53 protein-coding genes and 1 pseudogene (1 of these 54 running past the window's edge) are annotated in these 57,671 nt (G+C 45.9%); 34 read left to right on the forward strand and 20 right to left on the reverse strand.

The genetic code is table 11. From position 1 onward, the window contains the following. The coding region (locus L5M11_RS01565) for a transposase (RefSeq protein WP_263191153.1) at positions 1 to 215 on the forward strand (215 nt) is incomplete at its 5' end. Positions 216 to 526: 311 nt separating this feature from the next. On the opposite strand, the gene L5M11_RS01570 is transcribed toward L5M11_RS01565, so the two are convergent. The 5 genes from L5M11_RS01570 to pyrC form a co-directional block, all read right to left on the reverse strand. Beyond that, positions 527 to 2,581 (reverse strand): toxin-antitoxin system YwqK family antitoxin, encoded by a 2,055-nt coding sequence (locus tag L5M11_RS01570; RefSeq protein WP_263191155.1) that lies wholly within the window; start codon positions 2,579 to 2,581, stop codon positions 527 to 529. A gap of 241 nt (positions 2,582 to 2,822) precedes the next feature. Beyond that, complete coding sequence (gene murI / locus L5M11_RS01575; protein WP_263186667.1) at positions 2,823 to 3,650, reverse strand: glutamate racemase; 828 nt, start codon at positions 3,648 to 3,650, stop codon at positions 2,823 to 2,825. Positions 3,651 to 4,555: 905 nt separating this feature from the next. Continuing rightward, positions 4,556 to 5,377, reverse strand: coding sequence for a toxin-antitoxin system YwqK family antitoxin (locus L5M11_RS01580; protein ID WP_263148797.1), 822 nt, complete (start codon positions 5,375 to 5,377; stop codon positions 4,556 to 4,558). Between the two features lie 286 nt (positions 5,378 to 5,663). Continuing rightward, complete coding sequence (locus L5M11_RS01585; RefSeq protein ID WP_263191157.1) at positions 5,664 to 6,710, reverse strand: hypothetical protein; 1,047 nt, start codon at positions 6,708 to 6,710, stop codon at positions 5,664 to 5,666. A 131-nt stretch (positions 6,711 to 6,841) separates the two neighbouring features. Beyond that, the gene (pyrC, locus tag L5M11_RS01590; RefSeq protein ID WP_219251151.1) at positions 6,842 to 7,873 is read right to left on the reverse strand and encodes a dihydroorotase; all 1,032 of its coding nucleotides are present in this window, start codon (positions 7,871 to 7,873) and stop codon (positions 6,842 to 6,844) included. A 376-nt stretch (positions 7,874 to 8,249) separates the two neighbouring features. On the opposite strand from pyrC, the gene L5M11_RS01595 reads away from it, so the two are divergent. From L5M11_RS01595 to L5M11_RS01640, 10 genes are all read left to right on the forward strand, one after another. Beyond that, positions 8,250 to 9,512 (forward strand): efflux RND transporter periplasmic adaptor subunit, encoded by a 1,263-nt coding sequence (locus tag L5M11_RS01595; RefSeq protein ID WP_263191158.1) that lies wholly within the window; start codon positions 8,250 to 8,252, stop codon positions 9,510 to 9,512. 109 nt (positions 9,513 to 9,621) lie between these two features. Beyond that, entirely contained in the window at positions 9,622 to 9,885 is a 264-nt protein-coding gene (locus L5M11_RS01600) for a hypothetical protein (protein ID WP_028761690.1), read from the forward strand. A 98-nt stretch (positions 9,886 to 9,983) separates the two neighbouring features. Then, the gene (locus L5M11_RS01605; RefSeq protein WP_028761691.1) at positions 9,984 to 10,733 is read left to right on the forward strand and encodes an ABC transporter ATP-binding protein; all 750 of its coding nucleotides are present in this window, start codon (positions 9,984 to 9,986) and stop codon (positions 10,731 to 10,733) included. An 11-nt stretch (positions 10,734 to 10,744) separates the two neighbouring features. Then, positions 10,745 to 12,055: an ABC transporter permease gene (locus L5M11_RS01610; RefSeq protein ID WP_263191160.1), complete on the forward strand. Its 1,311-nt coding sequence runs from the start codon at positions 10,745 to 10,747 to the stop codon at positions 12,053 to 12,055. A gap of 10 nt (positions 12,056 to 12,065) precedes the next feature. Then, on the forward strand, positions 12,066 to 13,265 hold the full coding sequence (locus L5M11_RS01615) for an FtsX-like permease family protein (protein ID WP_028761693.1): 1,200 nt from the start codon (positions 12,066 to 12,068) through the stop codon (positions 13,263 to 13,265). A 123-nt stretch (positions 13,266 to 13,388) separates the two neighbouring features. Continuing rightward, positions 13,389 to 14,867, forward strand: a complete 1,479-nt coding sequence (locus L5M11_RS01620; RefSeq protein ID WP_263191161.1) for a sigma-54-dependent transcriptional regulator — start codon at positions 13,389 to 13,391, stop codon at positions 14,865 to 14,867. Positions 14,868 to 14,913: 46 nt separating this feature from the next. Beyond that, positions 14,914 to 16,602 (forward strand): sensor histidine kinase, encoded by a 1,689-nt coding sequence (locus L5M11_RS01625; protein WP_263191163.1) that lies wholly within the window; start codon positions 14,914 to 14,916, stop codon positions 16,600 to 16,602. Between the two features lie 298 nt (positions 16,603 to 16,900). Further along, positions 16,901 to 17,311, forward strand: a complete 411-nt coding sequence (locus L5M11_RS01630; protein WP_105251642.1) for a curli production assembly/transport protein CsgE — start codon at positions 16,901 to 16,903, stop codon at positions 17,309 to 17,311. Positions 17,312 to 17,321: 10 nt separating this feature from the next. After that, complete coding sequence (locus L5M11_RS01635) at positions 17,322 to 17,717, forward strand: curli assembly protein CsgF (protein WP_105251643.1); 396 nt, start codon at positions 17,322 to 17,324, stop codon at positions 17,715 to 17,717. Then, positions 17,717 to 18,523 carry a CsgG/HfaB family protein gene (locus L5M11_RS01640; RefSeq protein ID WP_105251644.1) on the forward strand — a complete coding sequence of 269 codons (807 nt, stop codon included), beginning with the start codon at positions 17,717 to 17,719 and terminating at the stop codon, positions 18,521 to 18,523. The genes L5M11_RS01635 and L5M11_RS01640 overlap by 1 nt, the downstream gene beginning before the upstream one ends. 147 nt (positions 18,524 to 18,670) lie before the next feature. Here L5M11_RS01640 and L5M11_RS01645 read toward each other — a convergent pair whose 3' ends face one another. After that, positions 18,671 to 19,276, reverse strand: coding sequence for a TetR/AcrR family transcriptional regulator (locus L5M11_RS01645; protein WP_263191166.1), 606 nt, complete (start codon positions 19,274 to 19,276; stop codon positions 18,671 to 18,673). Positions 19,277 to 19,293: 17 nt separating this feature from the next. Beyond that, the gene (locus L5M11_RS01650; RefSeq protein ID WP_263191168.1) at positions 19,294 to 20,718 is read right to left on the reverse strand and encodes a coniferyl aldehyde dehydrogenase; all 1,425 of its coding nucleotides are present in this window, start codon (positions 20,716 to 20,718) and stop codon (positions 19,294 to 19,296) included. A gap of 226 nt (positions 20,719 to 20,944) precedes the next feature. On the opposite strand from L5M11_RS01650, the gene L5M11_RS01655 reads away from it, so the two are divergent. The 3 genes from L5M11_RS01655 to L5M11_RS01665 all read left to right on the forward strand — a co-directional run bounded on the left by L5M11_RS01655 (position 20,945) and on the right by L5M11_RS01665 (position 22,477). Beyond that, positions 20,945 to 21,328: an STAS/SEC14 domain-containing protein gene (locus tag L5M11_RS01655; protein ID WP_263191169.1), complete on the forward strand. Its 384-nt coding sequence runs from the start codon at positions 20,945 to 20,947 to the stop codon at positions 21,326 to 21,328. A 108-nt stretch (positions 21,329 to 21,436) separates the two neighbouring features. Further along, on the forward strand, positions 21,437 to 21,868 hold the full coding sequence (locus L5M11_RS01660) for a universal stress protein (protein WP_028761700.1): 432 nt from the start codon (positions 21,437 to 21,439) through the stop codon (positions 21,866 to 21,868). Between the two features lie 171 nt (positions 21,869 to 22,039). Then, complete coding sequence (locus L5M11_RS01665; RefSeq protein WP_219251157.1) at positions 22,040 to 22,477, forward strand: universal stress protein; 438 nt, start codon at positions 22,040 to 22,042, stop codon at positions 22,475 to 22,477. Positions 22,478 to 22,492: 15 nt separating this feature from the next. On the opposite strand, the gene L5M11_RS01670 is transcribed toward L5M11_RS01665, so the two are convergent. Together L5M11_RS01670 and L5M11_RS01675 are read right to left on the reverse strand one after the other, a co-directional pair. Beyond that, a complete protein-coding gene (locus tag L5M11_RS01670; RefSeq protein ID WP_263191171.1) occupies positions 22,493 to 23,350 on the reverse strand; it encodes a substrate-binding periplasmic protein in 858 nt (285 codons plus the stop codon). Between the two features lie 151 nt (positions 23,351 to 23,501). Continuing rightward, positions 23,502 to 24,053 (reverse strand): DUF924 family protein, encoded by a 552-nt coding sequence (locus L5M11_RS01675; protein WP_263191173.1) that lies wholly within the window; start codon positions 24,051 to 24,053, stop codon positions 23,502 to 23,504. A gap of 207 nt (positions 24,054 to 24,260) precedes the next feature. On the opposite strand from L5M11_RS01675, the gene L5M11_RS01680 reads away from it, so the two are divergent. The 5 genes from L5M11_RS01680 to L5M11_RS01700 all read left to right on the forward strand — a co-directional run bounded on the left by L5M11_RS01680 (position 24,261) and on the right by L5M11_RS01700 (position 29,093). Next, entirely contained in the window at positions 24,261 to 24,587 is a 327-nt protein-coding gene (locus L5M11_RS01680; protein WP_263191175.1) for a winged helix-turn-helix domain-containing protein, read from the forward strand. 25 nt (positions 24,588 to 24,612) lie between these two features. Next, positions 24,613 to 24,951, forward strand: coding sequence for a carbon starvation protein CstA (locus L5M11_RS01685; RefSeq protein WP_263191177.1), 339 nt, complete (start codon positions 24,613 to 24,615; stop codon positions 24,949 to 24,951). A 240-nt stretch (positions 24,952 to 25,191) separates the two neighbouring features. Beyond that, complete coding sequence (locus tag L5M11_RS01690) at positions 25,192 to 26,481, forward strand: NCS2 family permease (protein WP_263191179.1); 1,290 nt, start codon at positions 25,192 to 25,194, stop codon at positions 26,479 to 26,481. A 203-nt stretch (positions 26,482 to 26,684) separates the two neighbouring features. Beyond that, positions 26,685 to 27,803 carry a glutamate 5-kinase gene (gene proB, locus L5M11_RS01695; RefSeq protein WP_105251651.1) on the forward strand — a complete coding sequence of 373 codons (1,119 nt, stop codon included), beginning with the start codon at positions 26,685 to 26,687 and terminating at the stop codon, positions 27,801 to 27,803. Positions 27,804 to 27,815: 12 nt separating this feature from the next. Further along, positions 27,816 to 29,093: a glutamate-5-semialdehyde dehydrogenase gene (locus L5M11_RS01700; protein ID WP_263191180.1), complete on the forward strand. Its 1,278-nt coding sequence runs from the start codon at positions 27,816 to 27,818 to the stop codon at positions 29,091 to 29,093. A 104-nt stretch (positions 29,094 to 29,197) separates the two neighbouring features. Here the strand turns inward: L5M11_RS01700 and L5M11_RS01705 are convergent, their stop codons facing one another. The 3 genes from L5M11_RS01705 to L5M11_RS01715 form a co-directional block, all read right to left on the reverse strand. Continuing rightward, the gene (locus L5M11_RS01705; RefSeq protein ID WP_105251653.1) at positions 29,198 to 29,506 is read right to left on the reverse strand and encodes a hypothetical protein; all 309 of its coding nucleotides are present in this window, start codon (positions 29,504 to 29,506) and stop codon (positions 29,198 to 29,200) included. A gap of 215 nt (positions 29,507 to 29,721) precedes the next feature. Beyond that, positions 29,722 to 30,198: a Cys-tRNA(Pro) deacylase gene (ybaK, locus tag L5M11_RS01710; RefSeq protein WP_263191182.1), complete on the reverse strand. Its 477-nt coding sequence runs from the start codon at positions 30,196 to 30,198 to the stop codon at positions 29,722 to 29,724. Positions 30,199 to 30,317: 119 nt separating this feature from the next. After that, a complete protein-coding gene (locus L5M11_RS01715) occupies positions 30,318 to 31,238 on the reverse strand; it encodes a DMT family transporter (RefSeq protein ID WP_263186657.1) in 921 nt (306 codons plus the stop codon). Positions 31,239 to 31,526: 288 nt separating this feature from the next. Between L5M11_RS01715 and dnaK the strand changes: the two genes are divergently transcribed. The 3 genes from dnaK (at position 31,527) to L5M11_RS01730 (ending at position 35,751) form a co-directional block, all read left to right on the forward strand. Continuing rightward, a complete protein-coding gene (dnaK, locus tag L5M11_RS01720; RefSeq protein ID WP_105251655.1) occupies positions 31,527 to 33,446 on the forward strand; it encodes a molecular chaperone DnaK in 1,920 nt (639 codons plus the stop codon). Positions 33,447 to 33,556: 110 nt separating this feature from the next. Then, a complete protein-coding gene (gene dnaJ / locus L5M11_RS01725; protein WP_113941183.1) occupies positions 33,557 to 34,693 on the forward strand; it encodes a molecular chaperone DnaJ in 1,137 nt (378 codons plus the stop codon). Between the two features lie 695 nt (positions 34,694 to 35,388). After that, positions 35,389 to 35,751, forward strand: coding sequence for a DUF2513 domain-containing protein (locus tag L5M11_RS01730; RefSeq protein WP_263186656.1), 363 nt, complete (start codon positions 35,389 to 35,391; stop codon positions 35,749 to 35,751). Positions 35,752 to 36,376: 625 nt separating this feature from the next. Here L5M11_RS01730 and L5M11_RS01735 read toward each other — a convergent pair. Continuing rightward, the gene (locus L5M11_RS01735; RefSeq protein WP_263191184.1) at positions 36,377 to 36,655 is read right to left on the reverse strand and encodes a DNA polymerase III subunit epsilon; all 279 of its coding nucleotides are present in this window, start codon (positions 36,653 to 36,655) and stop codon (positions 36,377 to 36,379) included. A 543-nt stretch (positions 36,656 to 37,198) separates the two neighbouring features. Between L5M11_RS01735 and L5M11_RS01740 the strand changes: the two genes are divergently transcribed. The 8 genes from L5M11_RS01740 to L5M11_RS01775 all read left to right on the forward strand — a co-directional run bounded on the left by L5M11_RS01740 (position 37,199) and on the right by L5M11_RS01775 (position 47,365). Next, positions 37,199 to 38,530: a DEAD/DEAH box helicase gene (locus L5M11_RS01740; protein ID WP_263186849.1), complete on the forward strand. Its 1,332-nt coding sequence runs from the start codon at positions 37,199 to 37,201 to the stop codon at positions 38,528 to 38,530. Between the two features lie 137 nt (positions 38,531 to 38,667). After that, entirely contained in the window at positions 38,668 to 39,252 is a 585-nt protein-coding gene (locus tag L5M11_RS01745) for a GNAT family N-acetyltransferase (RefSeq protein WP_263186848.1), read from the forward strand. Between the two features lie 149 nt (positions 39,253 to 39,401). Beyond that, positions 39,402 to 40,211 carry a M48 family metallopeptidase gene (locus L5M11_RS01750; RefSeq protein WP_263186847.1) on the forward strand — a complete coding sequence of 270 codons (810 nt, stop codon included), beginning with the start codon at positions 39,402 to 39,404 and terminating at the stop codon, positions 40,209 to 40,211. A gap of 219 nt (positions 40,212 to 40,430) precedes the next feature. After that, a complete protein-coding gene (locus L5M11_RS01755) occupies positions 40,431 to 41,048 on the forward strand; it encodes an FKBP-type peptidyl-prolyl cis-trans isomerase (RefSeq protein ID WP_263186846.1) in 618 nt (205 codons plus the stop codon). Positions 41,049 to 41,119: 71 nt separating this feature from the next. Next, entirely contained in the window at positions 41,120 to 41,932 is an 813-nt protein-coding gene (dapB, locus tag L5M11_RS01760) for a 4-hydroxy-tetrahydrodipicolinate reductase (RefSeq protein ID WP_006082785.1), read from the forward strand. A 168-nt stretch (positions 41,933 to 42,100) separates the two neighbouring features. Next, positions 42,101 to 43,261: a glutamine-hydrolyzing carbamoyl-phosphate synthase small subunit gene (gene carA, locus L5M11_RS01765; protein WP_263186845.1), complete on the forward strand. Its 1,161-nt coding sequence runs from the start codon at positions 42,101 to 42,103 to the stop codon at positions 43,259 to 43,261. A gap of 27 nt (positions 43,262 to 43,288) precedes the next feature. Beyond that, complete coding sequence (gene carB, locus L5M11_RS01770; protein ID WP_105251663.1) at positions 43,289 to 46,513, forward strand: carbamoyl-phosphate synthase large subunit; 3,225 nt, start codon at positions 43,289 to 43,291, stop codon at positions 46,511 to 46,513. Positions 46,514 to 46,633: 120 nt separating this feature from the next. After that, positions 46,634 to 47,365: an RluA family pseudouridine synthase gene (locus L5M11_RS01775; RefSeq protein ID WP_263191185.1), complete on the forward strand. Its 732-nt coding sequence runs from the start codon at positions 46,634 to 46,636 to the stop codon at positions 47,363 to 47,365. A gap of 73 nt (positions 47,366 to 47,438) precedes the next feature. On the opposite strand, the gene L5M11_RS01780 is transcribed toward L5M11_RS01775, so the two are convergent. From L5M11_RS01780 to L5M11_RS01805, 6 genes and pseudogenes are all read right to left on the reverse strand, one after another. After that, on the reverse strand, positions 47,439 to 48,212 hold the full coding sequence (locus L5M11_RS01780; RefSeq protein ID WP_263191186.1) for a substrate-binding periplasmic protein: 774 nt from the start codon (positions 48,210 to 48,212) through the stop codon (positions 47,439 to 47,441). A gap of 216 nt (positions 48,213 to 48,428) precedes the next feature. Further along, the gene (locus L5M11_RS23930; protein ID WP_263186850.1) at positions 48,429 to 48,806 is read right to left on the reverse strand and encodes a CZB domain-containing protein; all 378 of its coding nucleotides are present in this window, start codon (positions 48,804 to 48,806) and stop codon (positions 48,429 to 48,431) included. Positions 48,807 to 48,830: 24 nt separating this feature from the next. Beyond that, positions 48,831 to 49,289, reverse strand: a pseudogene (locus tag L5M11_RS23935) (methyl-accepting chemotaxis protein); the annotation flags it as partial. Continuing rightward, positions 49,195 to 49,518, reverse strand: coding sequence for a hypothetical protein (locus L5M11_RS23940; protein ID WP_263191187.1), 324 nt, complete (start codon positions 49,516 to 49,518; stop codon positions 49,195 to 49,197). The gene L5M11_RS23940 and the pseudogene L5M11_RS23935, both read right to left, overlap by 95 nt. A gap of 258 nt (positions 49,519 to 49,776) precedes the next feature. Next, positions 49,777 to 51,150, reverse strand: coding sequence for a magnesium transporter (gene mgtE, locus L5M11_RS01800; protein WP_263191188.1), 1,374 nt, complete (start codon positions 51,148 to 51,150; stop codon positions 49,777 to 49,779). A gap of 19 nt (positions 51,151 to 51,169) precedes the next feature. Beyond that, positions 51,170 to 51,877, reverse strand: a complete 708-nt coding sequence (locus L5M11_RS01805; RefSeq protein WP_263191190.1) for a hypothetical protein — start codon at positions 51,875 to 51,877, stop codon at positions 51,170 to 51,172. 764 nt (positions 51,878 to 52,641) lie between these two features. On the opposite strand from L5M11_RS01805, the gene L5M11_RS01810 reads away from it, so the two are divergent. Together L5M11_RS01810 and L5M11_RS01815 are read left to right on the forward strand one after the other, a co-directional pair. Beyond that, a complete protein-coding gene (locus L5M11_RS01810) occupies positions 52,642 to 53,832 on the forward strand; it encodes an endonuclease/exonuclease/phosphatase family protein (protein WP_263191191.1) in 1,191 nt (396 codons plus the stop codon). A gap of 302 nt (positions 53,833 to 54,134) precedes the next feature. Further along, positions 54,135 to 55,325 (forward strand): class I SAM-dependent rRNA methyltransferase, encoded by a 1,191-nt coding sequence (locus tag L5M11_RS01815; protein ID WP_011788387.1) that lies wholly within the window; start codon positions 54,135 to 54,137, stop codon positions 55,323 to 55,325. A 180-nt stretch (positions 55,326 to 55,505) separates the two neighbouring features. Here L5M11_RS01815 and rpiA read toward each other — a convergent pair whose 3' ends face one another. Further along, positions 55,506 to 56,168 (reverse strand): ribose-5-phosphate isomerase RpiA, encoded by a 663-nt coding sequence (gene rpiA / locus L5M11_RS01820; RefSeq protein ID WP_028761507.1) that lies wholly within the window; start codon positions 56,166 to 56,168, stop codon positions 55,506 to 55,508. A gap of 251 nt (positions 56,169 to 56,419) precedes the next feature. Here rpiA and L5M11_RS01825 point away from each other — a divergent pair, with 251 nt between their 5' ends. Then, the gene (locus tag L5M11_RS01825) at positions 56,420 to 57,352 is read left to right on the forward strand and encodes a DUF808 domain-containing protein (protein WP_219255308.1); all 933 of its coding nucleotides are present in this window, start codon (positions 56,420 to 56,422) and stop codon (positions 57,350 to 57,352) included. Between the two features lie 35 nt (positions 57,353 to 57,387). Continuing rightward, positions 57,388 to 57,671, forward strand: partial view of a 3'-5' exonuclease gene (locus L5M11_RS01830; RefSeq protein ID WP_263191192.1) — the beginning only. It continues 649 nt past the right edge of the window; the window shows 284 of its 933 coding nt (coding positions 1–284); the start codon lies at positions 57,388 to 57,390; its stop codon lies beyond the right edge, outside the window.

Raw genomic sequence — 57,671 nt, forward strand, 5'->3', positions numbered from 1 at the left:
GCGGGAAATCTGTTATTCCAAGGCGCCGCTATAAGAATACACCTCAAGAAAGAGTCGATTGGTGCTTATATCGGTATCGACATTTAGTGGAGAATGCTTTTGGAAGAATTAAGCACTATCGAGCAATATCAACAAGATATGACAAGCTAGCAAGAAATTACGCCAGTATGGTGTCACTGGCGTTTATGTTAATGTGGCTGCCGATATATTGCTGAACAACATTTGTACAGCAAAGATCAACAGACCCTAATAAGCTATATCTGGTGGATGATATTTATTTAAGTGATGACGCGCCATTACATTTATTAACAAGAACAAACTAAGTGATTGGTAAAATAACCATTTTTACTTAGCCTGAATAAAGCGCACTTAAATTAGGCTTATATCGGTCAATTTAATCAAGGGCATCTGCATTACCCTATATCCCAATTTTAAACTTTACCTTTTTGCTGGTAATTGTCTTCAAGGTCTTGAGTTAACTATTAGGATAAAAGGATAAGCAGTGCCTGATGTTCGATATTAATGTTTACCTTTCTGTAATCGCATAACTTCCATCTGTGTTATAGCGGATGGTAAACCCCTTTTTCTCACCATCGTGGTAATACTTCAGGGACAGTAATCGCTCCTTGTTATCGATTTCATATGTCCAGCCACGTTGCTCATTGTCGCTGTAGTTGGACAGTGAATAACCGCCATCCTTCTTATAGCGGATGCTGATTTGACTGTCTTGCCCCTGTTCATTATTTTGCAACTTTTGGACATGCCCCTCTTCATCGAATTCATATTCTTTGATGAGGTTGCCATGATGGTAGTCAGAAAATTTGTATAATTTTCCTTTACTATCATAATAATATTGTTCCCCATGCTTAATCGATGGCGTATTTCTAAAGGGGGGATTTAGTATGTCCTTACAGTCATTGCTATAGGGATTTTCTCGCATTATGCACTCGTCCTGAGAGGGCTTGACGGGCAAGGTTTCGTCATATTCATAATGACTTAACTCCATAAGCCGGTGATTATGGTTAGGATCCAATATCGCCTGCATGCCATGGTATTCACCTTTGCGATAGTGTCTAATGCCGCTAACTACATCTTGTGCTGAGTACCAAATACTCTGACCATCGAGCAGGCCCTGCTTATAATGCTTATTGGCAAAGAGTACATTTTCATCGCTGATTAGTTTTTCTTCACCTTCGCGTAATCCATTGAGATAAGTCACTTCGATCCGTGATTTCTTGTCAGTTTTAAATACCCAAGGGCCAGTGCGCTTGCCATCAAGGTAAGCCCCGTTACCCACATAGTTGCGGTATTCGCCAAGCGAGACTTTATCTACCCAATGGCCTTGTTTAATGCCGTTTTGATAGTGACCTTTATTGCCATTGCTCTCAAGCCATTCACCGTCTTTGACGCCGTTGCGATAAATGCCTTTTTCAGACAATCGCTTATCCCCTGTGTCTGCGCCATATTCGGGCTCATAGATTTCATAGGGGCCATCGAGTACTCCTTGGTTGTAATGGGCAAAACCGTAGTTATCTACCTCATCGAACATGGACTGTGCAATCCATTTACCTTGCTTTTTACTGTCAAGATATTCACCTTCCCAATAGCTTGTTTGGCCGTCAGCCTCCATCCATTTACCGACTTTTTTGCCTTGTTTGTACTGACCATTCAACATGATATTGGCATTACGGTTATCGTAGGCGATATAGGGGCCATCGAGCACACCTTGGGCATAATGACTTTCAAGCGCAAGTCCAGCCCAAGATCCACCGAGATTCATATAATCATAAGCTGGGCCCGTTTTTGGGATCTCACCCTCACCGCTGTTTAGCCAGTCCACATCATCGGCTTCAAAGACAACGCTCACCAACACAAAACTGCCCTGTTGTTCGCGATAATCATTGCGATAAAAGTGGGTCACTAAACTGTATTGATGCTCGCGGCCTTGGGCATCTTTATCTTTGCGGGTGAGGGGATAACGTAATTTATATTCGTCCGCGGTTTTCACATCGGCGGGTAAACCTTTAGCATTGCGATAGCCGATTAAGGTTGGTTTGAGCTTGGTTGAACCATCGATAATCGCTTTAATGGCGGGATCTTCAATCGCCTCAACATCATAGGTCATGCGATATTGCTGTGGCGGAATTTGGTTTAACACTTTGCGGGTGTCGCTGACGGTAAATGACGATAACGTCGGGGCGACTTCATCCAGCATAACTTGAAGGTGTGGTAGCTTAGTGAGCTTTGAATCCTCAAAACCATAACCCCGTAAATGCTGACCATCAGTATCTTTAAGCATGACCACGACTTCTTTGTCGCCACCCTTATCAAAGTCATAGTAAAAAACGGCCACAATTTCAGCCGCACCATAATCATCAAGATGTACCCCGGGCGCATCGCCGTCGGACATTTCGCTCCACACTTGATTGTCTTTTTGGTGAAAATTAAGCCATTGGCCATTCGGTAAATCGACAGTGGGATGGACGGCTTTGCCCGCAGCGCTTGCCGCAGGAATAACCGTTAAAGAGGATAACAACATCATGCCCGCTGCAGTGAATAAACTGCGAATCGAAAGTTCCATTTAACTACACCTTTTACACCGATAACTTGCGCCTCATGCGCACCAGTAAACGGGCCGAATTTTATGCGAAGACAAGCACTTCAGGAAGTAGCTGATACAAAAAAGGCCGCAATAGCGGCCTGTTAAGATCTAATGTTTAACAATCAGCGATGCGATATAGCATTTATTTCACGGGTGTCTTTTAGGGTAATCATTTAGATTTCTTTGAAAACGGGTTTTAAAAGAAAATGAGCTAAAAATATTACAATAACAGCTGCTTAAATTTAATAGAGCACTGAAGCAGTGCTTCAATTTTGCTTTGTTTCGCTTGTTCTGAATCTACATTCCCAGTGGTGTAAAACGTTATTTCTGGATCGAGTATCGGGCTACACGTTTGGTGTTCGATTTTTAATAATGAGTGCGTTCGATTAGCAATGGCTAATCCAGAATCAATGACGGTAAAGTGGTGGGGAAGGGCATTTTTGATTTCTGCATTGATAAGTGGAAAGTGAGTACAAGCCAGCACTAATACATCGGTATTAAACGCATCGGGTTTGCTAAAAATACGCTGAATTTCCTGGGTTACAATGTCGGGATCAAACCCATTGCCGAGAAGTTTTTGCTCTGAGGCGAGAACCAGCACTTCAGAGTCTTCTACTAAAACCTTACATTCTGTGGCGAAATTAGTGATCAGCATCTTCACATAAGCTGAGTTCACTGTGGTGTGAGTGCCAAGTACCACCACTACCTTTGATTTTGATAACGAAGCGGCAGGTTTTATCGCAGGGACAACGCCGACAATAGGTATATTGAGTTCAGCACGAAGTAAGTCTAGCGCAATGGTACTCGCTGTATTGCAGGCGATAACGATGATATCGGGTTGAGTCAGTGAGCTTGCTTTGGATATAACATCTAAAATTCGCTTTTTAAGTATATCGTGCGGCTTTTTTCCGTACGGGAAAAAGCCAGCGTCAGAGACGTAACTCAGCCGTATGTTGGGGATTCTCTTTTTTATTTCGGCCGCGACAGTCAGTCCACCTGAACCTGAATCAAAAACTAATATTGAGCTATCCATTGCACCTACCTTCACATAATCAACACATTTAATTTTGCCATAGACACAGGAGCGTTAGTCGAATTGGCATACAGCTTCAAGAGGCGCATTTTGCTCTTTCAGCCTATTTTGATCAATGAGGATATGTTTGGTTAAGACTTTTTCGTAAACAAAAAATCTTTTGGTGAGTTAATGCTATCTACCGCAGCGTGAGATCATGAATACTCAGTTTTGTCCGCAGTTTAGTTTGGATGCCAACTTAATCCTTTGTGTGTTTGTAAATATTGCTGGAGCTTTAATTCCCATATCCATTAAGCACTATCATTCCAGTGACACGCAGCAAGCCCGTCCCTGGATGCTCGAACGTGGCATCTGCTATATAGGACATACTAATCTCGCGATCACATGTATGTGAATAAGCGACCATGCCACGGACTGTCACTTCCATGATGGTGCTTAATTTGGGTTAATCCCTTTGTATGTCAGATGGTTGATTCTTAAAAAATTCATGGCTGTCCGCTTTTTTTACTGCCATGCGTGGTAATACGCAGTTCAAGGCCGATCTGAGTTGGGCAATAGAATTTATTACCACCAAATGTTATCGCAGCAAGCAGTCAAAAACAAAGCACGACAATAGCTTAGAGGTGATATGGGCACATTTAGATGCTTAAGGTACAGGCTATGAACAATGGATGTCTTGATAATATTGATAATAAAGCAGAAAAGAGTTATGGGAGTCCTGACTTTCGCTTATATGCTCAATGCATAGCCGAGCAAGTCGAGTCTAGTGACCAAAAGAAATCGAGCTTGGATGAAAACCGCATTTCTTGAAAAGATATTAATGGCTGGGCTTGCCAAGGCGGACAAAATATGAACATTTACGCGATTACCCTGGGAACCAGACGAGATAAGTCTGGTTCAGTGAATTGCAGATTTAAATTTTATTTATTTTTTACCATGATTAATTGACCATCTTTATAAATCTCTTCAGATGCTAATTGCCCATCGTCACAATAGCTTTTAAGGACTCCTTCTAATAAGTCATTTTTATAAGTCCCTTCCTCCATCAATTGACCACTTTCATAATATCGCTTATATGGACCTTCTTTTAGATTATTTTCAATAATTGCATCACAATTGACCTTTCCATTTTCATAATAATGTATAGAGTGGCCATTTTCCAAACCACTTTTATACGTCATCTCCCACCACAACTGACCACTTTCATAATAATATCTAGAAAGGCCTTCCTGCTTACCATCCTTACAGAAAACCACTCCCCACAATTGACCATTTTCATAATATGATTCACAAATTCCTTCTGGAAGTCCATTTTTCTTAGTTCCTTTTCTCAATATCCTCCCACTTTCATAATATCTATTATAAGGACCATCTTCTAATCCATTATTATAATTCCCTACAAGCCTTACAGCGCCATTTTTATAAAATATCTTGTAAGGGCCTTCTTCTAATCCATTTCTATAACTTCCTTCCTTCTCCACTCCGCCATTTTCATAATATTTTTTGTAAGGGCCTTCTTCCAACCCATTTTTATAAGATCCTTCGAACAATAGCAAACCATCTTCATCATATGTTTTAAAAGAACCGTCTTCTAGACCATTTCTATAAGTTATTTCCCTATATCCGTCACAATCATCACTTTTATAATACCTTTTACTTTTCCCAGTAAAAGGTATTTGTGTATCTATTTCATAATAGATCCCATTTATATTTTGCAATTGATTAAAATCTATTTCCTTCATCGATAACTCCTTTTTTATCTATAATTCTCAATGCTCTCACACCTACCATCGGTGTTTTTCAAGGTAGTAGGCACTCCTTGCTCAAATATTATGCTTCAAGCTGAGCTTGCACTAAGGCTTCGGGTGTCGCTATTTTTGCGGTTAAATTGCTCAAAGATGATTCCTTACTGAAATGAATTATCTCGAAATGCATTGCTGTGTAGGGAGGGAAAGAGCGCTTGTCGTCGCGCTACTATCATCGCCATGACTGCTTTCTTTCCCTCTAATATTTTCTCAGTTAAGTACACTATTCCAATAGCTTAAGCTGTATTTTCCCCCATTGGGTGGCATAGGGCATGGCTTCTTGCGGGCTGAGGATAAACTCATTTTCACAGCCATCGCCGCGGGGCGTTTCCCAGAATTTGATCCCCTTTGGCTCAAGGGTGAGCTGGTAATATCCCGAGCCGTCTGATGTGGGGCATTCTGCGTCCGGTGCTTTGCCAGTAAACAATTTGTCTCTTAATGCTGGGGGTAAAGGATGACTCATACCCACGAGCATACTTCGTGGTTGCGTATCGGCGAGAAACCACTGCCACGGGTGGAAAGGTTTGCCGTCGGTAAGGGAGAAACTCACAAATTCTTGGCTGATACCATTGGCGCCATAACCTGCAGCCCAGCGATATAGGCGCACACTGAGCCAATGCTGATTAATAAAAATCGGTTCGGCAAAGGTTTCGTCAGTTACAAAACTGCCCATTTGTGCCAGCATTCTGCGGCGAGTGTCAAAGGTTTGTGCTAGTTGGACTTCATCGGTGAGCTTATGTTCAAGCCATTGATTAATTGCCAATATACCCGTTTGTGGGCCTTTAAATTCGATACCTACATCTGTGCCAAAAGTCAGCGGGCGATACTCAATATTTTCGTAGCTTTGCCATTTACCTCGGCTGAGTTTTGGCGTGGTTTCTAGCGGTAGATTGTAAGCATCGGCACCACAATCCTCGACCTTATCTGGGCTGATTTCTCGCTCAAGTTGCACTGGTAACGATTTACTCGCGGTATCTTTAAACCAATGGCCGCTCAGTTTTTGTGGCGTGACACTATCAAACTGCCAATTTCCTGTATTGCCTTCTTCTTTCCACAGTTCATCTTGCTGCTCGAGTCTTATCGGCGTTAAGTAGCGTTGATAGTAATAACTGCCGGTTCCATATTGATTAAAACAAATTCTGACCTTGCTTTTACCTAACTGTCCCTGCCAGATCCCTGTGAGTTCATTGGCCGCAAAGGTCGGCAAAGAGATCGTGGCGGTCAGCAACAGGCTTGAAGATAAAACGGAGAATAACATCCTTGTGGGCATACTGATTTTCTCTTAAAAGGTGATAAGTAAGGGCCGTATTCTAAGCGCAGGATACTGACCGATTGTTGATTAAAAATCAAAATCTGATAAAAAAGTCGCCCGTAGGCGACTTGATGTTAAAGACTTAAGGCTTACTCAACTTGCCAATCAATGGCTTCTCCAGCACGAATAGGCACTACGTTAGTATCGCCAAGCGGGTAAGTGGCGGGGACATCCCATGACTTTTTGACCAGCGTGATGGTATCGGTATTACGTGGTAGATGGTAAAAGTCTGGGCCGTTAAAGCTTGCGAACGCTTCGAGTTTATCCAGCGCATTGACCGACTCGAAGGCTTCGGCATACAGCTCTATGGCAGCATGAGCAGTGTAGGAACCCGCGCAGCCACAGGCCGCTTCTTTCTTATCCTTGGCGTGTGGCGCTGAATCTGTACCGAGGAAAAACTTCTTGCTGCCGCTTGCCGCTGCACCTAACAACGCCTGCTGGTGGGTGTTGCGTTTTAAAATTGGCAGGCAGTAAAAATGCGGACGAATACCGCCAGCCAACATGTGGTTACGGTTATACAGCAAATGGTGGGCCGTGATAGTCGCGGCCACATTGTCTGAGGCTTGAGTGACAAAATCGACTGCATCTTTGGTGGTGATATGCTCAAGCACGATTTTAAGCGCTGGGAAATCGGCGACAATTTTACTGAGGATATTTTCAATAAAGACACGCTCGCGGTCGAAAATATCAATAGCTGAATCTGTGACTTCACCGTGGACTAAAAACAGCATACCGACTTCTTGCATGGCTTGGAGTACGGGATAGATGTTTTTAACATCGGTTACGCCGGAATCTGAGTTAGTCGTCGCGCCCGCTGGGTAGAGTTTAGCGGCAACAATTTTACCCGAAGCTTTAGCCTTGCGGATTTCATCTGGGCTGGTTTTGTCGGTTAAATACAACACCATCAAAGGTTCGAATTGTGAGCCCGCGGGCACCTGCGCTTTAATGCGATCGTAATAGGCCAGTGCGGTTTCAGTATCGATAGCGGGGGGCACTAAGTTTGGCATGACGATGGCGCGGCCCATATAGCGGCTGATATCGCGCACTGTATCTTTAAGCTGGGCGCCGTCTCTTAAATGAATATGCCAGTCGTCTGGGCGAGTGATTGTTATTGTAGTCATAGGGTTTGGTCTTTTGATCGTTTTTGCTGCGAGGGTGGCAGGATCTTATGTGGCAAGGATTTTACTGTAAAGGGAAACTCGGTAGTTTCGGCCAATAAATCTGTTAGGACATGTAATTGAAACGCTTAGCAGCATGGCTCGCGCTATATCGCTGTTTTTAGCATCGGACACTTTTGATTAATCTGCTGCGGACACTTTTCGATTTAAACCCCAGTGTCCGCGGACACTTCTATCAATAATTTTAATTTAAAGTTTTGAATAATAATGTGTTTAACTATTTGGCATAGGCTTTGCTATCTCTGTGGTATAGATTTCCAATAGTGTCCGTTGATTGCGTTCCGGCACTGATGATTCCAACAGGGAAGCGAGTAAAGCCATGATTAAAGATACTAGCGGCCAAGATACAGTACTTGTGCCATCTACCTCTAAACGTCTTAAGTTACCGCTGATCATTGGCGGTTGCGCCTTATTAGTCAGCGCCTTAGTTTGGGCGAGCTTGGGCACTGATAGCGTGAGCAAATCCTTAAGCCGCAGCGACATCACTACCGCAAAACTCTTCGTTGGAACGTTAACCCGCGATGTGGCGACCACAGGTAAAATCGTGGCGGCCAATGCGCCTATTTTGTATAGCACAGAGGAAGGTACTGTGACTCTGCTCAGCAATCCTGGCGATACTGTTAATAAGGGCGATGTGGTCGCCAAACTCGATAGTCCAAGACTCACTAATCAGCTAGCGCAAGCCAAGTCCGTATTAGCGGGCATGGAGAGTGCATTAGAGCGCGCTAAGTTGGATGCACGACGCGATCAATTACAAGCTTATCAAACCTTAGATATCGCAACGGTCGATCTTGAAGCGGCGGATAGGGAAAGCCGACGCGGAGAGGAGCTGATTCAAAGTCAGCTTATTGGCCAGATTGATTATGAAAAGGGCAAAGATGATTTACACAAAGCCAAGCTGAAGTTTAAGCATGCCGAGCAAGAAGTGGCGTTAACGAAAGATACGTTAACCTTTGAAATTAAAAACAAAGCCCTAGAAGTTGAGCGTCAAACTCTCGCGGTGCGTGAATTAGAACGTCAAGTCGATGCCTTGAATATTATTGCACCTGTTAACGGCATTATCGGTAACTGGATTACCGAGCAGAAAACCCGTCTTAGCGCTAACCAACCGATTTTAACTGTTGTGGATTTAAGCGCCTATGAGGCTGAGTTAGCCGTGCCTGAATCCTATGCGGATGATCTGGGTTTAGGCATGGAAGTCGAGTTGAGTTTTGGCAGTATTAAGTTAATGGGCAAGTTATCGTCAATTTCCCCAGAAGTGCGTAACCGTGAAGTGACCGCAAGAGTGCAATTTGACCAAAGCGACAGCCTAACACTGCGCCAGAATCAACGCATCTCGGCCCGAGTGTTATTAGAGCACAGACCTAATGTTCTTATGGTAAAACGCGGCGCCTTTATGACCAGCGGTGGGGGTAATGTGGCTTATCAAATCGAGGGCGATTTAGCCAGTCGTCGTGAGGTTAAGCTCGGCAGTACTAGCCTGAGCCAAGTCGAAGTGCTTGATGGTGGCAAAGCCGGAGATGAGTGGGTTATTTCAAGTGTTGATCCCTTTAATCACGCCGAACAGGTCAGAATTCATTGATGACCGATATTCGTAAATTATTAAACAACCAATCTGATGAATTTAACAGCGCAGTGATCAAGGTGAATGACGAAACCTGCTGCGACATGGATAAGAATAGGAGCCGGATATGCGTGATAAACAATTTGATATCAGCGTGTTGATGTCATCCAAAATGTTTGGAGTACTAGCCTTATTATTACTGGTGGTTGCGGTGGAACTAAGTATCGGTGAGGCCAATAGCTGGTTTTTCCTCGGACTCAATTTGTTGGAATGGAGCAATCCTTTGGATGAGTTTCGCCAAGTGGGTGAGGTTTCTACCGAAACTGCCAACCTTATGCTGGGCGCTTTTATGTGGTTTTTAGAGTGTGTCGTTGAGCCATTCTTTGGCTGATAAAGGTGTGCTGATTACGGTCGTACATGAGTCGATGCCTAAGGTGTAGACGCAGAGTCTGGGCGCAAAATAGATTTGATTATTTAAAGGAAATTAACATGTTATCAATGAAGAATGTGAGCAAGGTTTTTAAAACGGATTTAGTAGAAACCCACGCCCTGCGCGATTTTAACCTCGAGGTGAACGAAGGCGAATTTGTCGCAGTCACAGGTCCTTCTGGCTCGGGTAAAACCACCTTTTTAAATATTGCAGGTTTACTCGAAGGTTTTACCCACGGCGACTATTTTCTCGATGGGATTAACGTGTCTAACTTGAGCGATAACAAGAGCGCCACTATCCGAAATGAAAAAATTGGCTTTATTTTCCAAGGTTTTAACTTAATTCCCGATCTTAACTTAGCAGAGAATATCGAAGTGCCGCTGCGCTATCGTGGTTTTAATGCCAAGGAGCGTCAACGTCGTGTACAAGAGGCATTAGAACAAGTGGGCTTAGCTTCACGGCTTAAACATTTACCTACTCAGTTGTCGGGTGGACAACAACAAAGGGTGGCGATTGCTCGTGCTTTGGCGGGGGAGCCACGTTTCCTACTCGCCGACGAACCTACGGGAAACCTCGACAGCCTAATGGCACGTCAAGTGATGGAATTACTCGAAAATATCAATCAAGCGGGCACGACCATTATCATGGTGACGCACGATCCTGAACTCGCTCGACGCGCCCAACGCAACATTCAAATTGTCGATGGTCAAGTGTGTGACTTTACTATGTATCATCAAGGTCATCGACATGTCAGTGACATCACTGCTGCGACTGATATCGACAAACTTGTCGCCAACGCCGACCGTTAAGGATATGCATTATGTTCTTTTATTATGTTGATTTAGCTTGGCGCAGCATTAAGAAAACCCCAGTGCTGTCGCTGTTGATGGTGTTGGCGATTTCGATTGGTATTGGTATCACGATTACTACGTTAAACGTATACAAGATGATGTCATTTAATCCTGCGGGTGAACGCTCTGATGAGTTAAATGCGGTACAGCTTTGGAGCCAAGGTCCTGATTCTTGGGATGAGTTAAACTCGTTAGTGACTTACCAAGACGCGATGAATCTGCGCAACAATTCCTTACCTAAACGCCAAGCTGCGATGTTTCGCACTGGGATGGCAGTGCAAACGGAGGATGCCAATTTTGCGCCTATTTTAGAAAGCATTCGGGTGACGGACAGTGACTTTTTTAAGCTGTTTGACGTGCCATTTTTGTACGGTAATGCGTGGGATAAATCCGTCGACACTGAACCTGCTTATCAAGTGGTGATTAACGATAAACTCAATCAAAAGTTGTTTGCGGGTCAAAACAGTGTTGGCAAAGTTATCTATCTTAATCGTAAACCTTATCAAGTGGTTGGGGTGATTGATGCTTGGGATCCTAAGCCTAAATATTATGATCCCACTAACGGTGCCTTTAACGACACGGAACAAATTTTTGTACCGTTTTCGCTGACACCTATCGAAGAGTTTGATGTATGGGGTAACACGTCGGGTTGGAAGTTTGAGACGATGAATAGTTACAGTGATCGCCTTAACTCTGAAAAAGTGTGGCTGCTGTATTGGGTTGAGTTACCAAATAAAGACGCAGTAGCCAGTTACCGTTCTTGGCTCAGCAATTATGTAGCGGAGCAAAAAGCCCTGGGCCGTTTTACGGATAATAAATCTGCCGCTGACTCAGTCAAAGTATCCGATGTGGCAACTTGGCTTGAATACAATCATGTGGTGCCCGAAGACAATAAAATCTTGGTTGGCTTGAGTGCGCTGTTTTTAAGTGTTTGTTTAGTCAATATATTAGGTTTAATGCTGACAAAGTTCCTCAAGCGCGCACCCGAAGTGGGAGTGCGCCGTGCAATCGGCGCTAGCCGTGGCCAAATCTTCGCTCAATATATGGTGGAAGTGGGCATGATTGGCTTATTCGGTGGTTTGCTGGGACTCGCTTGGGCCTACGCTTCGCTTTATGGGTTATCGGCCCAGTTTGAGGTCGCGAAGGGGTTAACCCATTTATCGGCGAGTATGTGGATTATCACCCCAAGTATTGCGGTAGGCACAGCCTTGTTGGCTGGCTTGTATCCCGCATGGGTGGTGTGTCGCACTAAACCTAGCGTTTATCTAAAAAGCCAGTAAGGGACTCATTATGTTGCATATTAAACCTATTCTCAGCAGTTTATTGCGCAGTAAAAGCGGTCCAGTCTTACTGCTTATTCAGATTATCTTGTCTGTGGCAATTGTGGCGAATGCGAGCTTTATTATTCAAGAGCGTTTAGCCCTGATGCAGCGTGATTCAGGGATTAAAGAGTCAGAAGTCTTGACCTTTAGCTTGTTCAACTTCGATCCATTGATTGATAAAACCGCGCAAAACAAAATTGATCAGCAAATTTTGCGGGGGCTACCCAATGTGATTGATGCGACCTCAACCAATATGTTGCCGTTAAGCGGTGGCGGCTGGTCGAGCACGTTAAATCTGGGCCCCGACCCCGATAGCGCTAAATCGACACCGCAATTTGCCATGTATTTAGGGACAGATCACACCATTGAGACCTTAGGCATTAAGCTGATTGAGGGACGTAACTTTTACCCCCATGAACTTAAGGATAACCTCGATAGCCCTAGCCGATTAGCGATCATCTCCAGTGTGTTAGCCAAAGCCATTTGGCCTGATGAATCCGCACTTGGCAAAGTGTTGTATGAAGGTAAGGATGCGCAGATCACTGTGATTGGCGTAGTCGAAAAACTACAAGGCGCGTGGATTGACAGTTCTAGCCTTGAAAATAGTGTGATTCAAAATGTGGATTATGGCAGCAGTTCTTACATGGTACGGGCCAAACCTGAGTTTCACGCCGAGCTTAAAGACGCGATAAAAAAAGCGCTGCTGGCCGAGAATCCAAACCGAGTGCTCGATGGCTTTAAGTCAATCGAGGCCTTAAAAGATAGCTCATACCGAGATCATAAATTGATGATTACTGTGTTAACTATGATGGTGGTGTTGTTATTGCTTATCACCTCGCTCGGTTTAACGGGCATGGTGATGTTTAATATCCAGCGCCGCACTAAGCAGATAGGTACCCGCCGTGCATTGGGGGCTAAAAAGCGCGATATTATCAGTTACTTCCTCGTGGAGAACTATTTGATTTGCTTAGCGGGAGGCGTGCTGGGCGGCTTGTTAGCGATACAGTTAGGCCAACAGTTGATGAAAATCTATAGCTTGCCTATGTTGGACTTAAGCTACCCACTAATTACTGTGGCAGGTTTGTTTATTGTCACCACGTTAGCGGTTTACTTGCCAGCGCGTAAGGCGGCAAATATTTCGCCAGCAACCGCAACTCGCAGCGTATAGCGGAATATTTGATGTTACTCAAGGTACGATAAAAGCTCGACAAAAGTGCGATAACAATAGGATGTTATTGCACTTTTTGTTACTTTACGGTTAACAGTTTTACTTAGGACAACACTCACACTTATGGATACTATCCTTATCGTCGATGACAATCATGCCATCTGCCAAGCCCTAGGTTTGATGCTAGAACTCAATGATTATCGGGTGCTGACTTGCCATAGCCCAGAGGACGCCCTTGGGTTATTGGCGACTCAAGATGTGGATTTAGTGATCCAAGATATGAACTTTACCCGAGATACCACCTCGGGTGAGGAAGGTCGGCAGCTGTTTTACGCCCTGCGCGAACGCCAAGGGGATTTGCCGATTATTTTGATGACGGCGTGGACGCAACTCGAAACGGCAGTTGAATTAGTCAAAGCGGGCGCTGCCGATTATATGGGCAAACCTTGGGATGACGCTAAGCTACTCAATAGCATCACTAATCTGATTGCGCTTTATAAACTCTCCCGTGCTAACCACCGCTTGGAGCGGGTGAATCATCAACGCCAAGTGGCGATCGCCGATGCGGATCTCTGCGGTATTGTCTTTGGTAGCGGTGCTATGCAGCGTTGCATTGATTTAGCCTTGCAACTGGCGCGCTCCGATGTGTCGGTCTTGATCACTGGCCCCAATGGCGCGGGTAAAGACAAGCTTGCCGATATTCTCCACGCCAATTCACCCTTAAAAAACAAACCTTTTATTAAGGTTAATGTCGGCGCCTTGCCGATGGATTTATTAGAGGCCGAGCTGTTTGGTGCCGAGGCGGGCGCTTTTACTGGCGCGACTAAAGCGCGTATTGGCCGTTTCGAAGCGGCAGACGGCGGCACGCTGTTTTTAGATGAAATTGGTAATTTGCCGTTATCTGGGCAAGTGAAATTATTGCGGGTGCTACAAACTGGCGAATTTGAACGCTTAGGAAGCCATAAAACCCAGAAAGTAAAAGTGCGGGTGATCAGTGCGACCAATGCGGATCTGGCCCAAGATATCGCTGAAGGGCGATTCCGTGAGGATTTGTTTTACCGCTTAAATGTTATCGAACTGGCGTTGCCACCGCTGAATCAACGCACCGATGACATTTTACCTTTAGTGCAGCATTTTATTGGCAGCGATTTTAGCTTGAGTAAACCTGCGTTGCAGGCGTTATTACAGCACCGCTGGCCGGGAAATGTGCGCGAGCTTGAAAACGCCTGTAAGCGAGCGGTATTGTTGGCGCAAAGCCATGTGCTGACTGAGGCTGACTTTGGTTTGGCACCTGTTGCGAGTGTCATCAAATCTGCTTCCAGTGTTTCGGCTGTATCTGAGTCGCGGCTATCTGGCTTGAGACTGTCTGATCCTCTGCCTGTTTATTCGCCCGCTTCCATCCCCGTAAATACCGCATTTTATCATGAGTCTGTTCGTGCCCAAGTGTCAGATGCCAATGAGGCGATAGACGTGAGCCGAGAAGATATCGAAGCGGCGTTAAAACAGCATCATGGCGTAATTGCTCGGGTGGCAAAAGCGCTTGGACTCAGTCGCCAAGCGTTGTATCGGCGGATGGACAAGTTTGGTTTAGATAAGTCATAGGCTAAGTGCAGATGCTAGGGTAAAGGCTATCGATTAAGGAATCTGAGTGTTAATTCGAACTAAACTTATCATTTTTTCAATGGCTTGCTGCGCCTTTGGCGTCTTGCTGAGTTTTGCTTTGGTGAAGTATATCTCACCCGATGCTTCGTCTGTTGCCACGTCTAACACGATTGAAATCCCTGATGTGAATGTGCAACTGGATTTTGCAGAGCTTGAGAAAACGGTCGCCTCCATCGAACTCGCCCTTAACAATAGTGAGCAATTGCAGGAGGCTGCGGCGATGCAAGCGCACCAGAGGGCCGAGCAGATTAAGGCCGAGCTGCAAAAGCTTGAACAACTTAAACAAGAGCAGTTACAAATAAAACTCTTCAAGTTAGAACAACTTAAAGAAGGGCTGTTTAATTCTATTCCTCATGTGGTTGAGCCTTTACGTGTAGAACCGCTATCCATTTTACCGCCCAAAGCACCTGTATCTCCTGCGATATCCGCTGAGATAGCGAAGGGAGATCGTGTATCGAGTTTGACCTTAGGTGAAGGTTTGTTCGTGTTGTTTCTCGCTTGTACTGTCTGTGGTTTAGGTATTGCTTGGTTGACTCGACATCTCAGGCGCAGTTTAGATTCCCTTGAAGTCGGCTTGCTAAATTTTAGTGATAATGACTTTAGTGTGAGTATTCCTGAACATGGCGAAGGTCAGCTCAAAACCTTAGCGCAGTTATTTAACCATTCGGCGGCAAAATTGCGCCAAGAAAGGCAGTACATTTACCAGCGGGAGTTATTACTGGATAAGGTGATTCAAAGTTCTCCCAATGTGATGTTGTTACTGGACGATCATCAGCGGCTCATTTATGCCAACGATGCGGCGCGTCACCTATTTCATAAAAAGGGCAGAATGGAAGGCTTGAGCCTAGATGAATTGCTGGTGGATTTGCCCGAAGTATTGGCCTTGGTGCTTAAACATGAAAAGAACGGACTCTTCGCCATGGGTGAAGATGATGTGGAAACTTGGTATTTAAGTCGCGGCCAATTTTTATTGAATAACCAACAGCATAACTTGATTTTGCTCAAGCAGATGACCCGCGAGCTCAATCGTCAAGAGGTGGCAGTATGGAAAAAAGTCATCCGTATTATTAGCCATGAACTCAATAACTCAGTCGCGCCCATCGCCTCTATGGTGAACTCCGGCCGACTGCTCACCAAAGATATTGATAATCCGAAGTTAACTTTGATTTTCGATACTATCGAGAATCGTACCAGTCATCTAAGCCAGTTTATCTTCAACTATGCCCGTTTTGCTAAGTTGCCGCTCCCACAACGGCGTCAGGTGAATTGGGGGCAATTTACTGCCCAGTTAACTCAGCATTATCCCTTTAAACTCATTCATGATTTACCTGAGGTTGATGGTTTTTTCGATCAAGGACAGATGGAGCAAGTGCTCCTCAATTTACTTAAAAACGCCCATGAATCTGGCTCAAACCCCGAGGATGTCACTCTATCGATTCGGTATCAAACCTTAGTGGATGGTGGAGGTTTTAGTATTGTGATTGAGGATCGCGGCGCAGGTATGTCTGGTGAAGTATTAGAGCAGGCGCTACTGCCGTTTTACTCAACAAAACAATCGGGTACAGGCTTAGGTTTACCTTTGTGCCGTGAAATTATCGAAGCCCACGATGGCAGTATTAGCATGCATAATCGCAGTGACGGTGGCCTGTTGGTTCGACTATGGTTGCCACAATAATGCTCGCGTTTTGAATTAACACCGTAATGCGACTCTTAAGTCGCATTTTTATTGCTTATCTTATCCGCTTGTTTAATGCATAACTCCTATCCTCAACAGCCTCTTGGTGTATTAGTCAAATGGGCTATTTTTGCATTTTTACCTTAGCTCTTCGGGCTAATTTGCCCCTCAGCGTAATGACGGGAGATCTTTAACCCTGTTAACCTGTTTTATCGAAAATTTGCGTTAAAACTCACCTTGTTCTAACAGAGGTTAGCGCGGTTTTTAAGGTTCGATTAAAAAGGTTAAGGAGGGATAAGTGAAACAGTTAAAACAGCGTCTGCTTACTTACGTTTTATGTCCATTCCTGCTGCTGGCTTCCCCTATCACTATTGCCGATAACGACATTGAAATTAGTGGTTTAGTAATAGATAGAACCTTGACTCGGTTTGGTAAGGACTTTGGCTTTTACTACTCAAGCTATTGGCGCGAACTGCCCTTTACCCAAGGCTTTAACGTCACTCTGTATGAGACAGTGTTTCCACAGGCTGGAACCGTTTTAACCTTAGAGGTAAACGGGACTCGGATTTACACCACCCATTTTGGTCGTCGTGCAAATCCGATTAAAGAGAGCGCAGAGCTGGCGATTTTGCTTACGATTGATTATTTAGCGCAAGTCAGAGCCAATGCAATAACAGGTGATTTTTCAGGAACATCGGACGACTTTTAGGATAATAATAATGACATACAGGACGTTACTTGCTCTTGTCACGCTATGTGTGGCAAGCAGTGGCCAAGCCACTGAATTGATTTATACGCCAGTGAATCCCAGCTTTGGCGGCAATCCACAAAATGGGGCTTTTCTATTAAATAAAGCCCAAGCCCAGAATGACAATAAATCCAACTCGTCCGAGAAGGACTTTATTACTCGCTTTAAAGAATCCCTAGAGCGTAATCTTATCAATTCTATTACCCGAGGGATTGCTGATGGTGAAATCACCGACGGTGACTATAATACTGGCGATTTTCGTATAGAAATTAACTCTATAGGGGATAAAGTTATACTGACTATCACTAATATTGCCACGAATGAAGTGACAATAATTGAAATGTCAGCATTTGGAGGTGGCAACTAATGGCCCGTCTAGTGTTAGTGAGTTTATTACTGTTAAGTGTGTCGGCCTGTAGCCTGATCTCCAAACCCGATTTAAATATCACGGCTGCCGAGGTTAACCCCTTGAGTGAGGTGATGCGTGGGTTGCAAACTCAGCCTGGACCTAAGTTTCCTATCCCTGTGGCCGTGTATTCCTTTCGCGATCAAACTGGCCAATATAAGCCGCAGGCTAACGTGAGTTCGTTTTCGACCGCGGTTACTCAGGGCGCAACATCGATGTTGATGCAGACTTTGCTCGACTCTAAATGGTTTACACCTGTTGAGCGTGAAGGGCTACAAAATTTGCTTACCGAGCGTAAGATCAGCAACAAACAGAGCGGTACTAAGGGCGATGAAGTGCCCGTATTATCCACCGCCAGATTGTTACTCGAAGGTGGGGTGATTAGTTATGAGACCAACACTAGCACTGGTGGTAGCGGTGTCGAATACTACGGCATTGGCGCCTCTGAAATGTACCGTGAAGATCTGGTGACCATTTATCTACGCGCCGTGGATGTACACACAGGTAAGGTCATGATGTCGGTCTCAACCAGCAAACGAGTCTTGTCCCAAGAAATGCGTGCGGGCTTGTTCCGTTACACGAGTTTAAATCGACTCGCTGAGGCTGAAGTCGGTTTTACAACCAATGAGCCAGTGCAATTTTGCGTGTTACAAGCCATTGAATTGGCGGTCGCTGAGCTGATTGATAAGGGTATCAAACAAGGTTACTGGAGCCCAACTCAAGTGGCGCAGCCAGCAGAAAAAGCCCAGGAGTTGAGTCAGGGCTAGGTGCTTGAAAGTCGGTATTAGATGCTAGAGCAAAGCAGACTTCTGCTTTAGCACTTAGTCGCGATAGCGAAAAAGAAAACCGAGCCAGTTAAGCTGACTCGGTTTTTTATTGCGGTTATTGCAACAGTCAGTTGATATTAGGCTATTTTAGTCCGCTTGCATGGCCTTCCAAAACTGTTCAAAACTGGCATCGCGGTATGTTTTATCTGTCCCCAAGTGCGGGTTATCGATAAAGAATCGGGTTGCTGCTAGATATTGGCCGTGGCAGTTTTCTAGCATCAATTCCACTGGATAATGGGCGATTAGCCCCATCATTTGTCCCTGCTTAATGAGTTCGCTAATAAAGCCTAAGATGCTATTCATCGCTTGATCGCGCACCTTAGCTGCAATCATGGGTGACATTGAATATTGCTGAAAAAACAGTTGTTTGACAGGGTTATCCAGCGACCAATCTATCGCACTTTGCCATAGTTGTAGGGCATTGTGCTTAAGATCGCTGCCCTTATGGGGGTTTAATAGTAAGGCATCGGCAAATTCTTGTTTTATGGTAAGAAACAAAGATTCCATCAAGGCTTCCTTAGAAGGAAAGTGATGGAACAAGGTGCCCGTTGCTACGCCTGCTTGTTTTGCAATCGAGGCGGTAGACGTGCCATGAAATCCTTGGCTGACAAAGAGCGCTAAAGCAGTATCGAGAATAGCTTGGCGTTTATCAGTCATGGTTTTAATAGGTTGTGTTGTTGATGGTTTATTCAAGATTTATCCCCCAATGACTAGCGCAAAAATAGCTTCATTAAGATGCGCTGGATAAAAGTGCCGTAGGGCGGGTGAACAAATTTGCCTGTGTTGAATCGGCCACGGCTGAGTACCGTTTTAGCGTGGCTGAAGGTCAAAAAGCCTTCCTTGCCATGGTAATGCCCCATGCCCGACGGGCCTATTCCGCCAAAGGGCGCATCGTCGGCGGCGACATGAAACACGGTTTCGTTAATGCACACACCGCCAGAATGGGTCTGCTGGAGGATCTTTTGCTGAGTTGGCTCATCGAAACTCATCACATAAAGCGCTAAGGGTCTGGCTCTGTGGTTGATGTACTGAATCGCTTCATCTAAGGAGTCGTAGCTAATAATCGGTAACAATGGACCAAAGATTTCCTCTTGCATCAATAGCATGTCTTCAGTGGTGTGAGTTATCAACTGAGTTGCGAGTTTACGATGTTGGCTATCTATGGCTTCGTCAGTTGCTGAAATAACACGGGCACCTTTTGCTTTGGCGTCTTCGAGCACTGTCATCAAGCGGTCAAACTGACGTGTATTAATGATGCTGCCGTAGTCCTTATTGTGGTTAATGGTGCCGTACATGGCCTTAAACTTAGCTTGGTAGGCGGCGATAAAGTCATCCACCTTGGCTTTAGGGCAAAGCACATAATCAGGTGCGACACAGATTTGCCCGGCATTCAAACACTTACCGTAAATCATTCGTTCTACTGCTATCTCAAGCTGCATATCGGGGGCGATAATCACAGGGGATTTACCACCCAATTCGAGTGTTACTGGGGTGAGATTATTCGCTGCGGCGCGCATCACATGGCGGCCGACTGTGGTCGAGCCTGTAAAGAGTAAATGATCGAAGGGCAGGGCAGAAAATTGGGCAGCAATATCCGCCTCACCTTCAACAACCGCCACGTGGGATTCATCGAAGACTTGTGCAAATAACCGTTTGATTACTTGGTTGGTCGCTGGGGTAAATTCAGACATTTTGAGCATGGCATGATTACCCGCGGCAATGGCAGTCACTAGCGGGCCAATTGACAGCATGACGGGGAAATTCCACGGCACGATAATACCGATCACCCCCAAAGGTTGATAATGCACTGTGACTTTGGCGGGTGCGAGTAAGATGCCCGCATGGCGAGCGCTGAGTTTGAGCCATTTTTTGAGGTTTTTCAAGCTGTAATTGATGTTGTTGATGACAGGCATAATGTCTGAGATCAGGCTGTCATCAATCGATCTATGGCCGTAGTCTTGGCTTAAGGCTTCGACTAAGGGTGTTTGAAATTGCAGTATGGCCGCCTTCAGTCGAGTTAATTGCTCCACTCGCGTAGCGTAATTAGGATTCGGCGCCGCTAAATAACTGCTGCGTTGGCGTTGGAGCAACTGAGTCAGTGGCGAAGTATTAAGGTGTTCGGTGGCCATATTCATAGTGGTTGCTCCAAGGGAAATGGTAGGCTGAGTCTTATTTGGTACTTTATTTAAGTAATCGTCTCGATTGAGTCTTTTATTAAATCAGTACCGACTGATTAGTCGGTTTATCCTAGCTTGCTTAGTGAGATGGTGCAAGGTATCTGGTGTATTTTTGAGCAAGATCACGGCTTGTTGTGGCGTTAGCTTTTACACTAAATCAAGGGTTGTTACATAAGGAGTATGTATGGCATTGTTAAAGCACGGAATTTCGATTGGTATTGAGCGTTATGGTGATGATGATTTTTTCGTTACCTTTAAAGCTATCGGTACCTTAACTCATCAAGACTACGAAATGATGGTGCCTGTGTTGGAGTCTGCATTAGCTGGGGTGAAAGATCCTGATATCTTCGCCTTGGTAGATGTCATCGAGTTGGAAGGCTTGGAACTACAGGCTGCTTGGGACGATCTCAAACTTGGGGTGAAGCATATTCGTCATTTCGAGAAAATAGCCATCGTCGGTAAAACGACTTTGCAGGAAGTATTGGCTAAATTGGCAAACTGGTTTACGCCTGCTGAGGTAAGGTTTTTTGTTGATAATGGCGATGCTGTTGCTTGGCTTAGAGACTAAGGTTGTGAGATGAAGTTTGTGGTCTGCCAATGCGCTAAATCGAGCGTTATAGCAGCACAGTATAGATTCACCCAGCAATCCATTCGCGCCATAGAAGGAGTACAAATTATGCGTACAGGTCAAATACTCTGGCCCACAGATTTTTCGGAAACTGCGGCCCATGCACTGAGCTATGCCATTGAAATGGCTAATCTATACCATGTAGGTCTAAAAATCTTACATGTGGTTGAACAGCCGATCGGTGATGAAAACTTTATGATTCTATCTATTACCCCTGAAGAGCTTGCTAAAAGCATGGAGGAAGCGGCGGCAACTAAAATGCGAGCACTATTGGATGGATTGAATACTGAGCTTCCCATCACTACCTTGATCCGCCGTGGCGATCCTGTCTATCAAATTTTAGAAGAGGCCAACAGTAAAGACATTGGCATGGTAGTAATTGCTAGCCATGGCCGAACTGGGATTTCGCATTTTTTACACACCAATGTCTCAGAAGCGGTGGCGAATGGTGCAGCTTGTCCTGTGCTTGTGGTTAAGTAACTGGCTTTGACTCTATAAATCCAAAGGGCGCTTATAGCGTCCTTTCTTTTTGATTGATAAAGAATAATTAATTGAAATGGGTACGCAAGAAGCATAGCAAACTGCTATAAAATAGTGGTATTTTGGCCTTAATAATTAGCTTAATTAAAAACTCAAATGATGGATAAGCTTATGCGTACTCAAGAAGTGTTATGCCCTACGGATTTTTCATCCACTGCGGCCCATGCGTTAAAATATGCGGTTGAAATGGCAAATGTTTATCACGTCGATATTCGGTTGTTGCATGTGACTAGCCCTGCCCGTGGCGCCCATTGTTATGGTATTGCGGTCGATATTCCCGCTACATTGGAAAATGAACTCAAAGCTTTCGTTGATGCAAAAATGCAAAGTTTGCAGCAGGAAATGCAGCAGAACCTTACCGAAGGGCTCAATATTAAGTTAGTCGTGCGCCATGGTGATGCTATTGATGAGATTTTAGCGGAAGCCGTTGATGTAGGCATGGTGGTTATCGCTAGTCATGGGAGCAGCGGTTTAGCTGACTTTTTAAAACCCCACGTTACACAGGATATTGTTAAGTACGCTAAGTGCCCTGTGTTGGTGGTGAAATAACACTATGGGATAAGTTTAGTAGGAATCATTTTTGATCATTTTAGGTTCTGTTAACTTAGTCGACGCCTCGGCTTCATTGTCAAATGACATCAGGCGTCGATACTTTTCCTGCAGAGCCACTAAGCTACCATCTTGGGTAATTTGTTTGAGTCCCGCATTAAAATCATCCCGAATTTGTTCACTGAGAAACGCGAACTTGTATTCCGTAGGTGGGAATATTTGGTGGCAAATCGCCTGTTGTTTTAAGTCTTTCTCAGTGAGTTTGCCCTCAAGATAGGCCTGCTTTAAGTAGTATTTGAAAATATTTTTATCCATCACAACGACATCGGCCCTGCGCTTCATCAGCATATAAACCTGCTGCACTTGCCTCGCTTGTTCTTGGTAGCCACTATTGGTCTTAACCATGTTGGCAAACTCTTCCCCCAGTAACGATGATGCACGTTGAAAGGCGACGACTTGTTTGTTGTTTAAATCGTTTATGCTATTGATGTTAAATTGATTACTCTCGAGGCTAATGGCGCAGTTTTGGTAGGTTATCGCAACGTTTGAATAAAAAACGTTGTTAATCATTCCTTCTTTGATGTTGATGATGCCTTCGAGTTTACCCTCCCTGAGTTCATGGAAAGTGCGCGCCAGTGGTAAGTAGTGGATAGAAGCTGTATGGCCTTTAACGGCGAGGGCTTGGTTAAGTAATTCGAGTTCGATCCCGCTATTTGTTGCTTGGATGATATAGGGTGGGATAGACATGCTGACGCCTATCTTAATTTCAGCCGCTTGGCCGAGCTGAGCGCCGCATAGGATGAGTAACCCCATCAATTTATAGCGGTTACGACGAGCCACTGAGCTATTTGGCTTATTTAGTTTATGCGCCATAAGTTACCAACACCTCCGCGGTATACACTTGTAACTGTGTTTGATACTCGCCAAGTCATTCCATGACTTTCTTGAGTAAGTGTAGTGTGTCTGTGAACTCAGCACGGCTTTATTTATCAAATACACATTAACGCTTTAACCTATTACAGGCTCAAAAGGATGAGCCCGGCTCAGTCAGAAAAGCAATTTCTTCCGCCGTAGACTCCCTGCCTAAGATAATATTTCTATGTGGATAGCGGCCAAACCTGTCGATAATCGCTTTATGGCGCAGTTCAAACGTTAGGTTTGTTATCGCAGCTTCGCAATTAAACAGTTTTACTGCTACTTGGTGAATGGTTGCCGATTCGCTGTGCATATAGGGCATAAATAGAAAAGGGACTTGTTTGGATTTTAGTGCTGTATCGACCCGTTGGGCAACGGCCTCTTGGGCGAGCACTAAGGCTATCGCATCGGCTTCGAATGCGGCAGGCGTATCGCGGTAAATATTACGGGAGAATTGATCGAGCACTATGATCTCAGCTAATCGACCTTGAGGCGTGATTCGCCAATGTGAAAGCTCTCCCCGTTTAGCTTGAAGTAGTACACCTTCGAAGCGTTGTTTGATCTGGGTATCAAATTCAACATCTTTAATCCACCAGAGCTTTGGGTCAATGTCTTCAAACCAAAATGTCAGTATTTGGTCTGCTGTGATTGTCTGGCTCATTTTAGCCTTTCTTCATAGGTGTTGAGTGATATTAGAAATAACAGTTGTTGGGGGAGGATGACAAGTCGTTTCGTTTGATTTAAGTGCAGATTTGTTATCTGATGATCTTGTCGCGAACCGTAAGTATTTAGCATTGGCTATTGCCTTATTGACTGAATATAAAGTAGTTTTGATGATAATTACTTTTGTTTCCAGACAGGTCATCCTATGTCACTTTCAATGCCAACATCCCAACAGGTTTCAAAGCAAAATAAGGCGTTTCTGCGTAAGTTATATTTGGCGCATTTAATGGATGATGACCGCCATAATCTATTATCACTCAATAAGTTAACCGGAATGCCTCGCCGAACTTTACAGGATGCTATCGCAGCTTTTGAGGATATAGGTATTAGAGTCGAGTTTGTGCAGGAAGGCAGCCGTAACAATTCAGGTTATTACCGCATAGTCACCTGGGGGCCGATCAGCAGCGCTTGGGTCGATACCCATCTAAGCGAAATCGCTGAGCTGATAGGGTTTTACGAGAAGTCAATTTAAACGCTGTTTGTTACCAAGGACGAATTTGAGAACTCTTCAACTGTTAGGTTTTATTCTTGCCATCGCAGGCGTCATTTTGGGATATATAACGCTAGCATCTATTGACGGTCAAACATCTGAAGCTTCTGCTGGGGCTGCGGGTTTAGGCATGATTTTTATAGTATTACCAACCTTTGGCTGTTCTGCGTTAATGTTGGTACCTTCTTCTTTAACATTATGCAAATCAGAAGTAAGGCTACGTACATATTTTAAAGGGAGTTTTTGGTTGAGTCTGTGGAAATTGAATCTAGTTATTTCTGCTGTATATATTCTTGTTACTCTTTATATAGGCTGTTTATGGCTACAAATCAGCATTGGTCGCTAACGAGTGATCATCTTGTTCATAATATGTTCATTTTTTAGGCTTAACCTTCAACGCGAGTCTCACCCGAGGATATTGCATTCGTTTGCATAGATATTTGAGCATTTTCTCTTCGTTACTCCTTTGCCAATTTTCTGGCCTGACCAGCCTAAACTCCCTATAATCTGCTGCAAATGTCATCACGTTACATAGTGTTCACATCTAAATACCCTACATACTTAAAATAAAAAGGAACCTTGTTCCATGTTAGAAAAACTGTTCAAACTGAAACAAAATCAAACGAGCCTCAAGCAGGAAGCGGTCGCAGGTTTGACAACATTTATGACGATGGCCTACATCATTTTTGTGAACCCAATGATGTTAGCCGATGCGGGCATGGACCATGGTGCTGTATTTGTGGCTACCTGTTTGGCGGCGGCTGTCGGCTGTTTGGTTATGGGGTTGATGGCGAATTATCCAATTGCGCTTGCTCCAGGTATGGGACTTAATGCCTTTTTTACCTACACAGTCGTGGGTGAAATGGGTTACAGCTGGGAGACTGCGTTAGGCGCGGTATTCCTGTCGGGAATTTGCTTTTTAATCTTATCGTTAGTGCGTATTCGAGAATTGATTGTAAATAGTATTCCCATGTCGTTACGTATCGGTATTGCTGCAGGTATTGGTTTGTTCCTTGCGCTGATTGGCCTTAAGAGCGCCGGTATTGTGGTGGCAAGTCCTGCTACGCTAGTGACACTGGGCGATATCACGGCATTTCCGGCGGTTATGGCTGTGCTGGGCTTTTTCCTCATTATTGCTATGGTGCAGCGGGGAATGAAGTCGGCGGTGATTGCCAGCATTCTGATTATCACTGGCCTAGGATTAGTGTTTGGTGATGTGCAGTATCAGGGCATTGTATCAATGCCCCCTTCAATCGCACCTACATTTATGAAGATGGATTTATCCCAAGTATTTGAAGTAACTATGCTATCAGTCGTTTTTGCCTTCTTATTTGTGGATCTCTTCGATACCTCTGGCACCTTAGTGGCGGTTGCACAGCGCGGTGGTTTTCTCGATGATAAAGGCCGTTTACCACGTCTGAATCGTGCTTTGACCGCTGACAGTTTAGCAACCATTGCGGGGGCTGCTTTTGGCACTTCCACCACGACAAGTTATATCGAAAGCACCGCGGGTGTGAGCGCGGGTGGTCGTACTGGTTTAACGGCCGTTGTGGTGGGATTACTCTTCATTGCTGCGTTATTTTTATCGCCATTGGCGGGGATGATCCCGGCTTATGCAACTGCGGGCACACTGTTTTATGTAGCAATTTTGATGATGTCGGGACTGGTGCATGTCGAATGGGAAGATTTGACTGAAGCCGCGCCTGTGGTGGTGGTGTGTATATTAATGCCGCTAACGTTTTCTATCGCGACGGGCATTGCCTTTGGGATCATCTCATATGCAGCAATCAAATTGCTCACAGGTCGCTTTAGCGATCTTAATGTGGGCATTTTAGTATTAGCGGCATTGTTTGTAGCTAAGTTTGTCTATGGTTGATGCTGTCGATTAATTCACCTGCACAGTAAAAAACTCGCAGCGTAGATTGTTTACATTTTTTGAGGGCCATCTAATCGATGGCCCTTTTTAATGCGCGATTCTAAGCAAAAACGAAAATTTATCTCGAGTTAATAACTCCTTGCTACCAATTACTCAGCGGATTAGGTATAAGGATTGTTCGGTTATTTTGTTACAAATGAATAATGAACTTAAGTGAGATTGCGTATCGCCGCGTGGTAGTGAAGTTAGGGACGAGTGTGCTGACCTCTGGCAGTAAACAGCTAGATAAAGCCCACATGGTTGAGCTTGCTCGTCAAATGGCCGCACTGATGAAGTCAGGGGTCGAAGTCGTATTATGCACCTCAGGGGCAATTGCCGCTGGGCGTGAACATCTCCAATACCCGACGCTGCCCGACACTATGGCCAATAAGCAATTGTTAGCCGCTGTCGGGCAAAGTCAGTTGATCCTCGCTTGGGCACAACTCTTTAGTATTTATGGGCTGCACGTGGGCCAATTGCTGCTGACCCGTGCCGACTTGCAGGATAGGGAGCGTTACCTTAACGCCCGCGACACGCTTAATGCCTTGTTGGCGAATAATATTGTGCCGATCATCAATGAAAACGATGCCGTTGCCACCAATGAGATCAAAGTGGGCGATAACGACAATTTATCGGCGCGCGCAGCACTCTTATGCGATGCTGACTTATTGATTTTATTGACGGATCAAAAGGGCTTATTCGATGCTGATCCGCGCACTAACCCGAACGCTAAGTTGATTTCACAGGTGGTGAAGATTGACGATAGTCTGCGTATGTTGGCGGGCGGTTCTGTATCGGGTTTAGGCACGGGTGGTATGTCGACTAAATTGGAAGCGGCGGATATTGCTCGCCGTGCTGGCATCGAAGTGGTTATCGCCTCTGGCCATCACCCTGATGTGATCAAAAAAGTGGTCGCCAAAGAGTCAGTCGGTACTCACTTTAGTGCCATCGAAAACCCGCTCGAAAGCCGCAAACAGTGGATTCTAGCGGGACCTGCGACTCAAGGTTCTTTAGTGCTTGATGCGGGCGCGGTCAAAGCCGTGACTGACAAGGGCCGCAGTCTATTGTCTAAAGGTATCGTAGGCGTTAAAGGTCAGTTTGAACGTGGTGCGACGCTACAATTAGTTGATCAACAAGGTAAAGTGATTGCTAAAGGGATGACACGATACTGTGGCCAAGCCCTGAGTTTGATTGCAGGTAAGCATTCCGACGAGATCGAGTCTGTACTCGGTTACGATTATGGTGACGCAATAGTGCACCGCAACGACATGGTTGTCTTATAAGCGAGGTCTGTTTTGAGTCAAATGAATCAAGATCAGTATTTACAGCAACTTGGCCAAAATGCCAAACAGGCCAGTTATGCTTTAGCCAACTTAACGGCGAGCCAAAAGGCTGACTTACTCGAAGCTATTGCCGATGCGCTGACGGCAAACTCCGCCGCCATTTTAGCCGCTAATGCTAAAGACGTTGCCGCCGCTAAGAACGATGGATTAACTGAGGCGATGATCGACAGACTGTTGCTCGATGATGCGCGTTTAGCGGGCATTATCGGTGATATCAGCGATGTGATCCGCCTTGCTGATCCCGTGGGCGAAGAGTTTGGCAGCAAGTTATTAGATAACGGTTTAAGGCTGACTCGCCGCCGCGTACCGCTGGGCGTGATTGGGGTTATCTACGAGGCGCGCCCGAATGTGACTGTCGATATCGCGGTACTCGCCCTTAAAACGGGTAATGCGGTGATCCTCCGTGGCGGTAAAGAAACCCTTGAATCGAATAAGCTTATCAGCGAAGTGATCCGCGGCGCGATTGTCGCCCAAGGTTTGCCCATAGATGCGGTGCAATTTATTGATTCTTCAGACAGAGCCCTAGTGACAGGTTTACTTAAGCTCGATCAATATGTCGACATGATAGTGCCGCGCGGCGGTCAAGCATTGCAGCGCTTATGTGCTGAGCAAGCGACCATTCCGGTGATCTTAGGTGGCATAGGTATTTGCCACTTGTATGTCGATAAAAATGCCGACCTTGAGCGTGCCTTAGGCGTAATCGCTAATGCCAAAGTGCAGCGTCCAACTGTGTGCAATGCTCTTGATACCTTGCTGGTGGATGAGCGCGTGGCGAGCAGCTTTGTACCGCAAATTGCCGAATATCTGCATCGTCTAGGCGTGCGTTTTTCAGTTTGTGACACAAGTTTTAGTCTGCTGGATGGTTTAGGGTTCGATGTGACGCTTGCTAAGTCTGAGGATTTTGGCATTGAATGGCTGTCATTAACCTTAGGTATCAAAGTCGTGGGCGATATCGATGCCGCTGTTAGCCATATTCGCCAGTATTCTAGCTGCCATTCGGAAGCCATTTTGACCGATGATATTCATGCAGCGGCGCACTTTATGAATGAAGTGAACTCAGCCGCCGTGTATGTGAATGCCAGTACTCGTTTTACCGATGGCGGTCAGTTTGGTCTTGGCGCTGAAGTGGCTGTGAGCACGCAAAAACTGCACGCCCGTGGTCCAATGGGGCTTGAGGCATTAACCACATATAAGTGGTTAGCTTGGGGTGATTACACCAGTCGTGTTTAGCGGTAAATACCGATAAACCCAAAGCCGTTAACTTACTACGTTGACGGCTTTTTTGTTTGCGGTATCCAACTGAATAGCGACATCAATGTGTTTGGCTAACGAGTTTAGCTGCTTATGGTGAGCGGGGTATAAGTAGCAAGTAACCAGATACAGAAAAATATCGTTGACATAACGACAGTGAATTTACGAAAGGCCTTGATGTATTCCAAGGTATAAATAAAGTACTTTTCTTGTACTCTGCGAGTGAGTAAAACCGAAGGCAGCATAAAACTGCAATAGAGCATGACTACCATAGTGGTAAAACTGTTTCCCCAGAAATGCTCATAAATAAATAAGGCGATGCAGAGTAGCATGGCGCACCAACTGATAGGGCTGATGCTATTTTCTGGATTCCATTGGGTTGATTTTTCCATCTGACTATCCTTAGTCGATTTGTACCTCAGTACAATTTATAGACGGATATCTCGGCTTTATCAAACGCTTTCCACTGTTAGACTCAGTACGCTGGCCAGTTTGTTGCCGTTTGAGCCTTGTTCACCATTTATCTAACATGAGTGCGTACAACTTAAAGTGGAGTGAATTACTTACTTAACGTCGAATGACTTGTGCTTAATGTGGTCGAGATCGCTTAAAGTGTCTTGATATCGGCAAATTCGCCTTTGCAAAGCTGAGCTAAGTCTGTGACCGCTAAGCTTATCTCTAAACCGCGTCTGCCCGCGCTGACATAAATCCTGTCGAAGCCTTGAGCGCTGGCATCAATCAAGGTTGGCAATTGTTTCTTTTGCGCTAAGGGACTAATACCGCCGACCAGATAGCCTGAGGATTTTTGTGCTAGGTCGGCATCGGCCATTTGTAGTTTCTTTTGTCTTAAGCATTTAGCTACGGCTTTTAGATTAAGCTGATGATCGACGGGCACGAGCGCAACGGCAATCGGCGCATGGGCTTTGTCGATGGCAACTAAAAGGGTTTTAAACACTTGTGCGGGTTCGAGCCCTAAGGTGTTAGCGGCTTCTTCGCCGTAGGCGGCGCAGTGTGGATCGTGGCTGTACTCTAAGATATCAAACGCGATTTTGGCTTTTTTAGCCAATCGGACGGCCGGGGTCATTTTATACTCCTTCACAAAACGGGGGATATTAGCGTTTAATCTTGGCTTAAAATGTTAGCCAGCTCTTTTAATTGGCTCATTGCCGTGAGCTAACATTATTTAAGGCTGTTACTCAACGATTATTCCGCTAGCTTTGTGCTTATCTTGTTTTTACGCTCTAAATAACGGGGCAGAAGTTGCTGCAACATCATCCCCGATAAAATAAAGGCTAGGCCGAGATAGGTTGCCATCGCAATCGTTTCTTGCAAAATCCACGCGATAAAACCAATCGACATCACAGGGGATAAAAACACCATAGTGCTGATGTTCGCGGTGCGAGTGGCGGTTTTCAGCGCCATTAACCAGAGCACGAAGGTAATGCCCATCTCAAATAAGCCCACATACATACCTGCAAATATCGCCTTAAGACTAAAACTGGGCAGGGTATCTGTCAGCAATAAGGTGACGGCAATAAAAGGTAAGCCGATAAGAAAACTCAATAATAAACTCACCACGGGATCGCCTTGATCTTTGGTGTTGACGATCCAATATAGGCACCAGAGTAGGGTGCTGGTCAGCGCCAATCCGATACCGAGCGGGCTATCAAAACTAAAGCCGCTGATATCGCCGCCGGTGGCAATGATAAACACCCCAGTATAGGCAATCAGCGCGGCAGCAATGTCGCTCTTACGCAAATTTTGCTTTAACAAAGGCGCGGCCAGTAACGGCAATAATACCGCCCAAGTGTAATTAAGTGACAACGCTTGCTGCGCTGGCAGTAAGGAATACGCTTTAAATAGCACGACATAGTAAAGGAAGGGATTGATGAGTCCAGTCACCAGATAAAACATGGGGCGGCGTAAAAACTGTTGCTTGAGTAAGGAAAGCTTTTTTTGCCAAGCAAGGATTCCGGCAAGGGCAATAATCGAAGTGAGTACGGCAACAAACACCAGCTGCAGCGGTGTGTAGTAACTCAAGGCAATCTTAAAGGCCGTGGCCACTGTCGACCAGAGAAAGACCGCCGCCATGCCATACACGTACGCTAAATTCGAAGACTTCACTCTGCTACCTTACTAGGATAAACATCCGCCAAATGTGGGCAGATTGAATAACAGCTTTGGTTGATAAGCAAGACTATTTTATGTGATTGGATATTTTATCCCACTGTAGATGCGAGAAAGATAAATCAGAAAATTTTTTTGTTCGCCCTTGTAATTAAATTCCCTGTCCCAATATAGGTATCAAGGCAGAGAAGGTGGCCAACGATGGACTTGATATTTAAACCGTCTAGCCCCATATCAAAACCAACTAAACAAATTTAGATTGAATGAAATTTTTCGGAGGACCTCATGGGTAAAATTATTGGTATCGACTTAGGCACAACAAACTCTTGTGTAGCTGTCCTCGATGGTGGCAAAGCACGTGTGTTAGAAAACGCTGAAGGCGATCGCACAACCCCGTCAATCATCGCTTATACAGATGATGAAACCATTGTCGGTTCGCCAGCAAAACGTCAAGCTGTGACTAACCCGACTAACACATTCTTCGCGATTAAGCGTTTGATTGGTCGTCGCTTTAAAGATGACGAAGTCCAACGTGACGTGAACATCATGCCATTCAAAATCATTGCAGCCGACAACGGTGATGCATGGGTTGAATCGCGTGGCAACAAGATGGCTCCACCACAAGTTTCTGCAGAAATCTTGAAAAAGATGAAGAAAACCGCAGAAGACTTTTTAGGTGAAGAAGTAACAGAAGCGGTTATTACTGTTCCTGCTTACTTTAACGATTCACAACGTCAAGCGACTAAAGATGCGGGTCGTATCGCAGGTCTTGATGTTAAACGTATTATCAACGAACCAACGGCTGCAGCATTAGCCTACGGTATCGATAAGAAACAAGGCGACAACATTGTTGCAGTATACGATTTAGGTGGTGGTACATTCGATATCTCTATCATCGAAATCGACAGCAACGATGGCGACCAAACATTTGAAGTGTTGGCAACCAACGGTGACACCCACTTAGGTGGTGAAGACTTTGACAACCGTTTGATCAACTACTTAGCTGACGAATTCAAGAAAGAGCAAGGCTTAGATCTGCGTAAAGATCCATTAGCAATGCAACGTCTGAAAGAAGCAGCAGAAAAAGCGAAAATTGAACTTTCAAGCACCAACCACACTGAAGTGAACCTGCCATACATCACGGCAGACGCAACAGGTCCTAAGCATTTAGTGATTAAAATCACCCGTGCTAAATTGGAATCACTGGTTGAAGACTTGATTATCCGTACATTAGAGCCACTAAAAGTTGCCCTGGCTGATGCAGATTTATCTGTAACAGACATCAACGAAGTGATTCTAGTGGGTGGTCAAACACGTATGCCTAAGGTTCAAGAAGCAGTGACAAACTTCTTCGGTAAAGAACCTCGTAAAGACGTGAACCCTGACGAAGCGGTAGCCGTAGGTGCTGCAATTCAAGCGGGCGTACTGTCAGGCGACGTGAAAGACGTATTACTGTTAGACGTAACACCACTGTCTCTGGGTATCGAAACCATGGGCAGCGTGATGACTAAGTTGATTGAAAAGAACACCACTATTCCTACTAAGGCGCAGCAAGTGTTCTCAACAGCCGATGACAACCAAAACGCAGTGACGATTCACGTACTGCAAGGTGAGCGTAAGCAAGCGAGCGCGAACAAGTCATTAGGTCAGTTCAACTTAGACGGTATTGAGCCAGCTCCACGTGGCCAGCCACAAATTGAAGTGATGTTCGACATCGATGCCGACGGTATTCTGCATGTGTCTGCGACAGACAAGAAAACCGGCAAGAAACAAAACATCACCATCAAAGCTTCTTCTGGCTTAAGCGAAGAAGAAGTGGCGCAAATGGTACGTGATGCCGAAGCTCACGCAGATGAAGACAAGAAGTTTGAAGAGTTAGTGCAAGCACGCAACCAAGCTGACGGCTTAGTCCACGCGACTAAGAAACAAGTGGAAGAAGCGGGTGATGCATTGCCAAGCGAAGATAAAGAGAAAATCCAAGCTGCTATGGCCGCTGTTGACACTGCCAGCAAAGGCAATGACAAAGAAGCCATTGAAAAGGCAACTCAAAACTTGATCGAAGCATCTGCTAAGCTGATGGAAATCGCTCAAGCTAAGTCTCAAGCTCAAGGCGGCGACAATGCCGACGCGGGCAAACAGGCTAACGCTGCTGCCGATGACGTTGTCGATGCTGAATTCGAAGAAGTGAAAGACGACAAGAAATAATGACTTGTTTTCAATCAAATAGATTGATTTCAAAGCGTTAATTTCTAGGCGGGCGTTACGGGGCAACCCTAACGCCCGTTTGTTCAACACCAGCTGAGAAGCATGAGATTATGTCAAAGCGAGATTATTACGAAGTATTAGGTGTCAGTCGTGACACCAGCGAACGTGAAATTAAAAAGGCCTACAAACGTCTGGCCATGAAATTTCACCCAGATCGCAACCCAGGCGACAAAACCGCAGAAGCTAACTTTAAAGAAATTAAAGAAGCCTACGAGATCCTAACCGACGCCGACAAAAAAGCGGCCTACGACCAATTTGGTCATGCGGGTGTGGATCCTAATCGCGGTGGCGGTGGTTACGGTGGTGGTCAAGGCGATTTCGGTGATATTTTCGGTGATGTCTTTGGCGATATTTTCGGCGGTGGACGTCGTGGTGGCGGTCAACGCCAAGCGGCCCGCGGCTCAGATTTACGTTACAACCTAGAGTTATCACTGGAAGAAGCCGTTAAAGGCTTAACCAAAGAACTGCGTATCCCAACACTGGCGACTTGCGATCTGTGTGAAGGCAGCGGCGCTAAAAAAGGCACCTCTGCAACCACTTGTGGCACCTGTCATGGTCAAGGCCAAGTCCAAATGCGCCAAGGTTTCTTTGCGGTGCAGCAGCCTTGTCCAACCTGTCATGGCCGCGGCAAGATCATCAAAGATCCTTGCACTAAGTGCCATGGCGATGGCCGTGTTGAAAAGAGCAAAACCTTATCGGTTAAGATCCCAGCCGGCGTTGATACGGGCGACCGTATTCGTTTAGCGGGTGAAGGCGAAGCGGGTGAATTTGGCGCGCCTCCAGGGGATTTATACGTTCAGGTCAGCGTGCGTGAGCATGCGATTTTCGTCCGTGATGGCAACAACCTTTACTGCGAAGTGCCGATATCCTTCAGTAAAGCGGCCCTAGGCGGTGAGATTGAAGTGCCAACACTGGATGGTAAAGTCAGCCTGAAGATCCCAGCCGAAACGCAAACGGGCCGTATGTTCCGTTTACGTGGCAAAGGCGTCAAGTCGGTTCGCAGCCATGCCGTAGGCGACTTGCTCTGCAAAGTGGTTATGGAAACCCCAGTTAACTTAAACGATCGTCAAAAAGAACTGTTACGCGAATTTGAAGCCACCTTAACTGGTGAGTCGAAAAAACACAGCCCAAAGGCTGAGGGCTTTTTCGATGGCGTGAAAAAGTTCTTTCAAGATCTGAATAGCTAACTTGGTCTAGTGGCGCAGAGGTTAGCTGCGCACTAGATGAATAAAGCCTCGCAGTGTTTAGCACTAGCGGGGCTTTTTTATGCTTGATTGCATGCTCAAATTTCAAACTCTGTCCGCAGCAATAAATTAAGCACTGTCATTTCAGTGACTCGCCATGAACTCATCCCTGAGGGCTCGACGACGGCATCCATGCCGTCAACGGTCACTTCCATGGCAGTGCTTAATTCTTTTTAAGTCCTGCGTATATCTGATAATCCATAAGATTGCTGATTTTAGTCGCCTATTGGCAACTATGACGTTCCGGCATAAAAGTTATGCCTGTCTGATTTTTCGAGATACAGATTTAGTGACTACCAACCTTGGGAACCGTCAGATACGGGAAGAAATTCAAGCCATTATTAATCTTGTTGCGGATAAAGCTCAAACTGATGGATTTAACCAAGATGCAGCACAAATATGCAAGATCACTGCACACAATATGATGACAAATTATGTAAAGCTACTTTTTGTAGGGCTGAGTTTGCATAATTTGTATTGTGCGAAGTCGAAACCCAGTTGACACTTTGAACTTAAAACCATGCTACATCAATGTCAACTTAACGTATTGATTTAAAAGTGATTAAATTTTTGTCAACTTTACATCCCATGTTTGTTGTGTGATATTCATCATGTGTTAATCACTATATGAGCAATCTATGAAACCCAATTTAGAGCTACAAAAAGCAATTCTTATCTTTTTAGAAGAAAAAGAGGGATTCAGTAACCATGAATCCATAACTGTGGATGGATTTACAGATGAGCATGTTTCTTACAACATCAAACTAATGTTTGAAGAAAATCTAGTAGATGCAGTTGAATCTATACGAACGGATACTGATAAATTTGAAAAGTGGAAAGTTGCTAGTTGCACAGCTTCAGGACATCAATACTTAGCCGCATTAAAAAATGACTCAATTTTTAAACGTCTAAAAATTGAGGCTAGTACTCTTCCTTATAAAATGCTGCCAACTATCGCAACAGAAATGCTCAAAGCTACTATTCAATCAGCACTTAATTAATCGGGATTATTAAGGGGCGTGTCCCTTAATGCCAAGCGCTCTTGATAGAGGCGCTTTTCCCCCCGAGCTTTCTCCTTGCTAAGCCGTCTTTCTATGCCCTTCCAGCACCGCCTAAAGTCGATTTTTGTCTACAAAATTCAAAGCTATTTCACATTTTTAAAAGAAGAACAGGCAGATTTCTTTTGAGACTAACAGCTAAGACTGCAACTACAGGAGTTCACTTTTCCCTGCGAAGTTGTCGAAATATGGAGATAGTTCTTAGTTGTTTGGGTGGGGCCGTGGCGACATCATGGATGATGGCGCAGTTTCGGGGGACATGGATGTGCCATCTGAGTTGTTAGGTGATTTTTGTTGAAGTATGGGACCTTGATGTTATTAATGAAAGAGCAATGCATGTAACTTCGCTAGGGTGAGTGCTGCGTAGCAGCGTTTCGAACGAGAGTCTGGAATGGCGAACAGGCAGTTAGACATGGAGGTTGTTCGTCATGGAGCATCCAAGGAGGATATAACGAGCAGTCCTCCTTGGTCGATTTCTTAATAAAAAATCAGGGGTGAAGCGCCACGGCGTTGATGTAGATTTTGACTTTGATTCGAAAATCCAAACGAAGTTTGGAAACCTAAGAGGTTACTCTTCTGAAACAGTAAATGCGGCTTCGGCTTTTTCTAATTCTTGCTCGGTTTTAAGCTGAAATGCTTGCTGCTTTTTAAGCTTGGCTTCTTCTTCAAGTGCCGCTTCTCTTTGTTTAAATTCGTGTCTCTCTGGTTTAGTCAGAAACTTAAACGCGAGCTTGTTGCCTAGCACGTAGGCGACCACGTCTTCGCCTTTTGTGCGGCGTTCATCGACGCGTTGTGAAAAACGGGCGTTATCGCGGGCTTTACGTTCTTCGGCATTTAACTTACTCATAATCTGTTCTCCTCATTTAGTTAATCACGGTAGTGTTCCACTACGTTCAGTTAAACAAATGAGTTGTGTTGCACATTCATAAAGCTGATTGGGCGGGATTCTACCATAAGCGCTCACGAAAGCTGTGGGATTAAAATCTACCATCCCATCACCTGCGTTAACTTTGCGCACATAAGAAAGATGCAGCTGGAGTCTCTTTTTAGATAAACCACGAACACCTAAGCGACAGTCATTCACCTATTCCTGCGAACAGGCCGTTAGACAAGGACCTTGTTGGCAGTGGAGATCCAAGAGGGGATTGCAGTTGATTCTCTTTAGGTCGGCTATTGATTTGACCTTTGGTTTAGAAATTCAATCGAAGTTTAAAACTAGACTTTCTTAGCTGCGTAACGCAAATGCCGTAACTGTATCGTTGCAAACCGTACCGTTGTAATGAGTAGCGTTGCAAACTGTGCCAAGGCTTGCGTAAAAGCCGAAACAACATTGGTATTCAAAGGCAACTCTCAGTAAACTTTCGCTCCCATGTTTTGATCCGGTGCTGTGATGACCTTTCCCGAGCTTTCTTCTTCCCCTGAGTCGTTAACTTTTGCTGAGCTTGGCATAAATTCGGCGTTACTTAAGGCCTTGCCTGCAAGTCTTAAACATCCGACAAAGGTGCAGCAATTGGCGATTCCGGCCATTCTTGCAGGACGGGATTTGTTAGCCTTAGCACAAACCGGTAGCGGGAAAACCTTAGCCTTTGGTTTGCCACTCCTACAACAAATTTTGTTGCAACAGCAAACACAGTTGCAGGGCGCTAAGTCTGTACAGCCTCCAAATGCACTGGCGTTAGTGCTGGTGCCAACACGGGAATTAGCGCTGCAAGTGACTGAGGCGCTGCAAACAGTGGCGAGTCAGTTATCGACTTCGTTGAACATTCAGCTTCTGTGTGGTGGAGTCGCGCTGGAAGACCAATTAGCCGAACTTGCAGCCAAGCCGCAGGTATTAGTGGCAACCCCTGGGCGTTTACTGGATTTATGTAAACAGTCCCACGTCAGCCTCGATTCGATAAAACATCTTGTGCTGGATGAGGCTGACCGTCTGTTGGAAATGGGGTTTTGGCCCGATGTGCAAAAGCTGATGGCGTTTATGCCTAAGCTTAAGCAAACCTCGTTGTTTTCTGCCACCTTGCCCGAGGCTTTGGATACATTGGCGGGCAAGCTACTGGTGAATAAGCCGCTGCGGGTCGAAGCTCACAAGGTGAATTCAGTGGCAGGTGAAATCGAAGAACAACTCTATTTAGTCAATAAGGGCAGTAAAGCGCAGGTATTGATTGCGCTGTTAAAACAGTATCAATGGCCGCAGGTGCTGGTGTTTATCAGCGCCCGTGATGATGCCGATGCCGTCGCTAAACGACTCGCTAAAGCGGGGATGAAAGTCGCCGCGCTGCACGGTGAAAAAGAGCAAACCATTCGCAGCCAAACCTTGGCCGACTTTAAAGCCAATCGTATCCAAGTATTAGTGGCGACAGATTTGATGGCGCGCGGCATTCATGTTGATGCCTTGCCTGTGGTCATCAACTTGGATTTGCCCATGAGTGCGCCTGTATACGTGCACCGCATTGGCCGCACCGCGCGCGCTGGCGAAAATGGGCTGGCGATTTCCCTCGTGTGCCACGGTGAAATGGCCACCCTAACGGCAATTCGCAGTTTAACCGCGCGGGAGTTACCGCTGGCATTATTGGCTGACTTTCCGGTAACGGATAAGCCGAGTGAAAATACTAGTGATGGCACCGCAGAGAGCAAGGTTGAGCGTAAGCGACCACCGCGTGATAAACAGGCGAATCGCCGTAGCATCAATAAGCACAGCGCTAAAGAGTTTAAAGGTAAGCGCTGAGTTTGAAGCTATTCATAGCGTTCAAGCTCGGCGTGCCTCAATCACTAAACTGATAACAGAATAAAGCGCATTGGCCGCTGTTATCACTTTCGCTCTGGGTGTAACTTAGTGACTTATTTACATTAAGGAACTAAGTCATGGGATCGACATTGGCGTTAAGCAAAGCACTTCATAAAGTGGTGAATAACGGTTTAACGACCGAGCACTTTGTACTTAGGCCATTCCAGCGAGCGGATCTTGAGGCTTTTACCGCCTATCGAGCCGACCCTATGGTCGCCAAATATCAAAGCTGGACGGATTACTGCAATAGCGATGCACTCGCGTTGTTCGAGAAGATGGATTATGCACAATTTGGTGCGGTTGATACTTGGTTTCAGCTTGCGATTGTCAGTGGCGCGTCGGGAACTACACCAACCCAATTAGTTGGCGATCTGGCGCTGCACTTTATTGATGAGCGGCAGGTGGAAATTGGCTTTACGATTGCGCCTGAACATCAAGGTAAACACATTGCTTTTGAGGCCGTCAGCGCATTGCTGGATTACCTCTTTATTGAATTGCATCAGCATAGAGTCATTGCTATCACCGATGCACAAAATCTTGCCTGCTGTCGCTTACTCGAAAAACTCCGCTTTAGGTGCGAAGCCCATTATGTGAAAAACATCTTCTTTAAAGGCGCGTGGGGCGATGAGTTCGTCTATGCCTTGTTAAAGGAAGAGTATTAATTCCTTTTAGGTGCAAAGTATCGCTAACGCGCGCCGCCAGTGTTTCTCTATTTGGCTTATCTTGTCTATCTCAGTAAAATCTTTCCATTAGTTGAGTCCCTGTTGGCTCAAAGATCTTCACGCCCGTCATGGGATTTAAGGAGTGCCACATGAAATCAATGCGTTTAGGCTTAGTGGGGATGGCGGTCGTGCTCGGATTATCGGCCTGTGCGACCACGCAATCGCCAACGGGGCGAGGGCAGACCTTGTTGTATTCAGCGGCGCAAATGCAGCAGATGGGCGATTCCTCCTTCGAGGAAATGAAAAAACAGCAAAAAGTGAGTAGTGATAAAAAGCTGACACAATACGTCAATTGTGTCGCTAATCGTATTACCGCAGTGCTGCCGGACCAAACCCAGCGCTGGGATGTGGTTTTGTTTGACTCTGAACAAGTTAATGCTTTTGCTCTGCCGGGTGGGCATATTGGGGTTTATACCGGATTGCTTAAGGTCGCTAAGGGACCTGATCAGCTTGCTACTGTGCTCGGTCACGAAGTCGCGCATGTGTTGGCGCAACATGGTAACGAGCAGGTTTCCCGTGGACAGTTAACGGGCGTTGGAATGCAGATTGCCGATGCAGCGCTAGGGGCGAGTGGTGTGTCGAATCGCGACTTATATATGTCGGCATTGGGACTCGGTGCTCAGGTAGGGGTGATTCTTCCCTTTGGCCGTGCCCAAGAGAGCGAAGCCGATATCATGGGCGTAGAGTTAATGGCTCGAGCGGGTTTCAATCCGGCTCAGAGTGTTGAGTTATGGCAGAATATGTCGAAGGTGGGCGGTAGCCAAGGGCCGGAGTTATTATCGACCCATCCATCGAACAGTAATCGCATTGCTCAGCTACAACAATTGCAAGCACAGATGCAGCCACTTTATGCCAGTGCTAAAGCGCAGGCGAAGAATCAATGTGTGGCGCCGAAATAAGCTGAAGTCTATTTAAGATCTAAGTGCCCGTTTGGTGAGTGTTCGCTGTCGTTTGTGGAGAGATATGTGTCCTTAACCTATTTATGCTTTTGGATAAATACGCAATAAGTGTGTAAAAAAGCCTCCTTAGTTAAATAAGCAGTCAGTTTATCAGCATAGCTCGCTGAACTATGGTAAACTGGCGCGCAAAATTCCACTGATAATTGAGAGTCGTTAATTATGTCTGATAAATTCAGTACTGTTGAACAGCAAGCAAGCTACGGTGTAGGCCGTCAAATGGGTGAGCAACTGGCCGCCAATTCTTTTGATGGCGTGGATATTCCAGCCGTTCAAGCGGGTTTAGCCGATGCGTTTGCCGGTTTAGAAAGTGCTGTGTCTATGCAAGATCTGCAAGTTGCTTTCACTGAAATTAGCGGTCGTATTCAAGCTGCTCAAGAGCAAGCTGCTGCTACTGCGTCTGCTGAAGGCGATGCCTTCTTAGCTGAAAATGCTAAGCGTGATGGCGTGACTGTGACTGACTCTGGTCTGCAGTTCGAAGTATTAGTCCAAGGTGACGGTGCGACTCCAACTTACGAAGATACTGTTCGTACTCACTACCATGGTTCTTTCATCAATGGTGATGTGTTCGACAGCTCTGTAGTTCGTGGCCAACCTGCTGAGTTCCCCGTTTCTGGCGTTATCGCTGGCTGGACTGAAGCACTGCAACTGATGCCAGTAGGCACTAAGTTGAAATTATTTGTGCCACATCACTTAGCTTATGGTGAGCGCGGCGCGGGGGCATCGATTCCTCCTTATTCAACTTTGGTATTCGAAGTTGAATTATTAGATATCATCTAATATTGAAAAAACGCCTAAGCCTGTCTTAGGCGTTTTCTTATGGAATACAAAGAAAGATTGAGGAGATTGAAATGAGTGGACAAGTGAGAGTGGCAATCGTCGGTGCCGGTGGTCGTATGGGACGCACTCTTATTGAAGCGGCCTACAATCACGACCATATTTTACTGGGTGCCGCCATTGAGCGCGCTGGCTCTAGTTTAGTGGGCGTGGATGCGGGTGAGCTAGCTGGTGTGGGTAAATTAAAGGTCATGATCATGGATTCGCTGGATTACGCGACCGATGATTTTGATGTTTTGATTGATTTCACTGCGCCAGACGCCAGTATTGTCCATTTAGATTGGTGTGTGCGCCATAAGAAAGCCATGGTGATCGGCACAACCGGTTTCAATCATGCTCAAAAAGAACAGATCAATGCCTTTGCCGAGCAAACGCCGGTAGTGATGGCGCCGAATATGTCTGTGGGTGTCAACCTGATGTGGAAATTGCTCGAACTGGCTGCCGAAGTCATGGGTGATTACACGGATATCGAAATTATCGAAGGTCACCACAGACACAAAAAAGATGCGCCGTCGGGTACAGCCCTGAAAATGGGTGAAGTGATTGCTAAGACCTTAGGTCGCGATCTTGAGAAATGTGCAGTGTATGGCCGCGAGGGGATCACTGGTGAACGTGACCGTGAAACTATCGGTTTTGCGACTATTCGTGCCGGTGACTTAGTCGGTGAACATACGGCCATGTTTGCCGATATCGGTGAGCGTTTAGAGATCACCCATAAAGCCTCGAGCCGTATGACCTTTGCTAACGGCGCTATGCGCGCCGCCCACTGGCTCGTGGAGCAAAAGCCGGGCTTGTATGATATGCAGCAGGTTTTAGGTTTGCATTAATATTAAAAACGCCGATATGGCGTTTTTTTTTGCACCCAGTTACCAGTGGGTGGACGGTTTCGCGTTTTTACTGTAAACTCGCTGGAATTTGTCAAAATTTCGTAAATTAGCGGAAATTGGTATCTTAACATAACATAAAAACATTATATTTCAGTGGCTTGGCTCTTTATGGAGGTCGCGTTGACAAAGTCTGCCTTACTCGTACTCGAAGATGGAACTGTATTCTCTGGCACAGCAATTGGTGCCGATGGTCTCTCTGTTGGTGAAGTTGTTTTTAACACTTCCATGACAGGATACCAAGAAATTTTAACTGATCCATCCTACTCACGCCAGATTGTAACATTAACCTACCCACACATAGGCAACACTGGTACCAATGATGAAGATATTGAATCCGATGGGGTTCACGCTTGTGGTCTTATCATTCGTGATCTTCCGCTCATCGCAAGTAGTTTCCGTAATCAACAAAGCTTAAGTGATTATCTCAAAGCGAACAATGTCGTTGGCATAGCAGATATCGATACCCGCAAGTTAACTCGTATTCTCCGTGAAAAAGGTGCTCAAGCCGGTTGTATTATGGCAGGTGCAGACTTAGACGAAGCAAAAGCGCTCGCTGCTGCCAAAGCTTTCCCCGGTTTAAAAGGCATGGATCTCGCTAAAGAAGTCACGACTAAAACTGCCTATCCATGGCGTAAAGGTAGTTGGCGTTTAGTGGGCGGCTTACCAGAAGATACGCCAGCAAATGAGCTTAAATACAAAGTAGTAGCCTACGACTACGGCGTTAAGCAAAACATTCTGCGCATGTTAGTGGACCGCGGTTGTGACGTCACCGTAGTGCCTGCTAAAACTTCAGCTGCCGACGTGTTAGCGATGAATCCCGATGGTGTGTTCCTTTCGAACGGCCCTGGCGATCCAGAGCCATGCGATTACGCGATTGAAGCGATTCAACAAATTCTGAAAACCGACACGCCGATTTTCGGTATCTGTTTAGGTCATCAGCTACTCGCGCTGGCCTCAGGTGCAAAAACCTTGAAGATGAAGTTTGGTCATCACGGTGCAAACCACCCTGTGAGCAATATCGAGAAAGGTAACGTGATGATCACCAGTCAAAACCACGGTTTTGCTGCCGATGAAACGACCTTACCCGCCAATATTAAGGTGACGCATAAGTCGCTGTTTGATGGTTCACTCCAAGGTATCCATCTCACGGACAAGCCCGCGTTCAGCTTCCAAGGTCACCCTGAAGCGAGCCCTGGCCCGAACGATGCCGCCCCGCTGTTCGATCACTTTATCGAGCTAATCGACATATACCGTCAGAACGCCAAGTAGTACGCTAGCTAGGAGAAGAGAGAAGCAATGCCAAAACGTACAGATATAAAGAGTATTCTTATCCTAGGCGCCGGCCCAATCGTGATTGGTCAGGCATGTGAATTTGACTATTCTGGCGCACAAGCGTGTAAAGCGCTGCGTGAAGAAGGCTACCGTGTCATTCTGGTGAACTCTAACCCTGCCACCATTATGACTGATCCAGAAATGGCCGATGCCACTTATATCGAGCCGATTCACTGGGAAGTGGTCCGTAACATTATTGCTAAAGAACGCCCAGATGCGATTCTGCCAACCATGGGCGGCCAAACCGCACTGAACTGCGCATTAGAACTTGAAGCCAAAGGCGTACTAAAAGAATTTAACGTCGAGATGATTGGCGCGACTGCCGATGCTATCGATAAAGCTGAAGACCGTAGCCGCTTTGATAAAGCGATGAAAAGTATTGGTCTTGATTGTCCACGCGCGGGCATTGCCCACAATATGGACGAAGCTTATGGCGTACTTGATCAAGTGGGTTTCCCTTGCATTATCCGCCCATCCTTTACTATGGGTGGCTCAGGCGGCGGTATCGCTTACAACAGGGAAGAGTTCGAAGAGATCTGTTCACAGGGCTTAGAGTTATCGCCAACGAGTGAACTGCTGATCGACGAATCGCTGATCGGTTGGAAAGAATACGAGATGGAAGTGGTCCGTGACCGCAACGATAACTGCATTATCGTCTGCGCTATCGAAAACTTCGATCCTATGGGTGTGCACACGGGCGACTCTATTACAGTTGCACCCGCGCAAACCTTGACTGACAAAGAATACCAAATCATGCGTAACGCCTCTATGGCCGTACTGCGTGAGATTGGTGTTGAGACAGGCGGTTCGAACGTACAGTTTGGTATTAACCCGAAAGATGGCCGTATGGTTATCATCGAGATGAACCCTCGGGTATCGCGCTCTTCAGCATTGGCATCAAAGGCAACAGGTTTCCCGATTGCGAAAATCGCCGCTAAGTTAGCGGTTGGTTTCACCCTTGATGAGCTGATGAACGACATCACTGGCGGTCGCACGCCAGCATCATTCGAGCCTGCTATCGATTACGTTGTGACTAAAGTGCCACGCTTTAACTTTGAAAAGTTTGCCGGCGCCAATGATCGCTTAACCACACAGATGAAGTCTGTGGGTGAAGTGATGGCGATTGGCCGTACTTTCCAAGAGTCACTGCAAAAAGCATTACGTGGTTTAGAAGTTAGCCGTAACGGTCTAGATCCTGTCACAGACATGTCTAAACCTGAGGCGATGTCGCGTATTCGCCACGAGCTGAAAGAGCCTGGTTGCGACCGTATTTGGTACATAGCCGATGCGATGCGTGCGGGGCTGAGCTTAGATGAAATCTTTAAACTGACCAATATCGACCCTTGGTTCCTCGTGCAAATCGAAGAGCTGGTTCAGCTCGAAGGTGTTGTTGCTGAAGCGGGTCTGGCGGGTCTGGATATCGACTTACTGCGCAAACTGAAACGTAAAGGTTTTGCCGATGCGCGTCTGGCCGATGTATTAGGCGTGAACGAAGCCGAAGTACGTAAGCTGCGTGATAAGTTCGACCTGCATCCAGTCTATAAGCGTGTAGATACCTGTGCGGCTGAGTTTGCAACAGACACGGCTTACATGTACTCAACGTATGAAGAAGAATGTGAAGCTAACCCATCGACCCGTGACAAAATCATGGTGTTAGGTGGCGGGCCAAACCGTATCGGTCAAGGTATTGAGTTCGATTATTGCTGTGTGCACGCGGCGTTAGCGCTACGTGAAGACGGTTATGAAACCATCATGGTGAACTGTAACCCTGAAACCGTTTCAACCGACTACGACACTTCAGACCGTCTGTACTTCGAACCCGTCACACTGGAAGACGTATTAGAAATCGTCCGTATCGAGAAGCCAAAGGGCGTTATCGTGCAGTACGGTGGTCAAACGCCATTGAAATTGGCCCGTGCCTTAGAAGCTGCTGGCGTACCTGTAATTGGTACTAGCCCAGATGCCATCGACCGCGCCGAAGACCGTGAGCGTTTCCAGCAAGCGATTCAACGCTTAGAGATGAAGCAGCCTGAAAATGATACCGTGACTACGGTTGAAGGTGCTGTGATTGCCGCTGAGCGTATCGGTTATCCGCTAGTTGTGCGTCCATCCTATGTACTGGGCGGCCGCGCGATGGAAATCGTTTACGACAAGCAAGATTTGCTGCGTTACTTCAACGAAGCCGTGAGCGTATCGAACGCGTCGCCAGTATTGCTCGATCGTTTCTTAGATGATGCGATTGAAGTGGATATCGACGCAGTATGTGACGGTGAAATCGTGGTGATTGGCGCGATTATGGAGCATATCGAACAAGCGGGTGTTCACTCTGGTGACTCAGGTTGTTCACTGCCTCCCTACACGCTAAGCCAAGAAATCCAAGATCGCATGCGCGTTCAAGTCGGCAAGTTGGCGATGGAACTCGGCGTTGTCGGTCTGATGAACGTACAGTTCGCCGTGAAAGATAACGAAATCTATATGATTGAAGTTAACCCACGTGCTGCCCGTACAGTGCCATTCGTGTCCAAAGCAACGGGTGTGCCTTTAGCTAAGATTGCCGCGCGTGTGATGGCGGGTCAAAGCTTAACGTCGCAAAACTTCACTAAAGAAGTGATCCCACCTTTCTACTCAGTGAAAGAAGTGGTGTTGCCCTTTAATAAGTTCCCAGGTGTTGACCCACTGTTAGGCCCAGAAATGCGCTCTACCGGTGAAGTCATGGGCGTGGGCGATACGTTCGCCGAAGCCTATGCTAAGGCGCAGTTAGGTGCGACTTCTGAGGTGCCTAAGTCGGGTCGTGCATTATTGTCTGTGCGTAACAGCGATAAGAAACGCGTTGCCGATTTAGCGGCTAAGTTAATTGAGCTCGGTTATCAAATCGATGCGACTCATGGTACTGCGGTTATCCTAGGCGAAGCGGGTATCAACCCACGTTTAGTGAACAAGGTACACGAAGGGCGTCCACACATTCTCGATCGCATCAAGAATGGTGAATACACTTATATCGTGAACACTACCGAAGGTCGCCAAGCGATTGAAGATTCTCGTCAATTGCGCCGCGGTGCACTGCGTTACAAAGTTAACTACACGACGACCATGAATGCTGCATTCGCCACTTGTATGGCCCATGCCGCCGATGACCGTACTAACGTGACGTCAGTACAAGAACTGCATCTGCGCGTACTGGCTAAATAAGCTATAGCGTTAATGTTGTTAATTAGAGGGCCGCATAACTTAGGTTATGCGGCCTTATTATTTCGTCAATTTTGAGCGCTTCGTTCATTTTATCTTCTACTTATGTTGCCTGAGAAAATTATGTCAGCGCCAGCCGATAGCCTTGCCAAAGTCGATACTTTTATTGCGCCGCCTTGCCTCGGGCAAATACGCGTGCTCTATCAAGATAGCGATATTCTACTGATTGATAAGCCGAGCGGATTATTGAGTTTGTCGGGAAAGAATCCGCTGAATCTCGACTCGGTGCATTATCGTTTAGTGCAGGATTTTCCGACGGCCACTTTGCTGCACAGGCTCGATTTTGGCACTTCCGGTATCATGCTGGTGGCGCTGAATAAAAGCGTGAATGGTTTGCTGACAAAACAGTTTCAGGCGCGCACGGTTGAAAAGCGTTATACCGCCTTGCTGCACGGGCATTTAGCCGCTGACAGCGGGGTGATTAATCTGCCGATCGCTAAAGATAGTGAGCATTTCCCACTGCAGAAGATCTGCCATAGCACAGGCAAAGTTGCGATCAGTGAATATCAGGTGCTGGAACGATTAACTGAACCTTTCGCCACGCGGGTCGAATTTATCCCTGTTTCTGGCCGAACCCATCAACTGCGGATCCACAGTCAGCAATTGGGTCACTCAATACTGGGGTGCGATCTCTACGGCGGCGTGGGTGAGTGCGTGACTGATAAGGCTGATGCAGATGAAGCTGATATCACTAATACGACGAGCAGCAGATTAATGCTGCATGCGACCCGCTTAGCGTTTAATCATCCTATCACGGGTGAGCGTATCGACTGGGTTTGTGAGTGTCCTTTTTAAGCGCTTTTAAAAGAGCAATAGAGTTTAGCTCTCAGCACTCATCACTTAGCACGTAGAATTTAGAGCAATGGGTTTAGTTGCTAAACCCGATACGTTCGGTCTTCATTGGCGGCGCATCGTTGGGGAGCCAAGTATGGTAAATCGTTGCGAAGGTGCCATCTGCTTTTATCGCTTCTAGGCTGTTTTTCCACTGTTCGATCACATCATTGGGCGTGCCTTGTGAGAAGGCAATGTAAAGATGATTAGCACTAATCGTGAAGAGCGACTCTACATCATCAATGCTCGCGCCTGCATCCGACAGAATACTCGGCGCGGTGAGATTGGCATTACACCAAAGATCGACACGTTGCTTCATCAATTGTTTTGCACTCAATAAGGGCTCGGATGAGGCCGCAACATTCGTAAATCCCAGTTCGAGCAATAGGCGTTCTTCCACCGAGGCACGATAGACACCAATTGCCTTAGCCGTCTTTGCATCATTTATAGTGGTTATTTTTATACCGCTATTTTTTAAGGCATAAAAATTAGTCGTGCCGACAGCAACAGGCCCAATCATAGTAAACATTTGCTCCCTTTCTGCTGTGCGCGTCATAGTAAACAACACAGTATTAGGTTGCTCGGTCAGCATTTTCCAGCCGCGAGCCCAAGGTACTACCTTGATTGGATCTGGGTTGTTTATGCGCTTTTGAATTTCTTGTACTACCTGTACAGCTAAACCATCGGGTTTGCCATCGACAGAAAAGCTGATTGGTGACCATTCTTCGGTATAGATGTTGAGCGGCTGCGCGCGAAGAGAAACTGCGCTGCTAAGGGTGAGTGATAACAATAAACTTGTGACTAATTTCATTAATAACCCTAAAAATTAGAATGTTATAATTGAGTCTCACTGCTTGCTCTTGAAACGATTAAAGATGAAGGCTGTGCTTAAATCAAGTATAGCTAGGGGTTCATTTTCTAAGATTAAATTTACTATACCGTTTTGAAAGATAAAAAAAGAGCGATTGTATGGCGCTCTTAGGTAGGCTTATTTATGGGTGATAGCTTATCTTTCTGTGCTTATATATCACGCTCGATATACATCTCGCATAAGGTTATCAATGCAATGTACAACACGCATACTGGCGTCTTCCATTGAGTGCAGTTGTTTGACCATCTCAGGCAAATTACCTTTTTGTCTCGCATTGAGCGCCGCTTTTCCTGCCTCGTGTACCGCTTTATGTGGTGCATCTAATGCTTTGAAATTACTTAAATGCTGATAATTCTCGGCACCAAATCCTTTGAAATACCATTGCCCTAGGCGGCACTCAGTGTGTGAGTTCACATTGTGGTTATGCTGTGGTTTTTCAATTAATTGATAAACGCTACTTTTCCAGACTGCGTGGTCGAGCTTAGTGGTATTCAAGAATGACGCTGTGGCTGCGTTATGGATAACGTGCTGCATTTGTTTTGAGCGTTGCAGGACATCTTCAACGACTTGGCCAATTTGGGTTGATGAGGTGGCTACATCAACGGCACTACTTTGATTATTATGAACAATTTCTTTAATTTCAGCCGCTTGCGCGACGATTTGTTTCACGAGCTTTTCAATATGGCTACTGGCTTCATGGGCTTTGCTTGCAAGTTGGCGCACTTCATCGGCCACCACGGCAAACCCCCGTCCCGCTTCGCCTGCACGGGCGGCTTCAATGGCGGCATTCAATGCTAATAAGTTTGTTTGTTCTGAAATTCCTTGAATTGCTGCTACAAATTGATTGATTGAAGAGGTCGTAGCATCGAGTTCTGTGACAGCTTTCATGCTGTTCGATGCTTGATCATTAATATAAGTCGCTCTAGTGCCTAAAATTAGCAATGGCCACACGGGTTTGATCAAAAACGTGATTGAGTTCAGACAGTGATTCTTTTTCCGCAGAGAGTAATTCGGCACTGCTGGCTAAGCCTTCGCGTACGGCATTAAGCATATCTCCGCCTTGGTTTTGGCAGGCGATCACTTCAGTGTAGTGGTCTGCATTTTGGCGCGACTGTTGCTGCATGGTCTCATTTTCACGGATCATGCCACGCAGTTCATCTATTTCATTTTGGTGTTGGCGTTCTAGTTGGATGAGTCGCTCTTTAAGCGCCTGATTTTCAGCTTTGAGCTGGGAATTAAACCACATATAAAACCTCTCAAGTCGCTAGGACTATCACTATTGCTTATCGACTTACTGTGACTGGGCTCAGCGGTAAATACTGCAATGTTAATAAAAAGTAAAACGATTCAGGTATGGAAATATTAACTGATCTTTAAGCTTTATTCTTAATTTTTTTAAGGTTATTGAAGCTTTTATGCTTTGCCATAAATGGGTTAGTACTATCGAATGATAAGTGAACCACGCTAAGGTTAACTTAGCTTGGTTCACTTTGAGGTCTTAGGTTTATGGCATAGGTAAGTCGAGCACCACAGTGGCTATGCTGAAATACACGAGTACACCTATGATATCGGCGATGGAGGTGATGAGTGGCGCACTAGCGGCCGCAGGGTCCATCTTTAACTTGCTCAGCAAGAAGGGTAATGACATACCAATCAAGCTGCCAATAATCACCACAATTTGCATTGTGAGTGCCACAACCAGCGCGATTTCAGGTCCGCCGCGCCAAAATCCTAGCAAGGACACTGCCGCTGCCATGCTGGCTCCTAATAATCCGGCGACAAATAACTCGCGCCCTAGCATAGATAACCAATCTTTGAGAACCACTTCCCCTGTGGCTAGGCCGCGTACCATTAAGGTCGACGATTGTGAGCCCGCATTGCCGCCGCTATCGATCAGCAGAGGTAGGAAGAAGACTAAAGAGACATAACTGGCAATGGTGTCTTCGAAGAAGGCGATCCCCGCTCCCGAGAAAATATTACCAAACACCAAGATTACCAGCCAAACCACGCGCTTGCGGTAAAGTAAGCCTATGCTGGCAGTCTTTAGGTTATGGTCGATATTGCCTATGGCCGCGGTTTTTGTGAACTCAAGATCCGCCTGTGAGCTGGCGATATCCATAGCATCATCATAGGTGACGATACCGACGAGCTGGCCTTTGCCATTGACTATTGGCAGCGCCATTAAGTCGTAATGGGCGATCATCTGCACCGCTTCTTCGCGAAAGGCATTGGCATCAAGCGCGACAGGATCGGGTTTCATAAAGTCGACCACTCGCTCGTGCGGCTGCGCCAGCAATAACTGCCTTAAAGATACAGTTCCTATTAAGCGGCCTAGCATATCCACCACATAGGTTTGATAAATCGTTTCTTTATCTGCCGCTTCAGTACGTAGGGTATCGATGGCTTCTGCCGCAGTATGGCGGCTATTCAGTAATGTGTAATCCGAAGTCATGACCGCGCCGACTTTAGCTTTATCATAGGCGGCGAGGGTGCGCATATCTTCCCTTTTGGCCAATGCTAGCGCAGGTAAAATCGCCGCTTGCTGGGTTTCATCGAGCAGATTATAGAGGTCGGCACGTTCATCTGCAGCCATGTGAACCAGTAGCGCAGATAGCGTGGTTTTATCTAATTGCTGTACTAAGCTGGCTTGCAATTCATCGGTTAGGTAGCGAAACAAATTGGCGCAAACCTTAGGTGAGGCCAGTTGCAATAATAGGACTTGTTGAGCTTGATTAAAGACGTTAAATACGGCTGCAATATCGGCTGGGTGGCGTTTTTCGGCTAATTCAGCCATGGCGCTGGCACTGCGTTGCTCGATAATCATTTGCAGGTTATGGATGATTTTTTTAGTGTTGTTTGTGCTGTTATTCATGTTCATAGTTCATTCTCTCAACGATCTAGTGACCAAAGTAAAAAGTGATGTCTGCGCCAAGTTGCAGCGCGTTGCCACGAAGGGCATTGCCTAAGCTCAATTCCAGCTGTAGCTGTTGTTGCGGTGTGTGTTGATAAGCGAACTGATAGGTAGTCTCGCTCAATTCTTTTTGATAAATCTCGGCTATCACGCGATGGTGACTACTGAGTTCATACGCTGCCGCGATACCCACAAGTAATTGGTTTGATTGATTAAATTCATGGGTAAAACCTAAATTGGCATAGAGACTGACATCAGAATCGCCTAAGGTTTTGCCAAAAATGCCGAAGACTTCGGTGGCTAATTCGTTACTGGCATCGAGGTTTTTCTGCAAGTTAATCACCAGTGCGCTGTGCCAATCATCCTGTTGCTGCTCTGGATCTGAGTGGGAGTTTAAGTTGAGTGGTAGCTTAATGCCGACCTCTGCTTGCTCCTCACGAATATCGTCATTGGCATTGGACGCTAATCCTAAATGCCATTCCCATTGATTGCGGCTGCAAGTCGTGGCCGCGTTTAATTGTGGGCCAGCATGATCCGACCTAGGTTGTTGCCAGCCCATTTCTAATTCACAGCGCTCCGCGAGGGCCGGATCATCTACTTCGAGATGGGATGCCGCCGCACTCATGCTGTAGTACAAGCTGATACTTGCACAGGATAAAGATCGCAAAATTGATGTGTTGTTTATGTAAGCCATATTTAGGCTCCTCAGATGTAAACCCATAGGTGTAAATCCATAGGGAAAACGAAGTCCACTGAGGCAAAAAACTTGCTTTGAGATGCAATAAATACACATAACTGAATCCCAGCAAAATGCTGGAATTGCTAAAGCGCAGCCATAGGCTCAGGCTTATTGTCTGTGATTGATATTTTGGGGGAGGCTGAGTGAAGAATGGTTCACACTACTACCCTGCTTAGCAGGTAGCAGCAAATATTGCGGGCTAGTGCTAGGCGTTAAATCCTGTCTTTTGGACAGGGCATCTACTGTCGCTTATGTGTGTGCCCACAGTGGGTCTCCGCAATGATTAAAGTCGCCACATTCTAAGGGACTGAAATGTAAAGTCAACCGCACATGTTATTACATATGTTTTTGTTTGAATTTACACTTTAAGTAAAAGTTAGTTTTATGATCATTCTTGGGCTTGCGTGATTTTGTTGGGAGTGCTGGTGGTTTTGCGTGCTAATCATTGTTGTTTGATTGTTTGTTTTTTGGCTGGTAGCGGTTGATTTTTGTTGTCGGATTTAACTGTGATATTGAATTGTGGTTTTTAACGGTATGACTTATCTCAGTAAGCTGTATTTGAGTCGCCAGAGATGAGTTAACACTTTATCCATAATGGGGGATTTGGCATTAGCGCACTTCGGGTATACCCTTGTCGTGCCTGCGGTGAGTCATTGTGCTCACTCAGATTAAGTCAGATTAAGATAGATTGCTGTATTCAGATTTGGGGGGATTAAGCTGTGGCACACAATATTGATGAGTTGGAATCAATGGCTGCACCTATCGATCATAAGTGCACCGCGAATATCAAGATCGCCAGTATCAATCTGTTTAACTTTATTGAGCCGCCTTTGGCTTACTATGATTTTGAAAATATCTATAGCCATGGGCAATGGCAGAAAAAGTGTCAGTGGTTGAGTGAGTTTCTCGCCCATCGCCAGCCCGATATTGTGGGATTTCAAGAAGTGTTTAGCCCTGAACCGCTCAAACGAATCGCCAGTGAGCAAGGTCTAGGGTATTTTGCGGTCGTTGATGAGCCAACTCTTATCAGTGATTACATTTATCGCAGCCCTGTGGTCGCGCTTGCCTCCCGGTATCCCATAGTGGAAATCAGCAGTGTCGAACCTGATACGCGTTTAGTGGCAGCCATGGGATTATCGAGTGAATTTGCCTTTAGCCGTAAGGTGCTGCGCGCAACCGTTGAAGTGCCACATATCGGCAAGTGTGACTATTATGTGGTGCACTTTAAGTCAAAACGTGCCGGATTAGCGCTCGAGCCTAAGCTATTTGAACATCAGCCTCTCGGACATCAGCCACTTAGTTTAGATAATTTAGCTCCCGCAGCAAGCATGAAACTGCATTCAGAAACCCAACTACTCACAGAGCAAGCCTTAGGCCGCTGGGCATCTACCATGCAGCGCGGCGCAGAAGCTGCGTTATTATTCAATGGCATATTAGTACGTAGGCAAGAATCTAAACATCCCGTTATCGTGATGGGGGACTTTAATGACAGTCTGTCGATGGGCGCCTTAGATGCGTTAACGATACAGGGCGAGAGCATTCACAGTAATGACATTAAAGCCGCTGGCCTTGGGCATTTATCGGATGCGGCGTTAGCGGCGGTGTTTGCTCAGTATCAACTTAAGGATGCCTATGAGTTATTTATTGAAGCGAACTTGAGGGACAGTTTGACTGGCAATACCGCTTACCATAGGGAACACCGAGCGGCGACCCATTACTATGGCCCCAAAGGTTCTGTGCTGGATTATATTTTGCTTTCGAGTGAGTTTGATGCGAGCCATGGCCGCAGTTTAGCGCAAGTGGTGGATTATCAGACCTGCGATAGACACTTAGTCAGACCTGAATATGAACGCGACGCCTACAGTACTGACCATGCGCCCGTCATTGTTGAGTTAGCGCTACGTAGCTAAGTTCTCGTGTTTACTTATTAATTCGTCTTATTTCAAATCATGTCAGTTGTCTTTATCGCGCAGGCATCTTCTCGCTACGGTTTTGTTATCGTTGTTTCATTAACCATTCCTACATCATTTCGCATGAATATCATTCAGAATTAACCGTTAAAATAAGGTATGATCGGCCACCCGTGGATGATGGTAAATAAGCGCTGCGGCGTGTTCGGTACTCGCACTTAGGTGACATTGGGTATATCATCCGTTTCCCATTTTTAGACAGCAGCCCTTTTTTAGTGGCGGCCCTATTTTTAAAGGCAACTATGGCTATCAGAATCAAACTTAAACCCGGCCGCGAGAAGTCACTCGAGCGTCGCCATCCTTGGGTATTTTCCAATGCTATTCATAACATTAAGGGAAAACCTGAAGCGGGTGAGACAGTCGATGTGGTCGCGCATGATGGTCATTGGTTAGGTCGTGGTGCTTGGTCGCCTGAGTCGCAAATTCAAGTGCGGATTTGGACTTTCGATCGCGAAGAAGAAATTGATCGCGCGTTTTTTGCCAGACGTTTACAGCGGGCGCAAATCGGCCGTAACGATCTAATCCGCGAGCAAGGCTTAACGGGTTACCGTTTAGTGGCTGCTGAGTCCGATGGTTTACCTGGGATCACCATCGACAGATATGCCAATGTGTTGGTGTGCCAGTTACTGAGCACAGGTGCTGATTTATGGCGCGATACCTTAGTCGAGCTATTGGCTGAGCAATATCCTGATTGCGCTATTTATGAGCGTTCCGATGTGGATTCCCGTAAGAAAGAAGGCCTGCTGCCTGTTACCGGTTTACTGCACGGCACTCTGCCTGAAATGCCGGTGATTATCGAAGAAAACGGCATCAAGATCGCCGTCGATGTGATTAAAGGCCATAAGACAGGTTTCTATCTCGATCAGCGTGATAACCGCGCCATTGCCGCCCGTTTTGTCAAAGATAAATCGGTATTGAACTGTTTTTGCTACACGGGGACTTTTGGTCTGTACGCTGCGAAAGCAGGTGCTGCCAGTATTGAAAACGTCGATGTGTCTTCTCTCGCCTTGGCGACAGCGCGCCTCAATATGCAAGTGAACGGTTTGAGTGATGACAATGTGCATTACAACGAAGCCGATGTGTTCAAGTTGTTGCGCCAGTACCGTGATGAAGGCAAAACCTTTGATGTGATTGTGCTCGACCCGCCTAAGTTTGCCGATAACAAGGCACAGTTAAACGGGGCTTGCCGTGGTTATAAAGACATCAATATGATTGCATTGCAGTTATTGAATCCGGGCGGCGTGTTATTGACCTTCTCTTGCTCAGGATTAATGCCTGCGGATCTGTTCCAAAAAATCGTGGCCGATGCCGCGCTCGATGCGAAACGTGAAATCCAGTTTATTGAACGCTTAAGCCAAGCGAGCGATCACCCTATCGGTAGCGCCTTCCCAGAAGGATTCTACTTAAAAGGTCTAGTTGCCAGAGCTTGGTAAGCCAGCGTTTGATATAAGCTGTCTGCGATGGGCAGCTGAGTCAGATAACATTGAACTATAAAAAAGAGCTATAAAAAGAACCATAAAAAATGCCAGCCCTTTGAAAAAAGTGGCTGGCATTTTTACAGCGTATTTTGACATCAGCAGCCTTGTGACTGTGATAGGATTTTTACGCTTAACTTATTTGGCAGTAAAGGTTTTGACGCCATCAGGGGTGCCAACGAGTAACACATCCGCACCGCGTTTGGCAAACAGACCGTTAGTCACTACACCGACTATTTCATTGATCTGACTTTCTAATTCTTTTGGATTAAGGATCTTAAGATTGTACACATCGAGGATCACGTTGCCGTTATCGGTAACAACGCCTTCACGGTACACAGGATCGCCGCCAAGTTTAACGAGTTGACGCGCCACATAAGAGCGTGCCATCGGAATGACTTCTACTGGCAGTGGAAATTCGCCTAGTATGTCGACTTGCTTAGTGTTATCCACGATACAGATAAACTTCTCAGCCACTGCCGCGACAATTTTCTCGCGAGTTAATGCCGCGCCGCCACCTTTAATCATATCCATGCGGTCGTTGATTTCATCGGCACCGTCCACATAGACAGATAAACGATCGACGCTGTTTAAGTCATAAACGGGAATACCCAGCGCTTTCATTTTCTGAGTTGATGCCTCAGAGCTAGAGACTGCGCCTTCGATATCGGCTTTCATGGTCGCCAGTGCATCGATAAAGTGATTCACAGTCGAACCCGTACCAACACCAACAATGCTGTCTTTTTCAACGTACTTAAGTGCGGCCCAACCGGCAGCTTTTTTCATTTCATCTTGAGTCATGTTGACATCCTGTAACGGCAAATGAGTAAAAAATTCTGGGCTTAGTATACTCTTTTCCGATAAATAATGTGGCGCAATTCCACCGTGGGTGTGATCTAGATTGCTGGCATTTTCACATTAGCAAGCAGTCCCAATAACGTAAGTAACTTAAGCAGTTAAGTTGGAAAGCATTTCGCTATACGCAACTAATCTAACTAAGCTACTATGGCAAAAGCAGAATGGTTTATAGATGATTTGTAGAGGGATTTAGCATGGCAGGCGCGAGTTTATTAACCTTACTCGACGATATCGCATCGATTTTGGATGACGTAGCGGTAATGAGTAAAGTGGCGGCAAAGAAAACCGCGGGTGTATTGGGGGATGATTTAGCCCTCAATGCCCAGCAAGTGACGGGCGTAAGCGCCGATCGTGAATTACCCGTCGTGTGGGCGGTGGCCAAGGGATCATTCCGTAATAAGTTGATTTTAGTGCCAGCAGCAATGCTTATCAGTGCTTTTATTCCCTGGGCTGTCACCCCTTTATTAATGTTTGGTGGACTGTTTTTATGCTACGAAGGGTTTGAAAAACTGCATCACAGCTATAGCCATCGAAAAGGCCAGCAACAACACGAAACCCAAGTAGAGAATGAGTTACCTGAGATTAAAGATTTCGCCGCCTACGAGGCCGAAAAAGTCAAAGGGGCGATTCGTACCGACTTTGTGTTATCGGCGGAAATTATTGCCATTACCCTTGGTATCGTGGCGGACAAATCCCTATCGACACAGTTTTTTACGTTAGCTGTCATAGGGATAGTCATGACCATAGGCGTGTATGGTTTAGTGGCGGCAATTGTGAAAATGGATGATGCGGGTTTGTACTTGAGTCAACGTGAAGGCGCCTCTGTATTAACTCAAATGAACCGTAAATTAGGTTTTGGTTTATTGAGTGCAGCTCCCGTATTAATGAAAAGTTTAACGATTATTGGCACGGCAGCCATGTTTATGGTGGGCGGTGGGATTTTAACTCATGGCCTACACCTAGTCGGCGAGCAAATCCACCATGCTGAACAAGCGGTTGCTGCCATTGATGTTGTTGGACCTGTGTTTGCTGTGCTGACGCCAAGTATTCTTAATGGCTTATTTGGTGTCGTTGCTGGCGCTGTTGCACTTATTGCGATGACAGGAATACAGAAATTGCGTAGTTAACTAGCTGCGCGCATCAACCATCAAGGATGAGCACGATGAAGTTAATGAAGTACTGTGTCTCCCTGAGTAAGTTGGCTTGGTTACGTAAAGAGTTTGGCAAAGATGCCGATGGGTTAATGGCGGTAATGGATGCTGCTGGCACGGCTTATCTTGATAACCTCAATGCCTTGACCGAGCCGCTGAAAAGTGAGCGGGTATCGGCCGAGGCTGAAAATGCGATTAAAGCTAAAACTCAACTTCAAGCGCAGCGTCAGTGGGCGTATTTGTGGCTGCAGCAACGTATCGCTCTGACTACACGTATTGATGATATTGAACTTGC

The organism is Shewanella sp. SM87, assembly GCF_025653705.1.
In the GTDB taxonomy this organism is placed as follows: domain Bacteria; phylum Pseudomonadota; class Gammaproteobacteria; order Enterobacterales; family Shewanellaceae; genus Shewanella; species Shewanella oncorhynchi.

Coding starts and splice junctions, on each gene's coding strand:
- L5M11_RS01570 (WP_263191155.1), bottom strand. CDS start 2,581: ATGGAACTTTCGATTCGCAGTTTATTCACTGCAGCGGGCATGATGTTG.
- L5M11_RS01580 (WP_263148797.1), bottom strand. CDS start 5,377: ATGAAGGAAATAGATTTTAATCAATTGCAAAATATAAATGGGATCTAT.
- L5M11_RS01585 (WP_263191157.1), bottom strand. CDS start 6,710: ATGCCCACAAGGATGTTATTCTCCGTTTTATCTTCAAGCCTGTTGCTG.
- pyrC (WP_219251151.1), bottom strand. CDS start 7,873: ATGACTACAATAACAATCACTCGCCCAGACGACTGGCATATTCATTTA.
- L5M11_RS01595 (WP_263191158.1), top strand. CDS start 8,250: ATGATTAAAGATACTAGCGGCCAAGATACAGTACTTGTGCCATCTACC.
- L5M11_RS01600 (WP_028761690.1), top strand. CDS start 9,622: ATGCGTGATAAACAATTTGATATCAGCGTGTTGATGTCATCCAAAATG.
- L5M11_RS01605 (WP_028761691.1), top strand. CDS start 9,984: ATGTTATCAATGAAGAATGTGAGCAAGGTTTTTAAAACGGATTTAGTA.
- L5M11_RS01610 (WP_263191160.1), top strand. CDS start 10,745: ATGTTCTTTTATTATGTTGATTTAGCTTGGCGCAGCATTAAGAAAACC.
- L5M11_RS01615 (WP_028761693.1), top strand. CDS start 12,066: ATGTTGCATATTAAACCTATTCTCAGCAGTTTATTGCGCAGTAAAAGC.
- L5M11_RS01620 (WP_263191161.1), top strand. CDS start 13,389: ATGGATACTATCCTTATCGTCGATGACAATCATGCCATCTGCCAAGCC.
- L5M11_RS01635 (WP_105251643.1), top strand. CDS start 17,322: ATGACATACAGGACGTTACTTGCTCTTGTCACGCTATGTGTGGCAAGC.
- L5M11_RS01640 (WP_105251644.1), top strand. CDS start 17,717: ATGGCCCGTCTAGTGTTAGTGAGTTTATTACTGTTAAGTGTGTCGGCC.
- L5M11_RS01650 (WP_263191168.1), bottom strand. CDS start 20,718: ATGAATATGGCCACCGAACACCTTAATACTTCGCCACTGACTCAGTTG.
- L5M11_RS01655 (WP_263191169.1), top strand. CDS start 20,945: ATGGCATTGTTAAAGCACGGAATTTCGATTGGTATTGAGCGTTATGGT.
- L5M11_RS01660 (WP_028761700.1), top strand. CDS start 21,437: ATGCGTACAGGTCAAATACTCTGGCCCACAGATTTTTCGGAAACTGCG.
- L5M11_RS01665 (WP_219251157.1), top strand. CDS start 22,040: ATGCGTACTCAAGAAGTGTTATGCCCTACGGATTTTTCATCCACTGCG.
- L5M11_RS01670 (WP_263191171.1), bottom strand. CDS start 23,350: ATGGCGCATAAACTAAATAAGCCAAATAGCTCAGTGGCTCGTCGTAAC.
- L5M11_RS01675 (WP_263191173.1), bottom strand. CDS start 24,053: ATGAGCCAGACAATCACAGCAGACCAAATACTGACATTTTGGTTTGAA.
- L5M11_RS01680 (WP_263191175.1), top strand. CDS start 24,261: ATGTCACTTTCAATGCCAACATCCCAACAGGTTTCAAAGCAAAATAAG.
- L5M11_RS01690 (WP_263191179.1), top strand. CDS start 25,192: ATGTTAGAAAAACTGTTCAAACTGAAACAAAATCAAACGAGCCTCAAG.
- proB (WP_105251651.1), top strand. CDS start 26,685: ATGAACTTAAGTGAGATTGCGTATCGCCGCGTGGTAGTGAAGTTAGGG.
- L5M11_RS01705 (WP_105251653.1), bottom strand. CDS start 29,506: ATGGAAAAATCAACCCAATGGAATCCAGAAAATAGCATCAGCCCTATC.
- ybaK (WP_263191182.1), bottom strand. CDS start 30,198: ATGACCCCGGCCGTCCGATTGGCTAAAAAAGCCAAAATCGCGTTTGAT.
- dnaK (WP_105251655.1), top strand. CDS start 31,527: ATGGGTAAAATTATTGGTATCGACTTAGGCACAACAAACTCTTGTGTA.
- dnaJ (WP_113941183.1), top strand. CDS start 33,557: ATGTCAAAGCGAGATTATTACGAAGTATTAGGTGTCAGTCGTGACACC.
- L5M11_RS01730 (WP_263186656.1), top strand. CDS start 35,389: ATGAAACCCAATTTAGAGCTACAAAAAGCAATTCTTATCTTTTTAGAA.
- L5M11_RS01735 (WP_263191184.1), bottom strand. CDS start 36,655: ATGAGTAAGTTAAATGCCGAAGAACGTAAAGCCCGCGATAACGCCCGT.
- L5M11_RS01740 (WP_263186849.1), top strand. CDS start 37,199: ATGACCTTTCCCGAGCTTTCTTCTTCCCCTGAGTCGTTAACTTTTGCT.
- L5M11_RS01745 (WP_263186848.1), top strand. CDS start 38,668: ATGGGATCGACATTGGCGTTAAGCAAAGCACTTCATAAAGTGGTGAAT.
- L5M11_RS01750 (WP_263186847.1), top strand. CDS start 39,402: ATGAAATCAATGCGTTTAGGCTTAGTGGGGATGGCGGTCGTGCTCGGA.
- L5M11_RS01755 (WP_263186846.1), top strand. CDS start 40,431: ATGTCTGATAAATTCAGTACTGTTGAACAGCAAGCAAGCTACGGTGTA.
- dapB (WP_006082785.1), top strand. CDS start 41,120: ATGAGTGGACAAGTGAGAGTGGCAATCGTCGGTGCCGGTGGTCGTATG.
- carA (WP_263186845.1), top strand. CDS start 42,101: ATGGAGGTCGCGTTGACAAAGTCTGCCTTACTCGTACTCGAAGATGGA.
- carB (WP_105251663.1), top strand. CDS start 43,289: ATGCCAAAACGTACAGATATAAAGAGTATTCTTATCCTAGGCGCCGGC.
- L5M11_RS01775 (WP_263191185.1), top strand. CDS start 46,634: ATGTCAGCGCCAGCCGATAGCCTTGCCAAAGTCGATACTTTTATTGCG.
- L5M11_RS01780 (WP_263191186.1), bottom strand. CDS start 48,212: ATGAAATTAGTCACAAGTTTATTGTTATCACTCACCCTTAGCAGCGCA.
- L5M11_RS23930 (WP_263186850.1), bottom strand. CDS start 48,806: ATGCAGCACGTTATCCATAACGCAGCCACAGCGTCATTCTTGAATACC.
- L5M11_RS23940 (WP_263191187.1), bottom strand. CDS start 49,518: ATGTGGTTTAATTCCCAGCTCAAAGCTGAAAATCAGGCGCTTAAAGAG.
- mgtE (WP_263191188.1), bottom strand. CDS start 51,150: ATGAACATGAATAACAGCACAAACAACACTAAAAAAATCATCCATAAC.
- L5M11_RS01805 (WP_263191190.1), bottom strand. CDS start 51,877: ATGGCTTACATAAACAACACATCAATTTTGCGATCTTTATCCTGTGCA.
- L5M11_RS01815 (WP_011788387.1), top strand. CDS start 54,135: ATGGCTATCAGAATCAAACTTAAACCCGGCCGCGAGAAGTCACTCGAG.
- rpiA (WP_028761507.1), bottom strand. CDS start 56,168: ATGACTCAAGATGAAATGAAAAAAGCTGCCGGTTGGGCCGCACTTAAG.
- L5M11_RS01825 (WP_219255308.1), top strand. CDS start 56,420: ATGGCAGGCGCGAGTTTATTAACCTTACTCGACGATATCGCATCGATT.